The sequence below is a fragment of the Rhizobacter koreensis genome (assembly GCF_013366375.1).
GTDB classification, from domain to species: domain Bacteria; phylum Pseudomonadota; class Gammaproteobacteria; order Burkholderiales; family Burkholderiaceae_C; genus Schlegelella_A; species Schlegelella_A koreensis.
On the sequence record NZ_JABWMJ010000005.1, the window covers coordinates 222,186 to 277,885 of the forward strand.

A 55,700-nucleotide genomic window follows, 5' to 3' on the forward strand; every position below is an offset into this window, starting at 1 on the left:
CACGACCGCGCCGACCGCGAAGCGGGCCGGTCGCTCGAGCTGCCGCTGCGCGTGCTGTGGGGCGCCGACGGCGTGATCGAGCGCTGCTTCGACCCGCTCGCGCTGTGGCGTCGCGTCGCGACCGATGTCGCCGGCGAGGCGCTGCCGTGCGGCCACTACATCGCCGAGGAGGCGCCCGACGCGCTGCTCGCGAAGGCGCTGCCGTTCCTGCTGCCCGACTGAGGCCACGTTCGACCCTACGGCCCTCGCTTGCGCGCCCACGCGACCTGCGGCAACGCGGCTCGGCCGACGAACCGACCCGCCTAGCGCGGGCGACCCGTGCCGACGCGGCGCCGCGGGGCGCGATGATTCGCGCCATCGCCGCAAGGAGTCACCCATGCAACCCCCCACGCTGTCCGCCGGCGCGCTCGCCGGCCTCAAGGTCGTCGAGATGGGCCAGCTGATCGCCGGCCCGTTCGCCGGCAAGACGCTCGGCGACTTCGGTGCCGACGTCGTCAAGATCGAGGCGCCCGGCTCGGGCGACCCGCTCCGCAACTGGCGCCTGGTCAAGGACGGCACCTCCGTCTGGTGGCAGGTGCAGAGCCGCAACAAGCGCTCGATCGCGCTCGACCTGCGCAGCGCCGAAGGCCAGGCCATCGCGAAGAAGCTGATCGCCGAAGCCGACGTGCTGGTCGAGAACTTCCGCCCCGGGACGCTCGAGGGCTGGGGCATGTCGTACGAGGAGCTCTCGAAGGACAATCCCGGCCTCGTCATGCTGCGCATCAGCGGCTACGGCCAGACCGGCCCGTACCGCGACCTGCCGGGCTTCGGCGCGATCGGCGAGGCGATGGGCGGCCTGCGCCACCTCACCGGCGAGCCCGGCCGCGTGCCGGTGCGCTGCGGCGTCTCGATCGGCGACACCCTGGCGGCGCTGCACGGGACGATCGGCGTGCTGACCGCGCTCTACCACCGGCACGTGAACGGCGGCAGGGGCCAGGTGATCGATGTCGCCCTGCACGAGGCGGTGTTCAACGTGATGGAAAGCCTGATCCCCGAGTACAGCGCATTCGGCGTGGTGCGCGAACCGGCCGGCTCGGCGCTGCCGGGCATCGCGCCGAGCAACGCCTACCGCTGCGGCGACGGCGCGGTGGTACTGATCGCCGGCAACGGCGACAGCATCTTCAAGCGTCTGATGACCGCGATCGGCCGCGACGATCTCGGCAGCGATCCCGCGCTCGCCGACAACGCCGGCCGCGTGAGGCGCGTCGCCGAGATCGACGGCGCGATCGAGGCTTGGACGCTGCAGCGCGCATCGCCCGACGTGCTCGCGGTGCTCGCCGACGCCAAGGTGCCGGCCGGGCGCGTCTACACCGCCAGGGACATCGTCGAGGACCCGCACTACCGCGCGCGCGACATGGTGCTGACGCAGCGCACGCGCGACGGCTACGACGTCGAGGTGCCGGGGATCGTTCCGAAGCTGCTCGGCACGCCGGGCAGCGTGCGCACGTCGGCGCCCGGCCTCGGCGACGACACCGATGCGGTGCTCGGCGAGATCGGCTTCTCGGCGGACGCGATCGCAGGGCTGCGCGCGCGCAAGGTGGTGGCGTAACGCACCAGCGTCGCACGGCGGCGCCGACGCGCTGCGCCCGGCGGGATCCGTCCGAACCCGCTGCCTGCCGCGCGTCTCAGCCGCGCAGCAGGCGCAGCACGTCGCTCGCGTGCGCGTTCGCCTGCGCGACCATCGCGAGCGCGGCCTGCTGCACGATGCCGGCGCGCGTGCGCTCGCAGGTCGCGGCGCCGACGTCGGCGTCGACGATGCGGCCGAGCGCGGCCTGCGCGTCGAGCATGGCGCCTTGCGTTGCCGACACCGCGGCGTGCAGGCGGTTCTGCGTCGCGCCGAGGCTCGCGCGCTCGGCGGCGATCGTCGCGAGCGCACCGTCGAGCGTGTCGATCGCGCGGGTCGCGCCGGCGGCGCTGGTGAGGTCGATGCCGGCGACCACGTCGTTGCGCCGAACCACCACCGGCGTTGCGCCGAGGCCGAGCGCGGCCGCCTTGCTGCCGGTGATCGTGAGCGGCCGGTTGCCCTCGTAGGCAAGGTCGACGTGGCTGTAGGTGATGCCGTCGCTGCCGACGCCGTGCGCGACGCCGCCGAGGCCGGCCATGCCGGCCGACCCGCTGGCCATGTTGAGCCGGATGTTGCTGCCGTCGGCCGCGGTGAGCGTGACGTCGCTGCCGTTGTCGCTCGCGACCACCGAACGCGGCGGCTGCACGCCCGATGCCGCGAGGCGGATGTCGTCGAGGAACGCCGTGCCGTCGCTCACGATGTTGCCGCCGACGAAGGCGATCGTGTGCGTGCCGGCGCCGAGCTGGATGCCCGCGAGGCTGATCGCGGTCCAGGTCGGCTGCGCGGTGACCTGCAGGCGCGGCTGGCCGTCGATCACGACGTCGACGGTCTGCGCAAAGCCGTGGTTGAGCCGCTGCACCATCTGGAAGGCGAGGTCGTAGCTGCCGGCATGCGTCACGCTGAAGGTCTGGCTCAGCACGCCTCCCATCTGCACGAAGGCCGCCATCGCGCCTTGCGGCACCGGCGCATTGCCGCTCGTGAAGGCGCTGTGGTTGCCGGTGACGCCGGTGTCCGAGAACGACCACGGGCGCTGGTCGGTCGGCTCGTAGAGGTAGTTCATCGGTGCCGCCGGCAAGGTCCCGTCCTCGAAGCCACCGTCGGTCAGCAGGTTGATGGGTCCGTTGTTGACGAGGTTCACGGTGTCGGCGATCGCTGCCGCGGCCGCGAGGCCGCCATGCTCGAAGCGCTGCGCGCCCTGGCCGTTCAGGTTGAACTCGCCGCTCGCGCCGGCGCTGTAGGTGCCGACCGCGACCGTCGCCGCCGCCGTCGCCCTGAGCCCGCCGATGCCGGCCGCGTTGATCGCATCGGCGAGCAGCCTCGCGTCGGCGGCGACCGGCACGCCGCGCCAGACGTCGACGCCGTTGACGACGAGCTGCCCCGGCCCGGTGATCGTGCTCGCTGCGGTGAGGGTGCTGCCGGCGAGCGTCGAGCTCAGCGCGAGCGGGTTGCCGAGCGCCGCCGCACGCACGTTGGCGAGCGCGCCCACCTGCAGCGTCTGCCCGGCGTCGGCGCCGACCTGGAAATCGGCCGCGGCGAAGCTGCCGTCGAGCAGCGCGAGGCCGTTGAAGCGGGTCGCCGAGCCTATGCGGTCGATTTCGTCGATCAGCTGGGCGGCCTCGGCATGCAGCGCGGCGCGGTCGGCGCGGCTGTTGGTCGCGTTCGCCGCCTGCACGGCGAGCTCGCGCAGCCGCTGCAGGTTGCCGGCGACCGAGCCGAGCGCGCCCTCGGCGGTCTGCGTCAGCGAGATCGCGTCGAGCGTGTTGCGCGAGCCGACTGCGAGGCCGCGTACGCGCGCGGTGATGCTGCTGGCCACGGCGAGCCCGGCCGCGTCGTCGGCAGCGCGGTTGATGCGGCGGCCGCTCGCCAGCTGCTCGGTCGCGCGCGCACCGGCGGCCTGCGCGCGCCCGAGGGCGAGCGCCGGCGCGGCGGCAGGGTGGCGGTTGATCGAGATCGGCATGGCGGTCGGGCACGCTCCCGCCACAGGCGGGTTTCGGGCCATGCGGCGTTATCGGTGGCCAACCGAAGGGCTTGAGATGCCCGGCCGGGCCACCGACGGCGCTTGGCCGCGGGCGGCGCTCGGCCCGCGCGGCGTCTGCCTGCCGCAGGGCCGGCGACGCTCAGCCGCGTGCCCGAGCGCGCGCCGCCTGCCGCTGCGCGATCGCGAAGCTCGCGATCGCGAGGCTGGTGATGCCGATCTGGGTAACCGCGCAGGCGAGCACCGGGTGCTCGCCGAAGCCGACGAGAAGGGTGCCGAGCGCCCCCATCGCCATCTGGCCGAAGCCGTAGAAGCCGGCGGCGGCGCCGGCGAGCGACGGCCGGACCGAAAGCGCGCTCGCCAGCGCGGCCGGGCTGGCGATGCCGGCGCCGAACGTCATCGTGACGGTGATCGCGATCAGCAGCACCGGCGTCAGTGCGCCGAGGTCGTGCACCAGCAGCAGCGTCCACGCCATCGCCGACGCGAGGCCGGCGCCGACGAAAAGCAGGCGGCCGGCCGGCCAGCGCCCGGCGATCTGCCGGGTGAGATACGTGCCGAGGCTGGCGCCGACGATGGTGCTCGCCGCGAACCAGCCGATCACGCCGATCGGCAGCGCGAGCTGCTCGTGGACGATGTACGAGACCGTCGCCAGGTACGGGTAGAGCGCCGACGAGACGCAGGCACCGCCGATCATGTAGCCGGCGAAGCGCGCGTCCGACGCGAGCCGGACGTAGTCGCGTGCCACCGCACGTGCGGCGAGCGGGCGGCGCTGCCGGTTGGTCTCGGGCAGCACGCGCCAGGTCGAAACCAGCATTGCCGAGCCGATCGCGACCAGGAACACGTACACCGCGCGCCAGCCGAAATGGTCCGACAGGTAGCCGCCGACGATGGGGGCGAGGCCGGGGCCCACCAGCGTCAGCAGGTTGAGCAGCGCGACGTCCTTCGTGACGCGCGCCGGGTCGGCGACGTCGCGCAGGATGGCGCGGCCGAGGCTGATGCCGGCGGCGCCGCCGAGCGCCTGCAGCAGGCGCGCCCCGATCAGCCATTCGACGGTCGGCGCGAGGAGCGCCAGCACGCTGGCCGTGAAATACACCGTCAGGCCGATCAGCAGCGTCGGGCGGCGCCCGATCGCGTCGGAGATCGGGCCGTAGATCAGCTGCCCGCAGGCGAGGCCGAGCACGTAGAGCGTGATCGTCTGCTGCATGCTGGCGGCCGAGGCGCCGAGCGCGCGGCCGGCGACCGGCAGCGCCGGCACGAAGATGTGCATCGCCATCGTGCCGCTGAGCGTGACCAGCACCAGCAGCCAGAGCGGTACGCGGGTCGGCCCCAGCGGTTCGGGCGAGGACCCGCTGCGCGTCACCGCCGGCGCGCCGTCCGCGGCCGGTGGCGCGCGGCGCGCCGCCGCGACGCGGTCGCGCGACACGGCGACGCCGGGCGGCGCCGCTGCGCTCGACCCCGGCGCGCTCACCCCGGCTCCCGCGCCTGCGCCGCGAGGGCATCGAAGCGCTGCGCGATCTTCTGCAGGGTGCGCCGGGTGACCTCGACCTCGTCGGGCGCGAGGTCCGCGAGGATCACGTTCTCGATCTCGATGCTCTTGGCGACGATGCGCGCGGCGGTCGCGCGGCCGGCGTCGGTGAGCGCGATCGACTTGCTGCGGCGGTCCGCCGGGTCGCTGCCGCAGTCGATGAGACCGGCTTCCTGCAGCTGCGCGAGCACGCGCACCAGCGACGAGGTGTCGAGCGACAGGTTGCTCGCGAGGTCCTTCTGGCGCAGCGGCTGCTCGTGCACGTAGAGCTGCAGCAGCGGCGCTCGCGTCGCGTCGGTGAGGCCCATCTCGCGAAAGCCGAGGTCGACCTGGCGCCGCCATTGACGGTAGACGCTGCCGAGCAGCAGCCCGAAGCGCGAGCGCGCCTGGGCGAGATCCGGCCGCTCGACGGCCGACGATTTAGTTGGCATGCCAAGCATTATCCCTGGGGTTTACCCGGAGCGCTGGCGTACCAAGAAGCCGGAGTCAAAAGGCGGGCCGGTCCGAGAGGCGTCGTTGGCATGGTTCGGGCCGCAGCCTGCGCCATCACCGCGGAGGCGGAGGGGCACGGTCCGGCACGGTTCGCGACCCTCGCCGCTGGCGGCGAGGACGAACGCCGCGCTTCAGGCCGCGGCGGTGGCGCCCTCCTCGGCCGCGCCGGCTCAGAAGCAGTTCCACACCTGCGTCGCCAGCTCCACCACCAACTCCGGCTGCAGGTAGCTCGCGAACACCGCGGCGAGCACAGCCACCGCGGCGACGCCGCCGAGCCAGCGCCGGGTGGCGGTCTTCATGCGGCCGCCGGTGCCGGTCGCACGATCGCCGTTTCGCGCACCGGCAGGTTGACGAGCGCGGCGAACACGCCGAGCGCGACGGCGATCCACCAGACGATGTCGTAGCTGCCGGTCATGTCGTAGAGGCGCCCGCCGAGCCAGACGCCGAGAAACGAGCCGATCTGGTGCGACAGGAACACGAAGCCGCTCAGCATCGACATGTACTTGACGCCGAAGATCTGCGCGACGAGCGCGTTGGTCGGCGGCACCGTCGAGAGCCACAGCACGCCCATCACCGATGCGAACACGTAGACGCTCATCGGCGTGAGCGGCAGGCTGATGAAAGCGACGATCGCGACCGACCGCAGCAGGTAGATCGCGGCCAGGATGTGCCGCTTGGCGAGGCGCTGGCCGAGCGAGCCGGCGGCGTAGGTGCCGAACACGTTGAAGAGCCCGATCAGCGCGAGCGCGGTGGTGGCCACGCCCGGCGTGAGGCCGTGGTCCTTCAGGTAGCTCGGCAGGTGCACGCCGATGAAGACGACCTGGAAGCCGCACACGAAGTAGCCCGCCATCAGCAGGCGAAAGCTCGGATACGCGAACGCTTCGCGCAGCGCGGCGCCGATGCTCTGCTGCGAGCCGCCGGCGGCCGCCAGCCCCTTCGGCTCGCGCAGGCCCGCCGCGAGCGGCACGATCGCGAGCGCGCAGCAGCCGAGCAGGAAGAGGGCGTTCTGCCAGCCGAAGCCGCCGATCAGCCAGCTCTCGACCGGCACCATCAGGAACTGGCCGAACGAGCCCGCGGCCGCCGCGACGCCCATCGCCCACGACCGCTTCTCGGCCGCGACGTTGCGCGCGATCACGCCGTAAACGACCGCGTAGGTGGTGCCCGCCTGCGCCATGCCGAGCAGCAGCCCGGCGCTGCCGGTGAAGCCGAGCCCCGAGGTGGCGAGCGCCATCAGCACCAGGCCGCCGGCGTAGAGCACGCTGCCGACGATCAGCACCCGGAACGCGCCGAAGCGATCGGCCAGCATGCCGGCGAACGGCCCGGCGACGCCCCAGGCGAGGTTCTGCACCGCGAGCGCGAGCGCGAAGGTCTCGCGGGTCCAGCCGCGGTCGAGCGTGATCGGCTGCAGCCAGAGGCCGAAGCCGTGGCGGATGCCCATCGACAGCGTCACGATCGCGGCGCCGCACAGCAGCACGCGCGACATCGAAAGCGGGGCGGCGGGAGCCGCGGCGGTGGGCTTGTTCATCCGGGAACTGTAGCGAGGCCGCGTGCCGGCCGCACGTCGGGTGGGCCCGGCAGGCATGCGATTGGCTACGATGGGACGCCCGCCGGTCGACTCGGCACGGCCCGCGTCGGTCGCGGCGCCGCGCCACGGCTCGTGGCGAGTGCCGTCAGGAGCGCCGGCGTCGATGAACTACCTCTGGCCGTCTTACCTGTGGCTGCTGCTGGCGCTGCCGCTGCTGCCGGTGCTTTACGTCTGGCTCCTGCGCCGGCGCCGCACCGTGCTGCGCTACAGCAGCCTCGCGGTGGTGCGCCAGGCGGCCGGGTCGTCGTGGCGGCGCCACGTGGCGCCGTTCCTCTTGTGGGTCGCCTGCGGGCTGCTGCTGCTCGCGGTGGCGCGCCCGGTCGCGCTGGTCACGCTGCCGTGGACGCGAACGTCGATCCTGCTGGCGATGGACGTGTCGCTCAGCATGCGGGTGAGCGACGTCAAGCCGACTCGCATGGTGGCCGCGCAGGAGGCGGCCAAGACCTTCCTGCGCGACCTCCCGAAAGGCATCGAGGTCGGGCTCGTCACGTTCGCCGGCAGCGCCCAGGTCGCGCAGCACGCGACGCTCGATCGCGGCGCGCTCGTGAGCGCGATCGACTCGATCCAGATGCAGGTCGGCACCGCGGTCGGCAACGCGATCGTGCTGTGCCTGGCGGAGCTGTTCCCCGACCACGGCATCGACCTTGCCGACATGACGTTCGGCGCGCGCCCGAAGCCGCGCGGCCGTGCCGACAAGGACAAGCCGGCGGCCAAGCCGTTCACGCCGGTGCCCCCCGGCTCGTACGACGCTGCGGCGATCATCCTGCTCAGCGACGGCCGCCGCACGACCGGTGTCGACACGCTCGAGGCCGCCAAGATGGCCGCCGAGCGCGGCGTGCGCATCTACGTGGTCGGCCTCGGCACGGTCGCGGGCTCGGTTCCGGCCGGCGAGGGCCTGGCGATCTACATGCAGCTCGACGAGCCGACGCTGCGCGAGGTGGCTCGCATGACCGGCGGCGAGTACCACCACGCCGGCACCGCCGAGGCGCTGAGCGGCGTCTACCGCCAGCTCGGCTCGCGGGTGCAGATCGAGAAGCGCGAGACCGAGCTCGCGCCACTGCTGGCCCTGGCTGCGGCGGTGCTGGTGATCGCGGCGGCGCTGCTGTCGATGCGCTGGGCCGGGCGCCTGGGCTGAGCGGCCGGCGGTGCCCGCGCGAGGCGATCAGCGCTTCAGCTTCGGCGTCGCGCCGCCCGTGCGCGGCGCGGCGACGTCGTGCACGATCTGCCCGGCGCTCATGGTGTCGATCGCGTCGGCGGGAATCTCCATCACGATGCGGCTGTGCTGCGGCGTCATGTGCGCGGCCAGGTGCTGGATCGGCCGCCCGCTGCGGTCGTGCAGCAGGCGCGTCAGGCGGATCAGCGCGGTGCCGACCTCGCACGCCAGCAGCTGCGCCTTGCGCGGGTCCGCCGCCTCGGCGCTGATCTGCTGGACGACGCGGCCGAACTCGACGCCCTGATCCATCAGCACCTCGTACATCGCACGTTTGCGGAGCGCGCTGGCCGTGATGCGGCTGCCGATGTCGAGCGGCACCCACGCCTCGGTCACCATCAGCGGGGTCTCGCCGGCCAGGCGCATGCGGTTCGCGCGCACCGCCCGCGCATCGGGGGCGAGTCCGAGCGCCGAGCGCACCCAGCCGGGCGGCTCGACGGTCTCGACCGCCAGCACGCGCACGCTGCTCGTCTGCGCGGTCTGGCGCAGCAGGTCCAGGTAGCTCGGCGTGTTCATGCCGTGCACCGGCGGGTCGCCCCGCACGAAGGTGCCGCGGCCGTGGCGGCGTTGCACGAGGCCTTCGTTCTCGAGGTCGGCCAGCGCGCGCCGCACCGTCGCACGCGCCACGCCGAACAGCGCGACCAGCGATTCCTCGGTGGGCAGCGCGCTTCCCGCGGGGTAGGTGCCCTGCACGATGCCGTCGCGCAGGACCAGGAAGATCTGCCGGTGCAACGCGGTGCCGGGTTCGCGGACCAGGGGCGGGGCTGAATTCATCCCCACAGCGTACAACAGGTCGTTGACGACTCGTCTAGTTGTCTATTATAGTAGACAACACATCACGAGGAGCCGACGCCATGAACCAAGCCCGCCGACTGAGAACGCTGCTGCAGGCACCCGAGACGGTCGTCGCTCCCGGGGTCTACGACGCGATCACCGCGCGCCTCGTCGAGCAGGCGGGCTTTCCCGCCGCCTACATGACCGGTGCCGGCGCCTCGGCCGCGCGCGGCTACCCCGACTACGGGCTGCTGACGATGTCGGAGATGGTCGGCAACGCCGCGACCATCGCCGCCGCGATCCGCATTCCGCTGATCGCCGACGCCGACACCGGCTACGGCAACGAGCTCAACGTCACGCGCACCGTGCGCGAGTACGAGGCGCGCGGCGTCGCCGCGATCCATGTCGAGGACCAGGTCGCGCCCAAGCGCTGCGGCCACCTCGCCGGCAAGGAGCTCGTCTCGCGCGACGAGTTCGTCTCCAAGATCCGCGCGGCCGTGGCGGCGCGGCGCGACCCCGACTTCCTCGTCATCGCGCGCACCGACGCGCGCGCCGTCAGCGGGCTCGACGAGGCGATCGCGCGCGCCAACGCCGCGCTCGCCGCCGGGGCCGACATGGCGTTCGTCGAGGCGCCGCAGACGCTCGACGAGGTCGCGGCGATTCCGCGCCGGGTGAACGGCCCGTGCCTGTTCAACATCGTGCCGGGCGGCAAGACCCCGTCGCTCAAGACCGGCGACGCCGAGGCGCTGGGCTATCGGCTCGTGATCGTGCCGGGCATCCTGCTCAAGACCATCGTCGAGGCCTGCGACGATGCGCTCGCCGCGCTGCGGTCGACGCAGCTCGCGCCCCCCGGCCGCCCGATCGGCGTGCACGCCCTGTTCCGCCGCTTCGGCGCCGACGAATGGGATGCCCTGCGGGCCCGCGTGCAGGCGCAGAACGCCGCGGCGGAGGCGACCTGACCATGGGCCGCACCCTGTTCGACAAGCTCTGGGACAGCCACGTGGTGCGCGACCTCGGCGACGGGTGGGCGCTGCTCCACGTCGACCGCATCCTGCTGCACGATCTCTCCGGGCCCCCGGCGCTCGCCGAGGTCGCGCGGCGCGGCGGTGCGCCGAGCCGCCCCGAGCTCGCGTTCGCGACGCCCGACCACGCGGTGTCGAGCGCGCCGGCGCGCAGCGGCTACACCTCGCCGACGGGTGCGCGGCTCTATGCCGAGCTGCGCGACCACGCGCGCGCTGCCGGCGTGCGCTTCTTCGACGTCGGCGAGCCGGGGCAGGGCATCGTCCACGTGATGGGCCCCGAGCTCGGCATCGTGCTGCCGGGGCTCACGGTGGTCTGCGGCGACAGCCATACCTGCACCAACGGCGGCCTCGGCGCGCTCGCGTTCGGCATCGGCTCGTCGGAGAGCACGCACGCCCTCGCGACGCAGACGCTGCGCCAGCAGAAGCTGCGCCGCATGCGGGTGCGCTTCGAAGGCACGCCGGCCCGGGGCGTGAGTGCCAAGGACATGGCGCTGCACCTGATCGGCCGGCTCGGCACCGCCGCCGGCGTGGGCTACGCGATCGAGTACGCCGGCTCGGCGGTGCGCGCGATGGGCGTCGAGGCGCGCCTGACACTGTGCAACCTCACGGTCGAGCTCGGTGCGAAATGCGGCATCGTCGCGCCCGACGACACCACGTTCGAATACCTGCGCGGGCGGCCCTATGCACCGCAGGGCGCCGACTTCGACGCGGCGGTCGCCGACTGGCGCGCGCTCGTCGGCGACGCCGACGCGGTGTTCGATCGCGAGGTGCTGGTCGACGTCGCCGACGTCGCGCCGACCATCACCTGGGGCACCAGCCCCGAGCAGGCGATCGCGATCGACGGCGTGGTGCCCGACCCCGCGGGCGCCGCCGACGCCGCCACGCGCGCCGAGCTGCAGGCCGCGCTCGACTACATGGGCCTGGTGCCGGGTCGCCGCATCGTCGGTACGCCGGTCGACTGGGTCTTCATCGGCAGCTGCGCCAACTCGCGCCTCGCCGACCTGCGCGACGCCGCCGAGGTGGTGCGCGGGCACCGGGTCGCTGCCGGCGTGACGGCGTGGGTGGTGCCGGGCTCGGAAGCGGTCAAGCGCGCCGCCGAGGCCGAAGGCCTCGACCGCGTGTTCGAGGCGAGCGGCTTTCACTGGCGCGAGCCCGGCTGCAGCCTCTGCGTCGCCGCCAACGGCGAGCGCGTGCCGGCTGGCGCGCGCGCGGTGTCGACATCGAACCGCAACTTCGTCGGCCGCCAGGGGCCAGGCGCGCGCACCCACCTGGCGAGCCCCGTCGTGGCCGCGGCGGCCGCGCTGCGCGGTGCGATCGCCGACCCGCGGGAGTTCTGAGATGCGGCCGTTCACCACCGTCTCGGGCCCGGCGGCGCCGCTGCTGCTCGCCAACGTCGACACCGACGTGATCATCCGCATCGAGCCGCTGACGCAGCACCCGCCGCATGCGCTCGGGCCGTTCGCGTTCGCGCCGCTGCGCTACCGCGCCGACAGCAGCGAAGAGCCAGGGTTCGTGCTGAACCAGGCGCGCTTTCGCGGCGCGCCGATCCTGCTGGCGGGCGCCAACTTCGGCTGCGGCTCGTCGCGCGAGGCCGCGGTGTGGGCGCTGATGGGAATGGGCCTGCGCTGCGTGATCGCGCCGAGCTTCGGCGACATCTTCTTCGCCAACTGCTTCCAGAACGGCATGCTGCCGGTCGTCCTTGCCGAGGCCGCGATCGCCGACCTCGCCGAGGTGGCGCGCACCGGCTTGCCGATGACGGTCGACCTCGTCGAGCGCCGGGTCTCGATCGGCGACCTCGCGCCGGTGTCGTTCGCGATCGACGAGTCGCGCCGCCTCTCGCTGCTCGAAGGACTCGACGCGATCGGCCTGACCCAGAAGGACGCGCCGGCGATCGCCGCCTGGCAGGCCGCGGACCGGCTGCGCCGGCCCTGGGCGTGGCAGCCGGTGCGGCGCGCCGTGCCCGACCCGCGGGAGCCCTGAGTCTGACGCCGACTCCGCGCGGGCGGACCGCCCGCGACCCGATCCCGACACCCCTCGAACCGAAGGAGACGCCCATGTCCACGTTCCTCTTGCGCCGCGCGTTCGCGGCCGCTGCCCTCGTCACCCTGGCTGCCGCGCCCCTGGCCGCGGCACACGCCGCGCCGGCGTGGAAGCCCGAGCGCACCGTCACGCTGGTGGTGCCCTATGCACCAGGCGGCGGCACCGACGCGCAGGCGCGTGCGCTCGCCGTCGAGCTGCAGCGCATCTGGGGCCAGACCGTGATCGTCGACAACACCGCCGGCGCCGACGGCCTGATCGGCACCCACAAGGTGATCGACGCGAAGCCGGACGGTCTGACGCTGCTGGTGCAGCTCCCGTCGATGACGCTGATCAAGCACACGCCGACGTTCCGCGGCGTCGACCCGCTGGCGCGCCTGGTGCCGATCTCGGCGTTCTCGACGCTGCCCGGCGTCGTGGTCGCCAACGCCGCGCTGCCGGTGCGCTCGATGGCCGACGTGATGCGCTACTGCAAGACCGCGGCGCCGCCGTGCTCGCTGGGAACGACGGAAAACACCGCGCGCATGCAGGCGCGCACGCTCGCCACCGAGGGCGGGCTGCCGAACCTCATCGTCGCCAACTACAAGGGCGGCGGGCAGCTCATCACCGATCTCGTCGGCAACAACGTCAAGCTCGGGATCATGGGCGTGACGGCGGTGCTGCCGCACCACAAAGCGGGCACCCTGCGCGTGGTGCTGACGCAGGGCCCAAGGCGCTCGAGCGTGCTGCCCGAGGTGCCTTCGGCCGTCGAGGCGGGCCTGCCCGCGTTCGATTCGCTCACCTGGTATGGCCTGTTCGCGCCCAAGGACACCCCGCCGGGGGTGGTGCAGGCGGTCGCCGACGCGGTGCGGGAGGCGGTCAAGGCCGACGCCTTGCGCAAGTCGTTCGCGACGATCGGTGCCGAGCCGCTCGGCAACACGCCGGCCGAGTTCGCGGCGATGGTGCATGCCGACGAGGCGCGCTTCGGCGCGCTGGCCAAGAAGTTCCCGCTCGAGTGAGCGGCGTCGCGGCTGCCACTCCTGATCACCACCGGAAGCCCGACATGAGCATCCTCGACATTCCCGGCGACGCCCGCCGCATCTTCGACGTCCTGGCCGCGGGCGGCGTCGCGATCATTCCGAACGACGCCGGCTATGCGCTGATGGGCGGCTCGGCCGACGCCGTGCGGCGCATCTTCGTGGCCAAGCGGCGCGGCAGCCACAAGCGCAATGCCATGCTGTGCGCGATCGAGACGCAGCGCGAGCTGCACGTCCTCGACCGCCGCTCGCAATCGATGATCGAGGCGATCACGCAGGACTACGACCTCACGCTCGGCGCCGTCGCGCCGTACCGCGCCGAGCACCCGCTGATGACCCGCCTCGACGGCGACCTGCTCGAGGGCAGCACCGCCAACGGCACCGTCGCGATGCTGCTGAACGCCGGCACGCTGTTCGACGAGGTGTGCCGGCTCTGCCGCGAGGCGGTGCTGCCGGTGTTCGGGTCGTCGGCGAACCTGAGCGGCACCGGCCCGCGCTTTCGCGTCGAGGACATACAGCCCGAGATCCGGGCCGTCGCCGACGTGATCGTCGACTACGGCCTCCGCAAGCATCACGTCTACCGTCGCTCGGCGACCATCCTGCGCTTCGGCAACGGCGAGGTCGACTGCGTGCGCATCGGCTCGTGCTACGAGCTGATCGCCGACGTGCTGAGGCGCCACTTCGACGTGGAGTTGCCGCGCGATCCCGGGCTCGACGTGAACCCGTCGGGGCATCTGCAGGAGTTCGCGTTTCGCAAGGGGACTGACGCCGCGTCCTAACATCGGCGCGCCGTCGCAACGCCGGGCTGCCCTGCCGGCGTGCCGTCACGGCCGACGAGCAAGGAGGACGCATGGTCAGCAAGAACACGATCTGTCTCTGGTACGACGGCGGGGCGCTCGACGCGGCGCGCTTCTATGCCGCGACCTTTCCCGACAGCGCGGTGGGGCGCGTCTTCCACGCGCCGGCCGACTTCCCGTCGGGCAAGGCGGGCGACGTGCTCACCGTCGAGTTCACGGTGCTCGGCATCCCGTGCCTCGGCCTCAACGGCGGGCCGGCGTTCAGGCAAAGCGAGGCGTTCTCGTTCCAGGTGGCGACCGACGACCAGGCCGAGACCGATCGCTACTGGAACGCGATCGTCGGCAACGGCGGGCAGGAGAGCGCGTGCGGCTGGTGCAAGGACCGCTGGGGCGTCTCGTGGCAGATCACGCCGCGCGTGCTGACCGAGGCGATCATGGACCCCGACCGCGCGGTCGCCCGGCGCGCGTTCGAAGCGATGATGCAGATGACGAAGATCGACGTCGCGGCGATCGAGGCGGCGCGGCGCGGCTGAACCGGCCGCTCGTCGCCGCCCGGCAGGCTGTTCAGACGCCGCCGCGGCGCGTCGATCGCGCGGTCGACGCGGTCCTCGGCGGCGCGCGAGGCGGTCGCGCGGGAGCCCGTCGCCGGTTTCGTGGCGGCGCGCGCGTGCCGGATACAGCGGTCCGACCGGCATCGCGGCGTCACCGAGCGCGCGGGCTCCTCGGCCGCGAAGCCGCTCGCCGGGGTACGCCGGGGCGGTCGGGCGCAATGGGTCAAAATCGCGGGTCGCCGGCTGCCCGGCGTGCCACTGGAGACCAGTCCCGGATGTCCGAAGCCGCAAGGGTCAGTCTGCCGTTGATCGTCCTCGCGTGGACGGTGATCTTCGCTGCGGTGCTGTTCGCCATCGCGCACCAGAACCTGCGCCTGCGGCGCGAGCTCGTCGGCAAGGCCCGCGAGCCACGCGAGGCGCTGTTCGAGCTCGCGTGGGCGACGATCACCGCCGCGCTTGTCGTGCTCGTCGTGCTGCTCGGCGATCGTGCCGCGGGCGGCGGCGTCGAAGCCGAGAGCGATGCGGCCGCCCCCGCGTACGACGCCGCCATGGCGGCGACGGCCACGCTGGCCACCGACACGGAGCCGGCCCCGGGCGCGGCCGAGCCCGCCGCGCTGTCACGCTGACGCCGCGTCGATCAGGCCGACCCGGCCGGCAGCCGCGCGGGGCGGCGCCTTCGCGCGACGTGGCCGAGCGCGTCGGCTCCCAGGCAGATCGCCCAGCACAGCCACGCCGACCACATCGTGTGGCTCGGGTAGTGCGCCCCGCGTGCGAGCTGCCCGATCCCGAACAGCACCCCGACGCCGAGCACCGCCGCCAGCCACCCGCGGGCGCGCGCCGGGTCGTGACGCCGCCACTGGAAGTGCATGCCGAGGAACGCGAACGCGGCCACCGCGTGCCCTGACGGGAAGCAGTGCCCGCCGCCGCCGTCCGGCTGGCCGAGGTGCCAGTGCGAGACGTAGCGCGCGACGCCGCCGAACTCGGCGAGGTCCCACGGGCAGCTCGTCGCGCTGTAGCGCTTGAGCCAGGGCACGGCGACGCCGCAGAGCAGGATCACCGCGAGCCAGGCCACGCGTTCGGCGCGACCCGGACCGCGCGCCGGGCGACGCGGCGTGACGAGGGCGGTCGCGATCAGCACCAGCGCGAGCAGCCAGGCGAGCACGCGACCACCGCTGTGCAGCAGGGTGCCGGCCCAGAAGCTGTCGCGCGCGGCAAAGCCGTGAGCGTCGCCGAACCCACGCGCGAGCGCGAGGTCGGCAGCGCTCGCATCCCACGCGAGCAGCAGGGCGAGCAGGGCGCCGGCGACGACGGCGTCGCGCGCCGGCGACGGCGCCCGCGTCAAGGCGTCCTTCGGCAGGGCGCCGCGAGATCCCACGCCGGCTCGTACAGCCCGGTCTGCACGTCGACGAGCCCGAGCAGCGTGTGGAACAGGTGGTCGTGCGACGCCGGCTCGGCGGCGCGCCGACGCAGACAGGCGAGGTCCAGCGCGTCGTCGTGCACGAGTCCTGCCGACAGCCACATCAGCATCGGCACGTGGGTCTGCTCGCGCGGCGCGATGAAGCGCGGCAGCCCGTGCAGGTAGAGGTTGTTCTCGCCGAGCGACTCGCCGTGGTCCGACACGTAGACCAGTGCCGAGTCGACGTCGCGCGCGTGGGCCTGCAGCGTCGCGACGATGCTCGCGAGCACGTGGTCGGTGTAGCGCAGCGAGTTGTCGTAGGCGTTGACGATCTGCTCGCGCGTGCATTTCTGCAGGTCGTCCTCGATGCACGCCGGCTCTAAGTGCGCGAAGGCGGGCGGGTAGCGCCGGAAGTACGACGGGCCGTGGCTGCCGAGCTGGTGGAGCACGAGCAGGGTCGTCGGAGCCGGCTGGCCGCGAGCGGCCCGCGCCGCCTCGATGCGCTGGTCGAGGCCGGCGAGCAGGCCCTCGTCGAGGCAGCGGCCCTCGCTGCACAGGCCCGGCAGGTTGAGCGACGCGACCTCGTCCTGCGGCAAGCCGTCGCAGACGCCCTTGCAGCCCGACTGGTTGTCGCGCCAGTGCACCCGCACGCCGGCCCGCGCCAGCACGTGCAGCAGCGACTCGCTGTGGCGGATGCGCTTCTCGTCGTAGTTCCGGCGGCCGCCGGGCGCGAACATGCAGGGCAGCGAGGTCTCGGTGTCGGTGCCGCAGCTGGTGACGTCGCCGAACGTGATCACCGGCAGCGCCGCCAGCTCGGGCGTGGTCGGTCGCTCGTAGCCGTCGAGCTGCCAGTTGGCGGCGCGCGCGGTCTCGCCGACCACCAGCACGACGAAGCGCGGCCGCGTGCGCGCCGCCCAGCGCGGGCCGGGCGCCGCGTCGGAGCCGAGCGGGCGCCGTGCCGCGCTGGCGCCGCGCGCCTGCTTCAGCACGGCCGAGCCGCCGGCCCACAGGAAGTTGACCGGCGCCGCGAGGTAACGGACCTCGCGATGGCTGCGCATCATCGACGCGAACGGCTTGAAGACCGGCAGGAGCGCGACCACGAACGCGACCACTGCGATCAGCAGACCGGCGAGCTTGAACATCGCGCTGGTGAGCCACGGCCGCCGCACGACGCGCACGCGCCACAGCAACACGGCCGGCAGCGCGGCGTAGACCAGCAGGTGCAGCGCGAGCGCCCACGACCACAGCTCGCGCGCCTCGGCGACGTCGGTATGCCAGACGTTGCCCATCATCGACGTGTCGAGCACGACGCCGAAGTTGCGCATGTAGTACGTGGCCAGTGCGGTGCCGAACAGCAGCAGCGTGAGCAGCGGCTTCACGGTCACGCGATACGCGAACGGTGCGACCAGCAGGTAGTTCAGGGCCACCAGCATCACCACCAGCGCGAGGGCGAACGCGGCGGTCGGCACGTCGCCGTGATGCGGCAATGCCGCGCTCAAGAACAGCCGGTTCGCGCTGAACGCCCAGAACACGCAGGCGGCGAGCACCACCGTCTCGACGCCGGCGCTGAACGTGAGCCGACGGGAAGGGGCAGGGGTCGGCATGCCGGCATTGCAGACGCCGCAACTGAAGCCGGCCTGAAGCTTCGCGCGCCGCCGCGGTGGTACGGTGACGCGACTGCCTCGTCCCGCCCATGCGCCTCCTCCTGATCGAAGACGACGAGCTGCTCGGCAGCGGCCTCGGCGACTTCCTGCGCCTCGAAGGGCACGGCGTGGACTGGGCGCGCCGCCTCGGCGAGGTCGAGCGTTACCGCAACGAGCCGTTCGACGCCTGGCTGATCGACTGGCAACTGCCCGACGGCTCCGGGCTCGACTGGCTGCGTGCGCGGCGTGCGCGCGGCGACCTCACGCCCGCGCTGATGCTGACCGCGCGCGACCTGCTCGACGACCGGCTGCGTGGCCTCGACGGCGGTGCCGACGACTACCTCGTCAAGCCGTTCGCTCCCGAGGAGATGGTGGCCCGGCTGCGCGCGATCTGCCGGCGCAGCGCCGGCAGCGCCGGCGCGCGGGTGCGGCTCGGCGACGTCGGGGTCGACCTCGCCGCGCGTTGCGCCTGGCTCGGCAGCGAACGCGTCGATCTCACGTCGCGCGAGTGGGCGGTGCTCGAGGCGTTGCTGCTGCGCCCAGGGCGCATCGTCTCCAAGCCCGAGCTCGAGCGCCTCATCCTCGGCTTCGCGAGCGAGCTCGCGAGCAACGCGCTCGAGGTGTACGTGTCGAGCCTGCGTCGCAAGCTCGGCCGCGACGTCGTCGAGACGGTGCGCGGCATGGGCTACCGAGTCGGCGGCGCAGCACGATGAGGGGTTGGCACGCGACCTCGATCGGCGGGCGCCTCGTGCGCTCGCTGGTGCTGTGGTCGGTGCTGTGGTGCGTCGGGCTCGGCGGCGCGGTCTGGGTGATCGTGCAGGAGGAGGTCGGCGAGCTGCTCGACGACACGCTGCAGAGCGCCGCCGAAGGCCTGATCGGTCCGCTCGCGCAGGGCCGCATCGAGCCCGCGCCGCCGCCTGCGTCGAGCGCCGCCAGCACTCGCTTCACGTGGCAGCTGGTCGGCTACGCCGGCGGCCGGGCCCAGGTCGTGTCGGCCGCGCACGGCGCTCCGGCCGTGCCGCTGCACGCCAGCCCGCGGCCGGGCCTCTCCGAGGTCGCCGGCTGGCGCGTGTTCGGCCTCGCCACCGCGCGCGACGGGCAGATGGTCTACGTGGCGCAGACGAGCGCCGAGCGCGCCGAGGCAGGCGCCGAGGTCGCGCTCGCGGTCCTGCTGGCCGGGGCGCCGCTCACGCTGCTCGCGGTGCTCGGGCTGCGCTGGCGCGTCGCGCGCGAGCTGCAGCCGCTGCGCGAGCTGTCGCGCCGGCTCGCTCGCTACGACCCGCTGCAGCCGGGTGCGCGACTCGGCGCTGCCAGCCGCGACGAGCTGCAGCCGGTGCACGCCGCGATCGACGCGCTCGCCGCCCGGCTGGCGCGCCGGGTCGCCGACGAGCGCGCGTTCACGGCGCACGCCGCGCACGCGCTGCGCACGCCGCTCGCCGGCATCGACGCCCAGCTCGCGGTCGCGCTGCGCGAGGCCGATGCGGCCGGCCGGCCGCGTCTGCAACGCGTGCGTGCCGCCGCCGATCGCCTGCAGCGCGTCGTCGTCGCCCTGCTCGCGCTGTTCCGCAGCGGCGCGGAGGTGCAGCGCGGCCCCCTCGACGTCGCCGTGCTCGCCGCGCGCCTGTCGGTCGAGGGCCTGGCGATCGACGCGCGCGGGGCCGCGCCGCTGCACGCCGACGCCGACCTCGTCACCGCGGCGCTGCTCAACCTGCTCGAGAACGCGCAGCGCCACGGCGCGCGCTCGGTCAGCCTGTCGACGCCCGCGGCGAACGTGCTGCGGCTGCACGACGACGGCAGCGGCGTCGACGCCGAGCGCCGCCAGGCACTGCAGGCCGCCATCGACGTGCAGGACTACGCCGGCCGCACCGGTCTCGGCCTGATGCTTGCCGACCTGGTGGCGCGCGCACACGGCGGCGGGCTGCGGTTGCCGGAGGTGCCGCAAGGGTTCGCGGTCGAGCTGCGGCTCTGACGTCCCGGCTTCTGCACCCGCGTCGGCGGGCTTGCCGGGGGGCTCGGCGGTGTTCGATCCCGAGCAGCGACGCAGGCGCCCCGCCTTCGACGCTCGCGCCCTCAGAGCACGACGAGCCGCGGGTCCGGCGTTGCCGCCAGCACGATCGACACCTCGGCGCTGCGCCGCGCGAGCACCGCGCGCTGGTTCACGTAGCCCTTGTCGGTGATCTCGCCGGCGTCGATCGATGGCGCATCGTCGAGCAGCAGCGCGCGCGTCGGCGCCTGCGACGAGCCGCCCGTAGCGGTCATTTCGGCAAGGCCCTGGCGCACCTTCGCGACCACCGCGTCACGACCGGCTTCCCGAGCCTGCGGCGAGAGGAAGAGCAGCAGGCCGACGTGGTCGCTGTCGTGCCCGGTGACCACCGCATCGGCGACGTACGGCGACATCGCCGCCACCGCGCGCAGGCGTACCGCGCCGACGGAAACCCACGTGCCGGTGGTCAGCTTGAAGTCCTCGGCGACGCGGCCGTCGAACGCGATGCCCTTGGCCGCATCGTCGGGGTCGACCAGCCGCCCCGCATCGCCGATGCAGTAGAAGCCCTCGTCGTCGAACGCCGCCGCGGTGAGCTCGGGCGCGTCGCGGTAGCCGGCGAACACCTGCGGGCCGCGCACGCGCAGCTCGAGCTTCTCGCCGCTCGGCACCAGCTTGACCTCGCTGCCCGGCAGCGGCAGCCCGATGCAGCCGGCGCGGTCGATCGGCCAGTGCACCGTGGTGACCGCGGGTGCGGTTTCGGTCGAGCCCCACGCCGACGTGAACCAGAGCGGCCGCCCGCGCACCCTCTGCGCGATGCGCTCGAGTCGCTCCCAGGTGCTCTGCGGCAGCGCGGCGCCCGCGTAGAAGATGCCCTCGAGGTTGGCGAAGACGTCGCGCGCGGCCTCATCGTCGCGCTCCAGGAATGGCAGCAGCATGTCGAAGCCGCGCGGCACGTTGAAGTGGAAGTTCGGCCGCACCTCGCGCAGGTTGGCGAGCGTCTTCTCCACGAGGCCGGGCGCCGGGCGACCCTCGTCGATGTGGAGGCTGCCGCCATGCGCGAGCACCATGTTGAAGTTGTGGTTGGCGCCGAAGGTGTGGCTCCACGGCAGCCAGTCGAGCAGCACCAGCGGCCGCCGGCGCAGGAACGGCCACACCTGCGCGATCTGCTGCTGGTTCGCGCACAGCATGCGGTGCGTGTTGACGACCACCTTCGGCAGCCCGGTCGATCCGCTGGTGAGCAGCAGCTTGGCGGTGTGCTCGGGGCGGATCGCGGCGAAGCGGTTCGCCACCGCGGCGGTCTCTGCCGAAGCGAGCAGCGCGTCGAACGGCAGGGCGCCGGCGATGCTTTCGGCGCCGCGCCCGAAGACGCGCGGTGCACGCCCCGACCACGACGCGAGCGCGGCACCGTAGGTAGCGGCGTCGGAGGCATAGACGAGCGCGGGGTCGAGCAGGTCGAGCACTCCGTGGATGCGCGTCGCGTCCTTCGAGAGGCGCGTGTACGCGCTCGAGGCCGTGCACGACGGCCGGCCGACGTGCATGGCGGCGAGGGCGAGGAGGGCATGCTCCACGGCGTTGTCGGAGACGATCACGACCGGCTTGCCGGCGGGCAGGTCGAGGTCGATCAGGCCTTGCGCAATCCGCCCGACGCGCGCGCGCGCCTCGGCGTAGGTGAGGCGAACCCAGTCGCCGCCCGGCCCGCGTTCGGCCAGGAACAAGCCACTCGGCGTGGTCGCCGCCCAATGGTCGAGCCAATCGCCGATGCAGCGCGAGTACGGCTCGAGACGCTCGGCGCTGCGCAGGACCACCGTTCCGTCGGCGCGGTCTTCGCGGACGACGCTGGGCGACAGCAATGCGTCCCGTATTCCGAACAGATCCACCCGGCGCCTCCCGTGCGATGTCGATGCGGAATCGTAGGCGGGCCCTCGTGCCGCGCCGTCGCGGGTTTGCCCCGGCGCGCGGCAGTCGGGCCGACCCGCCTCAGCCCGCCGCCAGCGCGCGCGCGATCCGATGGCGGCCGACGGTCGGCTTGGGCATCCGCACGTCGAACCAGCTGCGCACGTCGGCGTCGAGGCCGAGGCCGTGCATGTAGTTGTAGATCGCCTTCCTGAGTGCGCGGCCCATCGCATCGTGGTCGGCGCCGGTCGGGTCGACGAAGGCCACGTCGTTCTTCGCGAACCCGCCCGCGGGCAGCGGCAGCAGTTCGATGCCGTACTCCTCGGGATGCCTGCCGACCGGCGAGTGCACGGTGCACGCGAAGCGGTGGAAGAACCCGCTCTGGATGCAGCCGTTGTCGAACAGCTGGCGCACGTACTCGAGCGCGTCGACGGTGTCCTGCTCGTCCTGGGTGGGAAAGCCGTACATCAGGTACGCGTGGACCAGGATGCCGGCATCCGAGAACGCCTGCGTCACGCGGGCGACCTGCTCGACCGAGACGCCCTTCTTCATCAGCTTGAGCAGGCGATCGGACGCGACCTCGAGCCCGCCCGAGATCGCGATGCAGCCGCTTTCGGCGAGTTCGTCGCAGAGCTCGCGGGTGAAGGTCTTCTCGAAGCGCACGTTGCCCCACCACGAGATGTCGACCTTGCGCCGGCGCAGCTCGGCGGCGAGCGCGCGCAGGGCGCTCGGCGGCGCCGCTTCGTCGACGAAGTGGAAACCGGTCTCGCCGGTCTCCTGCACGATGGCCTCGATGCGGTCGACCAGCGTCTCGGCGCTCGCCTGCTCGAAGCGCGCGATGTAGTCGAGGCTCACGTCGCAGAAGCTGCACTTCTTCCAGTAGCAGCCGTGGGCCACGGTCAGCTTGTTCCAGCGCCCGTCGCTCCAGAGCCGGTTCATCGGGTTGAGCATGTCGAGCAGCGACAGGTAGCGGCCGAGCGGCAGCCCGTCCCAGGTCGGCGTGCCGACCTCCTCGAACGGCACGTCCGGCTCGGGGAAGTTGACGTAGCGCACGGCGCCCGCGTCGGCGTCTCGCACGAAGCTGCGCACCAGCCTTTGGCGCGAGCGCCGGCCCTGCAGATGCTCGATCAATGCAAGCAGCGGGCGCTCGCCCGCGTCGAGCGTCACCACGTCGACGAAGTCGAAGAGGCGCGGCTCGGCGAGTTCGCGCAGCTCGGTGTTGACGAAGCCGCCGCCGAGCGCGACCGCGATCCCGGGGTGGCGCGCCTTCACCGCCTGCGCGATGCGCAGCGCCGCGTAGACCGAGCCCGGAAACGGCACCGAGAGCAGCAGCAGGTCGGGGCGCTGCAAGTCGACGACCGCCAGCGCGAGTGCCGCAAGGCGCTCGTCGACGAGGTTGGGCGGCGCCGCGAGCGCCTCGGCCAGTGCGTCGAAGCTCGCCTGGCTCGCCGCGAGCTTCTCGGCGTAGCGCACGAACTCGAAGCGGCTGTCGACGGCGTCGCGCAGCACGTCGGCGAGGTCGTCGAGGTAGAGCGTCGCAAGGTGGCGCGCGCGGTCCTGCAGGCCGAGCGCGCCGAACGCCCACGCGAGCGGGTCGCCGCCCTCGGCGTCGACGTAGACGTCGAGCGAGCGGAAGCGCGCGCCCTCGGGCAGCCAGCGCCGCGTCGCGATCCGGTGCGCGAGCGTCGCGTCGGCGCCCTGCAGAAAGCGGAGGGTCGGCGCGATGCTCGCGCGGTAGCGCTCGAACGCGGCGAGGAAATGCGTCACGACCGCGCTGCGGGCCGACGCCGGCAACGCCTCGCAGCATGTGCGGATGCGGTCCAGCCCTTCGGGCGAGAGCAGATCCAGCACCAGCTCGAGCGCGAGGTCGACCTGGCTCGCCGCGATGCCGCGCGAGCGCAGGAAGCCGGTGAGGTACGCGGTGGACGGGTAGGGCGTGTTGAGCTGGGTCATCGGCGGAATGACCGACAGCACGCGGAAGGATTCGATCGACATGGCGGCTCGGAGGCCCAAGCGCAGGGCGCGCCGAGAAGGCGCCGATTGTCGCGGGCGGCGACGCCGCGCGCCGCGCCGGCACCGGAAGGGCCCACGCCGCCGTGCGCGATCACGGCGCGCCGTGCGCGTGACGGCTCGGAACGTGCGCGGGCGCGGCGCCTCAGCGCGCAGTCGTGATCACGACCTCGAGATATTCGCCGGGCACCACCAGCGACTCGCTCCCGGCGACGTTGAACTCGTCGAGCAGCGCGACGATGTCGGCCTCCATGCGCTGCCGACCCGCCGCATCGAGCGCCGCGAACGCCTTGTGGGTCGGGCCGTACCAGTCGCGGAACACCTGCACCCAGTGCGCGGCGTCGCGGTAGCGGAAGTTGAACACCCGGCGCTCGACCTGCATGCCGGCAGCGCGCGGCCCGAACAGCTCCACCAGGTGCGGCTCGCTGCCCCAGAGCGCCGGCGACGCCACGCCCGCCGGCGGCGGCACGTGCGCGCCGATCACCTTGAAGAGGCGCCCGATGAAGCCGGCCGGCGTCCAGTTCGCCATGCCGATGCGCCCGCCGGGGCGCACCACGCGCAGCATCTCGCGCGCGACCTGCGGGTGATCGGGCGCGAACATGCAGCCGAAGGTCGAGAGCACGACGTCGAAGCGACCGTCCGCGAACGGAAGCTGCTCGACGTCGGCAACCTCGAACTGCACGGCGAGGCCTTCGGCGGCGGCGCGCGCGCGGCCTTTCTCGAGCAGCGCCGGCACGTAGTCGCTCGACGTGACGTCGGCGAAGCGCCGCGCCGCCGCCAGCGTGGCGTTGCCGTTGCCGGCGGCGACGTCGAGCACGCGCTCGCCGGCGCGCACGTCGACGGCCTCGGCGAGCAGCTCGCCGACGATCTGCAGGGTGGTGCCGATCACCGCGAAGTCGCCGCTCGCCCAGGTGGCTTGCTGGCGCGCCTTGATCGCGGCGAGGTCGGGGCGGGTGACGGGTTCGAGAACGCTTTCCATCGCAGGGCTCCTTGGGGTGGGGGGTGCGACGCATTCTTTCGAGCGCCCTGCGTTGACGCTTGCCCGCGAGTCGTGCAGATTTGATCGGGCGTCCGCGTCTCGGGCGCGCCTCCCCCGAATGAGCGCCTCCGATCCGCTCTCCGACGTGCTGCGCAGCGTGCGGCTGCGCGGCGCGGTCTTCTTCTACGTGAGCTGCGGCGACGAGTGGGCGTCGGTCGCGCCGCCGGCGAGCATGCTCGGGCCGGTGGTGATGCCGGGTGCCGAACACGTGATCGCCTACCACCTCATGGCGCGTGGCGACGGCTGGGCCGCCATCGACGGCGCGCCGCCGGTGCGCTTCGGCGCCGGCGACGTGGTTCTCGTGCCCCACGGCGACGGCCACTCGATCTCGAGCGCGCCGGGTCTCGTGCCGGCGTGCGACGACGGTGCCTGGGTCCACCGCATGCGCAACGATCCGAAACCGATCCCGGTGACCTATCACCACGGCGTGGTGCACCCTGGCGCCGAGCTGCCGGCCGACGAGGCGGCGGCGGTCCTGGTCTGCGGCTTCATCGGTTGCGACGTCAAGCCGTTCAACCCGCTGCTCGGCGCGCTGCCGCGCCTGCTGCACCTGCGAGCCGATGGCGTCGGCGCATGGGTCGCGCCGGCGCTGCAGCAGGCGGTCGCCGAGTGTCGCCAGCAGCGCTCCGGCGGCAGCGCGGTGCTCGAGCGGCTCAGCGAGATGATGTTCGTCGACGCCGCACGGCGCTATCTCGCCTCGCTCGACGAGGGCGCCTCGGGCTGGCTCGCGGCGCTGCGCGACCGCCACGTCGGGCGCGCGCTCGCGCTGCTGCACGAGCGCCCGGCGCACGCCTGGAGCGTCGACGCGCTCGGCCGCGAGGTCGGTCTCTCGCGCTCGGCGCTGCACGAGCGCTTCCTCGCGCTGCTCGGCCAGGCGCCGATGCACTACCTCGCCAACTGGCGCATCCAGTGCGCCGCCGCGCTGCTGCGCCAGAGCGATGCTTCCGTGCTCGCGGTCGCGCAGGAGGTCGGCTACGACTCCGAGGCGGCGTTCTCGCGCGCCTTCAAGCGCATGGTCGGCGAGCCGCCGGCGACGTGGCGGCGCCGGCAGCGGCGTGCGACCGCGGCGGCGCTGGGTGCCGCGAGCTTGGCCGACGCAAGCGCCACACGAGCGGATCCGAACCCGGGCACTGCGACGGACGCTGATTGAACGCGTGCGCTGCAGCGGCTGGAGCGGGATGCACGCGGCGGCGGAGCCGATGCGACGGCAAACGGGTGCTGCCGGGCGCGGCGCGCGATCAGCGGCGATGGCCCGCCGCCCGCGCGGCCGAATGCCTGCGTCGCCAGTGCGGCTTGCCTGTCACCCGATGGTCGCCGTCACCCACCTGTGGTACTGTATAAACGTACAGCCAAGCTCCACGGGTGACACCATGCCATCGCACTACCGCCAGCTCTACCGTCCGAAAGCCGACAATCTGCCGCCATGGGTTCGCCGCATCGTCCTCTGGTTCTGACCGCTTCCGGGCCGGCTTGCAGGCACGGGCGAAGCGGCGAGTCGCGGCCATGAACGCGCCGCTGCTGCCCGAGATCTTCGCGCGCGCCGAAGACGAGCCCCAGGCCGACCTGCCGCTCGCCGCCGAGGGCGTGCTGCGCTACGTGTGGGAGGGCCGCTTCGGCCCCATGCTGATCGAGGTGCGCGATGGCCGCGCCTACGTCAACGGCCAGGCGGTCGAGCCGGCGGTAGGCGAGACCGGGCCTTCGATCGACGAGGACCGCGCGCCCCGGCCCTAGCGGCCAGCGCGCTGCCGGGGCGACCGAACCCGCCGCGATTCGCTTCGAGCACACGCCTGCCGCTCGTGCAGGGCGGCCTCACCCGCCTGCCGCGACGCTGTCGCTGGCAGACTTCGTGGATGCGGATCCTCATCAAGACCCTGCTCGGCACACTGCTCGCGCTGCTGCTTGCCGCCGGGATCGCGCTTGCGCTCGCGGTCGACAGCGCGCCACGTGTCCTGCCGCGCACCGACGTATCGCCCGCCGATGTCGATCGCGCGGTGACGCTCGCGCGTGAGCACGGGGCCAGGCTGACCGCGATCGGAGTCTCGCGCGCGCTCCGTCTCGACGCACGCGACGTCGACCTGCTGGTCCGCCACGCCGTTCAGCGGGTCCTGCGCGCCGACGCCCGGGCACGTCTCGAGAGCGGCCGCATGGTCGTCGACGCCAGTGTTCCGGCGCCTCTGGGGCGCTGGCTCAACGTGGAGCTGGGACTGCGCCAGAGCGGCGCGGCACTGCCCCAGATCGAGCGCGTGCGGGTCGGCTCGCTGCCGCTGCCTCCCACGCTCGTGACGGCGGCGGCGCAGCGGTACGCCGCCCGCCGCGGCGTGAACCTGGACCAGTTGCTCGGCGTCGAGTGGATCGAGCACGTCACGTTCAGCCCGCAGGCGCTCGCGGTCACCTACCACGTCGAGCCGGACACCCTGAAACGCCTGCGCGCGGCGATGGCGCCTTCGACGCTGAAGGAGGCCCGGCTGCGCGCGTACCACGACCGCTTCGTCGAGGTGAGCCGACGCGCGACCGGCGGGCACCTCGATCTCGCGCCGATGCTGCGGGCGCTGTTCGAACTGGCTGCCGCACGCAGCGCCGATGGGCACGATGTCGTCGAGGAGAACCGCGCGGCGTTGCTGACGCTGACGCTCCATGCGAACCAGCGCCCCCTCGGCCTGCTCGTGCCTGCCGCATCGAGCTGGCCGGTCGCGCCTCTGGTGGTCGTGACGCTGCGCGGCCGCCCCGACTCGGCGCTGCACTTCCTGGTGTCGGCGGTGCTCGCCGCCGAGGCCGACACGCCGCTCTCGAAGGCGGTGGGCGTGTGGAAGGAGCTCGAAGACGCCAAGCGCGGCGGCAGCGGGTTCAGCTTCAACGACCTCGCGGCCGATCGCGCCGGCACCCGCTTCGGCCATCTCGCAGTGCGTGAGGCCGCCGAGTTGCAGTCGCGCATCGCGGCGACCACGCGCGACGCCGACCTGATGCCGGGCGCCGCCGACCTGCCCGAAGGCATGTCGGAAGCGGATTTCCAGGCACGCTTCGGCGGCATCGAGGGCGAGGCCTACCAGCGCCTCGTCGCCGACATCGACCGCCGCATCGAGGCGATGCCGATGTTTCGCTGACGAGCGGGGCACCGCCGTTCCTGGACCTCCGATGCACCTCGTCCAGTTGCTGCTTCCCGTCTACGACAACGCCGGCGCCGCGTTTCCGAAGGCGCTCTACGAGGACGTGCGGCGCGAGCTCGTCGACCGCTTCGGCGGCATCACCACCTACAGCCGCGCGCCGGCCAAGGGGCTCTGGCGCGACGGGGGCGGTGTCGATCGCGACGACATCGTCGTCTACGAGGTGATGGCCGACGCGCTCGACCGCGCATGGTGGGCGGGCTACCGGGCGAGCCTCGAGCAGCGCTTCGCGCAGGACGAGGTGGTGGTGCGCGCGCTGGCCGCCGAGCGGCTGTAGCGCGGGCCGGCTCGCACGCGGACCTCGATCGCGCGCCTCGCCGGGTGACACCCGGCGCGGTCGGGCCGACGCGAGCGGCCGGGTGCGACGGTTCGCTTCCCGTGCAGGGCGCAGACACGCGCCATCGCGATGCCGCCGCTGCCTTGGCCGACCGCCACGACGCAGGGCAACGAACCGTCGCCGCGCGGCCGAGCAGGCCCGGCCATGCGACGCCGCCGCGCGAGTGGCGTCGCCGTTCGACCGTCTGCGCCGCCCGCGTCGGGTTTGTTCCTACTCACAAGGAAGGGGTCAACGCTTTCAATCGCACCAACTCCCTTCGGAACGGCGTTCCGTACAACGAAACGCACGTGACGCTCCCCACTCGGGACGGGCCGAGCGCCGGCGGGAGCGACGTCCCGACCTGCGCCAACGATCAGGCCGCCGCGGCGCCCTGACATGAAGAGGAGACCCCATGAAGCTCAGTGCCACCGCCACGACGCTCGTCGCGCTCGCGGCTCTCTCGACTCCGACCGTCATGTTCGGCGCGGCGGCCGATCTCAATGCCTGCTGCACGCCAGGTGATCAGGACATGCCCAAGAGCGGCGGCAACCTGGGCAACCAGAGCTACTCGTCGCTGAGCCAGGTCAACCGCTCGAACATCAGCCAGCTCGGCCCGGTTTGGAAGACCAGCACGTCGGCGGCGGCGGTGACCCAGCCGACCCCGCGAGCGGGCGCGGCCGACACCGGGCAGCAGACCACGCCGGTCGTGGTCGATGGCGTGATCTACGCCGACACGCCGGCGGGTGGCGTGATCGCGGTCAACGGCGCCAATGGCGCGGTGAAGTGGAAGTGGGAGCCGACGACCGCGAGCGGCGCGCCGTTCGGGACCACCGGAACCCGGCGCGGCGTGTCGGTCGGCGCCGGCAAGGTCTACACGCTCGCGGCCGGCAACCGCGTCGTGGCCCTCGACAAGGACACCGGTGCGCTGGTCTGGGCGGTGCAGCCGACCGGCCCCAACGGCGCGTCGCTCGGCAACATCGCCAAGGTCGGCACGATCTATCACGACGGCATGGTGTTCGTCGGCACCAACGACGGCAGCCGCAACGCCGCGTTCGCGGTGCGCGCCAGCGACGGCGGCATGTTGTGGTCGTTCTACGGCGGCGCCGAGCCGGGCCGCATCGTCACCGACGTCAACGGCGTCAGGGTCGACGCCGGCGCGACCTGGGGCCCGCTGCAGCCCAACGGCCAGAGCTGCGCGCTCACCTCGGGCACCTCGCCGTGGCTGCATGGCGCGGTCGATCCCGAGCTCGGCATCTTCTACGTGACCTTCGGCAACGTGCGCAGCTGCCAGTCGTCGCAGGACGGGCAGCAGCGGCCGGGCGACAACCTGTTCGGCAACTCGCTGGTCGCGCTCGACATGCGCACCGGTGCCTACAAGTGGCACCACCAGTCGGTGCGGCACGACATCTTCGACATGGACAACGTGCACTCGCCGGTGCTTGCCGACGTGAGCGTCGGCGGGCAGACGCGCAAGGCCATCTACTACGGCAGCAAGGCGCACATGACGTTCATCCTAGATCGCACCAACGGCAAGCCGCTGACGGGCGCGATCGTCATGAAGCCGATGGTGGTCGACACGCGCCAGAACAACGCGCCGACGCAGCCGTTCCCGGCGCACGGCACCTGGGTCGACACGCTCGGGCCGGGGCCCGACGAATGCATCGTCTGGGAGAAGCTCGGCACCGACAACATCCCGGGCAACCCCTGGCGCGGCGTTCCCAACTACAACGGCTACCAGCCTGACGCGCAGGGCAATCTGGTCTACACCGAGCCGAACTACCTCGACGTCGACAAGCCGTTCGTGCAGTACCCGGGCGGCTACAACCCCCGTGGCGAGGCGCAGTCGCAGCCGCACCGCCAAGGCTGCCTGTGGGAGCCGCACTTCGACTTCCCGGTGCTGACGATGTCGAGCCAGAACGGCGGCGCCGACCTGTCGAACCACGGCTACAGCCCGCGCACCAACCTGTATTACGTGCCGTACGGCGTCGCGCCGGTCGCGCACTACCGCTCGGCCGGCAGCAACGGCCTGCGCGCGCTCGGCGAGTACCAGACCGGCGGCGTGTTCGCGATCAACGCGTCGACCGGCAAGCTGGTGTGGCAGAACCACCTCGGCCTCGACGCGGCGCACGGCCAAGGCGTGCTCGCGACGGCCGGCGACCTGCTGTTCGCGAGCCAGCCGGACGGCATGCTCTACGCGCTCGACGCCACCAACGGCAAGACGCTGTGGAAGTTCCAGACCGACGGCGAGATCGAAGGTGCGGTGACGACCTACTCGATCAACGGCGAGCAGTACGTGCTCGCGATCGCCGAGGGCGACAAGCTGTGGGCGTTCAAGCTCGGCGGCAGCTACAAGTCGGCCTCGGGCAGCAGCGAGATGCCGACACCCGCGCCGTTCGTCGTTCGGCGCGCGGTCGGCGGCAGCGCGGTCGAGGGCAGCACGCTGAACAACACCGTCTACCTGGCGCGGCCGAACCGCACCGACGTCGCCGCCTCGGTCGACAGCATCGCGACCAACGGCATGAGCCCGACGTTCATGCGGGTTCCGGTTGGCACGACGGTGACGTTCACCAACCCCGGGCCGGCGCAGATGCCGAACTTCCCGAACCAGAAGATGCACTGCGCGACGCAGTTCTTCGAGGGCCTGTTCAACCCGAAGCTCGCTCCGGGAGAGTCGTTCCAGTACACCTTCACCAAGGAAGGCGAGTACTTCTTCAACGACTGCACGGACCCGCGTCCGACCGGCAAGGTGGTCGCGTACCACGTGCCGCAAGACGTGCCCGGTGCGCTGCAGCTGGTTCCGTCGACGCTCAACATGCGTGCCGCCAACGGCGTCTTCACCAGCGTGCAGGGCCTCGTCACGACGTCGTTCAAGGTGCCTGCCGGCTACACGCGGCCGACCGAGGTGCGTCTGAAGACGCCGCTCTCGACGATGCTGTTCCCGGCCGTCACCGCCACGCTGAGCGGCGACGGACGCACCCTCGTCGCGACCTTCGACAAGGCGCTGATCGACAACAACATGCCGGCCGGCGACGCGGTGCCGCTGACGCTGATGGCCAACTTCATGAATGCCGGCGCCGAGAAGCAGCTGACGTCGACCGCGACGGTCCGCGTGATCAAGTAGTCTCCCGACGAGGAGCCGGGTGCCGCGAGCGGTACCCGGTGATTCGGTCGACTTCAGGGCCGCGCGATGCGCGGCCCTTTTTTGCGTGGAGCGATTCGCCGAGCGCCCGTCCGGCCGATCGATGCCACGGGCGGTCAACCGAAGCGCGGCGTGCCGCGTCTTAGACCGCGAGGGCCGACGCGAGCGGCGTCGACGCCGCTCGCGGGCGAGGCGGTCGGGGCAGCACCGGGCGAGCGTCCGACGACCCGTCGCCACACGGCCCTCGCCGATCATTTCTTTCAGCGGCCGCGCCATGCTCAGCACCGACACCTCGAACGCGGCGCTCGTCGGCCGCTACGACGAGATTCCCTACGACGCCAAGCCGCACGAGGCGACGCACCCCGCGCGCCTGGCGGCGATCGCCACGCTGGCCGGCCACGCCGGCCCGGCGCAGCACGCCGCACGCGTGCTCGAGGTCGGCTGCAGCGAGGGCGTCAACCTGATCGCGATGGCGGTCTCGATGCCCGCTGCGCAGTTCGTCGGCTGCGACCTCTCGCCGCGGGCGATCGCCGCCGGCCGGGCGATGGTCGACACGCTCGGCCTTGGCAACGTCACGCTCGTCGAGGGCGATCTCGCGGAGCTTCCCGCCGAACTCGGTGCGTTCGACTTCGTGATCGCGCACGGCGTCTACTCGTGGGTGCCGGCGCCGGTGCGCGACGCGCTGTTCGCGCTTGCGCAGCAGCGGCTGACGCCGGCCGGCATCGCCTACGTGAGCTTTAACGTGCTGCCCGGCTGCCGCGTGCGTCAGGCCGCGTGGGACGTGCTGCACCGGCACGTCGACCTTCTCGATAGCGCACGGGCGCGCGTCGACGCCGCGCGCGCGCTGGCTCAGCAGCTCGCGACGGTCCTCGCGCCGAGCGTCGAGGCCGACCAGGCGCTGCGTGCCGAGTTCCGGGCGCTGGCCGAACGCAGCGACAGCGAGCTCTTCCACGACGACCTCGCGGTGCCGAACGAACCGGTGCTGTTCGACACCTTCGCGCGCCATGCGGCCGAGCACGGCCTGCGCTGGCTCGGCGAGGCGCAGCTGCAGAGCACGAGCGTCGGCGATCTGCCGGCCGAGACGCAGGACGCGCTGGCGCGACTCGAGCCGTTGGCGCGCGAGCAGTACCTCGACTTCGTGCGGCTGCGACGCTTTCGCCAATCGCTGCTGGTGCGCGTCGACGCGCCCACGGACGCTCGTCCGCCCGTCGAGCGCGTCGCCGCGCTGCACGTGTCGGCGAGCTGGGAACTCGCGCGGCTCGCCGGCGCCGGCGGCATCCACAAGCTCGCCAAGAGGCTCGACCCCGCGAGCGGCGGCGGCGGTGCGATCCGCAAGCTGCTCGAGACGCTGGTCGCGAACCAGCCGGCGGCGCTGCCGGTGGCCGCGCTGCCCGATCTCATCGGCGGCGCGCTCGCGCGCCCGCTCGACACGGTGCTGGTCGACGCCGCCGCGGCCGGGCTCGTCACCCTGCACGCCGAGCCGCCGCCGCTCACCGTGCAGCCGGGCGAGCGGCCGCTCGCAAGCCCGCTGGCGCGCCTGCAGGCGCGCACGGCGAGCAGCGTGACGACGCTCGCCCACACCCACGTCAGCATCGCCGACGCGCAAGCGATGAAACTGCTGCCGCTGGTCGACGGCAGCCGCGACCGCGCGGCGCTCGGCGTCGCCGCCGGGCACATCGCGCCAGCGCTCGGCGCGCGCAGCGCCGACTTCGTGAACTTCGCGCTCGACAAGTTCGCCCGGCTCGGCCTGCTGGCGGTCGAGACGCCGGCGAACGGATCGGTTCGCTGACCGGCGCCCGGCGCACGTGCCGGCGTGGAGCGTTGAAGGTGGCGGTCCGACAATCGCGCCTGGAGCGGACGACGGAGCGCGTGTGAAGACCTACGACATCGAAGTGCAGCGCCTGAAGTCGGCGCGCCATGACCACGGAATGATCGAGCTCGGCGCCGACGCGCTGGTGCAGACACGCCAGCTGCGCGACGGCCAGCCGGACGCGAGCGCGTTGCGCCTCACGGTCGACAACGCGCGCGCGCTGGTGCTGCTGCTCAAGCAGCAGCTCGCCGAGCTCGACAAGCTGCAGCCGCGCAGCCGCCGCTCGGGTCGCGCCTGAGGCGAGCTGCCGCGCGGCGCCTTACTCCTCGAGCATCGACCGCAGCGGCTCCTCGGCGAGTGCTTTCGCGATCGCCTCGTGGTTCGGGGTGCCGGCGGCGAGCGCCTTCTGCAGGTTCCTGGCGTACTTCTCCATGCGCTTGGGCGGCAGCAGCGGCTCGTCGGGGTCGATCACGGCTTCGATCAGCGCCGGCCCGTCGTGGGCGAGTGCGGCATCGAGTACCGGGCCGCAATCCTCGGGGCGCTCGACGCGCCAGGCCCGGATGCCGAAGCCTTCGGCAACCTTGACGAAGTCGATCGGCTGCAGCGCGCACTCGGTTTCGACGTTGCCGAGGAACATCATCTGCTCCCACTTGATCTGGCCGAGCGAGTCGTTGCGGACGACCACGATCTTGATCGGCAGGCGGTAGCGCACGACCGTCGCGAGCTCGGCGATCAGCATCGCGATGCCGCCGTCGCCGCCCCAGGCGACGACCTGCCGACTCGGGAACGCGAGCTGCGCAGCGATCGCGTACGGCAGCGCGCACGCCATCGAGGCGAGCAGGCCCGATCCGGCGAACTGCTGGTCGGCCCTGGCGTCGCAGTAGCGCGCCAGGATGCCGGTGTTGTGGCCGGAGTCCCACGCCACCATCGCGTCGGCCGCGAGCCGATCGCCGAGGTCGCGCGCGATGCGGCCGGGCTTCATCGGCGCGCCGGGGCGTTCGACGGCGTCGCGCAGGAGCTGGCGCCAGGCCTGGGTGGCGCGCTGCGCTTCCTCGAGGAACGAGCGGTCGTTTTTGCGGGCCAGCCGCGGCAGCAGCGCCGCCAGCGTGCCGCGCGCGTCGCCGACCAGGCCCACCTCGACCGGAAAGCGCAGGCCGATGCGCGTCGGGTCGCGGTCGATCTGCACGCCGGTCGCCTGCTCGGGCTTGGGGTAGTACTCGATGTAGGGAAAGGTCGAGCCGACGATCAGCAGCGCGTCGCAGCGCTCGAACGCCTCCTGCGACGGTCGCGTGCCCAGGAGGCCGATGCCGCCGGTGGTGAGCGGGTGGTCGTCAGGGAGGAGAGCCTTGCCGAGCAGCGCCTTGACGACCGGCGCGCCCAACGCCTCGGCGACCGCGACCAGCTCGTCGCGCGCGCCGAGCGCTCCCTGGCCGGCGAGGATCGCGACCCGGCTGGCGCGGTTCAGGCGTTCGGCGGCCGCGTCGAGGTCCGCCTCGGTCGGCAGCCGGCGCTCGTCGGTCGGCGTGAACGAGGCGTGGTGCGCGACGTTGCGCGACGACGGCTCGGCGTCCTCGACCGGCTCCTCCTGCACGTCGACCGGGATCGACAGGTGCGCGACGCCGCGCCGCGCGAGCGCCGTGCGGCAGGCCAGCGCGACGACGTTCTCGACGTGCGCCGGACTCATGATGCGGGCGCTGTATTCGGCGACGTCGGCGAACAGGCGCGGCAGGTCGACGTCCTGCTGCGTGAAGGTGCCCACCAGGTCGTGATACGGCAGGCCGGTGATCGCGAGCACCGGCGCGTGGTCGAACTTGGCGTCGTAGAGCCCGTTCAGCAGGTGCACGCCGCCGGGCCCGGTGGTCGCGAGGCAGCAGCCCAGCCGTCCGGTCCACTTGGCATGCGCGCAGGCCATGAACGCCGCCGCTTCCTCGTGGCGCACCTGCACGAAGCGGATGCGATCGGAACGCGTGCGGATCGCCTCCATCACGCCGTTGATGCCGTCACCCGGCATCCCGAACACGCGATCGATGCCCCAGGCGATCAGGGCGTCGACGAGGACGTCGGCGCCGTTGCGGGATTCGGGGGTGTCGCTCATGGGGGCTCCGGTGGACGGCGGCTCGGCCGGCCGAGAGATGACCCCGGGCAAGTGGCGTGCGCGCGGCGCCGCCGCAAGGCCGGCGATCAGCCGCCCGAGGCTGCCCCCGGCGGCACCAGCACCGGCACGCCGCCCCGGAACAGCGCCGTGATGCGGTGCAGCCGCATGCGCCATGCGCCGTCGTCACCGCGCACGAAGTCGGCCGTGTTGTCGGCCACCAGGATCGGCGGGTTCGACGGCAGCACCGGCACGCCGTCGGCGGCGTAGACGGTCAGGATCCCGGCGACGGATGCGGTGTCGGCACCGGTGACGCGCGTGCGCAGGTTGGTCAGCACGTGGCGCACCAGGCGCGCGCCGCGCGATGCGCGATAGGCGTAGTAGTCGGCGACCGCAGCCGGTCCGTCCATGCGGTGCTCGAGCATCGAGTAGACGCAGTCCGCGGTGTAGAAGTCGAGCGCGCCCTTCGCGTCGTTGGCATCGACGTCCCACCAGTAGTCGACGAGGCGCTCCTGCACCGCGAGGCGGGTCCGGAAGTCGTCGTCCGACGCGCTCATCGGATCATCGTGCGCCAGCGCGCCGCTTCGTTCTGCACGAACTGCAGCATCTCCTCGGGCGATCCGGTCACCGGCTCGGCCGCCGCCGAGCGCAGCGCCTGCTGCACGTCGGGCGCGGCGAGCGCGCTGCGCAGCAGCTGGTTGAGCTTGCGGACGATCGGCTCCGGCATTCCTTTCGGTCCGACCATTCCGTACCAGAGCGTGAGATCGAAGCCGGGGTAGCCCGATTCGGCGAAGGTCGGGATGTTCGGCGCCGCGGCGACGCGCTGCGGCGCGGTGATCGCGAGCGCCCGGGCGCGGCCGCCCTGGAGCATCGCGCCGACGCCCTGCAGGCTGACCAGCGTCGCCTCGACCTGGCCGCCGACCAGGTCCTGCAGGGCCGGCGCGGTGCCCTTGTACGGGATGTGACTGAGCTGGATGCCGGCCTGCCTGGCGAAGATCTCCATGCCGTAGTGGGTGGCGCCGCCTTCGCCGTTGGACGCATAGGCGATGCTGCCCGGCGCGCGTTTGGCCTCATCGACGAACTGGGCGAGCGTGCTGCCCTTGAACTTCGGTCCGACCGACAGCGTGACCGGCTGCGCCGCGAGCATCGCGATCTGCGTGAATTGCGTGACCGGGTCGGTGCCCTTGCCCTGCAGCAGCTTGACGGTGCCGTCGGTCGACGTCACGAGCAGCGTGTAGCCGTCGGGCGCGGCGCGCATGACCTGCTCGGAGCCGATGCCGGCGCTCGCACCGGGCCGGTTCTCGACCAGCACGGGCTTGCCCAGGATCGCCTGCATCTTCTCGGCCATCAGCCGGCCGAGCCGGTCGGTGAAGCCGCCCGCCGGCCACGGAACCACCACCGTGATCGCGCGCTCGGGGTAGCTGTCGGCCTGCGGCTGCGCGTGGGCCGACGCTGCGAGCAGCACGCCCGCGCCGAACGCCATCGCTGCGATCCGTCGTGTGAACCTCATGTCGATCTCCAGTCGGTCAGTGGGTTAGAGGTACTTCACCTCGCGGGTGATCGCCGCGGCGGTCTTCAGGAGCGGCGGCACCAGGCGCGCCAGCACGTCGGCGAGTTGCCAGCGCGGCGTCGGCACGGCGATGTTGACGGCGCCGAGCGGGTGCCCGTGCGGGTCGACCAGCGCCGCGGCGATCGAGACGTCGCCGATGAATGCCTCCTGGTCGTTGAGCGCGTAGCCCTGCTCGCGGGCCCGTTCGAGGGCGTGCCTGAGGCCGGCGAGGTCGGTGACGGTGCGCGGCGTCATCGCGGTGCGGCGCGCGGCCTTGAGCCGGGCCAGCGCGTCGGCGGGCTCCATGCGCGAGAGGATCGCGCGACCCGCCGCGGTGCAGAACGCCGGCAGGCGCGAGCCGACGTGCAGGTCGACGCTCACCGCGTGCACGCTCGGGTAGCGCGCGACGTAGACGATCTCGTCGCCTTCGAGCTCCATCAGGTTGACCGTTTCCGAGGTGCGCCGGTTCAGCGCCTCGAGATGCGGCTGCGCGCGCTCGCGCAACTGGTCGGTCGCGAGAACGGTATGACCGAACTCGAGCATGCGTCCGGACAACCGGAACGCCTTGCTCGCGGCGTCCTGCCGAAGATAGCCGAGCACGCGCAGCGTGTGGGTGATGCGCTGCACCGCGCTGCGATCGAGGCGCGCCATCTGCGCAAGCTCGGTCAGGCCGACCGCGCGCCCGGCGGTGTTGAGCGCCTCCAGCACCCGGAAGCACTTGGCGACCGAGCCGACGAACAGCGGGCTCGCGCCCTCGGCCGGCGCGAGCGCCGGGCGAGGGCGCGCGGGAGCCGGCGGCAGCGTCATCGTGCAGCGTGGGCCGCCGCGACGAGGCTGCCGTAGAGGTCGGGCCGCCGATCGCGCCACCATGGAAAGTGCTTGCGCGCCGCGCTGACCGCGTCGAGATCGACCTCGGCCGTGAGCAACTCGGGCTCCTGCGTGCCCGCTTCGGCGACGATCATGCCGCGCGGGTCGACGATCATGCTGCGCCCCAGGTGGTGGCGCGGGCCCTCGGTGCCCACGCGGTTGCAGGCGAGCACGAAGACGCCGTTCTCGTAGGCGCGCGCCCGCAGCGGCACCTCCCAGATCGAGCTGCGCTGGGCCGGGTCGGCGTAGGTGGAGAACGCGATCGGCATCGCGATCAGCTCGGCGCCGGCGAGCGCGAGCGCGCGCGAGGCTTCCGGATAGAGCCGGTCGTTGCAGATCTGCACGCCGATGCGGGTGCCGGCGACCGCATACGTCGCGAGCGAGCCGCCGGGCGCGAAGTAGAACTTCTCGAAGCTGCCGGTGCCGCCCGGGCCGTCGCTCGGGAAATAGGCGGGGATGTGCGTCTTGCGGTAGCGCCCGGCCTCGCGGCCGTCCTCGTCGTAGACGAACGCGCTGTTGAACCAGCCGTCGTTCGCGCGCTCGGCGAACGGCAGCACCAGCGCGATGCGGTGCCGGCGTGCCTTCTCGCGCAGGCCGAGCAGCACCTCGTGGGTGTCGTGCATGAACCAGCGGTCGAAGTTCTCCTCGAGCCGGTTGGCGAAAAAAGGCGTGAGGAACAGCTCGGCGAAGCTCAGCAGCCGCACGTCGCGGCGCGCGGCTTCGTCGAGCAGCGCATGCGCGGCCTCGGTGATCGCGCCGAGGTCGCCGTCGACGACGCTGCCGGTCTGCGCCGCCGCCAGCGTGAGGGTTCTCGCCATGTGGGCCGCTCCTTATCGATACGCGATATTGACACATTGCAGAGCGATAACAGGGTCGCCTACAGTGCGGCAGCCCCGCGGCCACTGCCGCGTCCCGATGGAGCATTTCGCATGGAGCGTCGCCATTTCCTGCTCGCGTCCGCGGCCACCCTGGCGAGTCGCGGCGTCCTCGCGCAGCCGGCGCCCGCTGCTGCGTGGCCGGCGCGCCCGGTTCGCCTGGTGATCGGCTACCCGCCCGGCGGCAGCACCGACGTCGCCGGCCGCCTGCTCGCCGATGCGCTGTCGCGCAAGCTCGGCCAGCAGGTCGTCGTCGACAACCGCGCCGGCGCCGGCGGCACGGTCGGCGCGGCGTCGGTGGCGCGCGCCGAGGCCGACGGCTACACGCTCCTGCTCGCGGCGTCGCCCGAGGTCTCGATCGCCCCGATCACGATGAAGGCGATGCCGTACGACCCGCTGCGCGACCTGCAGCCGATCACACGCGTCGGCCAGGTGCCGTTCTTCCTGGTGGTCAACCCGTCGGTGCCTGCGAATACGCTGGCCGAGTTCATTGCCTACGCGAAGGGCAACCCGGGCAAGCTCAACTACTCCTCGTTCGGCAACAACACGTCGAACCACCTGGCGGGCGAGCTGTTCAAGTCGCTCACCGGCGTCAGCAGTGTCCACGTCCCTTACAAGGGCAGCGGTCCGTCGATCACCGACCTGATCGGCGGGCAGGTGCAGTACACGTTCGACACGCCGCCGGCGGTGCTCGAGCACGTGCGCGCCGGCAAGCTGCGGGCACTCGCCGTGGCGACGAGCCAGCGCCTGCCGGGTGCGCCGCAGGTGCCGACGTTCGCCGAGGCAGGCCTTCCCGAGTTCTCGGGCGGCACCTGGTTCGGCCTGTTCGCGCCGGCGCGCACGCCGCGAGCGATCCTCGAGCGCGTCAACGGCGAGACGGTCGCGCTGCTCAACGCTCCCGAGCTCTCGAAGGCGTTCAGCGACCGCGGCATCGTCGCGTCGCCGCAGTCGGCCGACGAGTTCGCCCGGTTCGTTCAAGCCGAAGTCAACAAGTGGAAGACGCTCGCCGCGCGCATCGGCATCGTCGCCGAATGACCCTCCGAAGCCGATCCCGATGAGAACCCTGCTGACCCATGCGACGCTGATCGACTGCGTCGAACCGCGCGCCCAACCCGACTGCTCGGTCCTTCTCGAGGACGGCCGCATCAAGGAGATCTTCCCGGGCGGCGCGGTGCCCGCGATCGGCGACGCCGAGACGATCGACCTGGAGGGCAACTACCTGATGCCGGGCCTCTGGGACGTGCACATCCACCCCGACTACCTGTCGCTCGCGGAGATGCCGCTCGCCGACCAGGTGACGCTGTTCGGGCACCGGCTGCAGGCGGGGCTGCTCGAGTCGGGCATCGTCGGCTTCCGCTGCGCCGGCGCGCACCACTTCATGGACGTGGCGTGGAAGCGTGCGTTCGAGTCGGGCCAGCACCTCGGCCCGCGCCTGTTCGCGTCGGGCCATTTCCTCACCACCACCGGCGGCCACTTCCTCACCTCGGGGCACGCGCTCGAGGTCGACGGGCCGTACGGCTGGGTCAAGGCGATCCGCGAGCAGATCAAGAACGGCGTCGACCACATCAAGCTCAACCTCTCGGGCGGCATCATGGGGCCGGCCTGGGACCTGCACCGCCACTCGTTCCTGCTCGACGACGAGCTGAAGGCGGCGTTCGACATCTGCAAGCTGCGCGAGTTCAAGGTGATGGCGCACGCCACCAACCCGACGGCGGTCAAGGCCGCCATCCAGCTCGGCGCGCACAGCATCGAGCACGGCTACATCCTCGACGACGAGTGCATCGAGCTGTTCCTCGAGCACGACGTCTGGTACGTGCCGACCCTGTCGATCAGCCACCTCACGCCGGGGCAGGCGACCAACGACTGGGAGCACCGCTGGGTCAAGAACCGCAACCTCTCGCACAGCCTGTGCTGCCGGGCCGACGCCGCCTCCGACGTGCACCAGGCCGGCTTCATCAAGGCGCTGAACGCGGGCGTGAAGATGGCGCTCGGCTCCGACATCCGGCCGCTCAAGGACGCCGCGCTGCTCGAGCTCGGCCTCTGGGTGCGCGACGGCGCGACGCCGTGGCAGGCGCTGGTCGCCGCGACGCGCAACGGCGCCGCGATCTGCGGCGTCGGCGACCAGCTCGGCACCATCGAGGTCGGCAAGATCGCCGACCTCATCGTCGTCGCGGGCAACCCGCTCGACGACATCAACCAGGTCCGGCGCCTGCGCCTCGTGCTCAAGGACGGCCGCGTCGTCGCCGACAAGCGCGCCGAGGCGCGCTGAGATGCCGGCCAACGCAACGCCGCGCGTCGCGGTGGTCGGCGCCGGCATCGTCGGCACCAGCATCGCGTACGCGCTCGGAAAGCGGGGTGCCGACGTCACGCTCGTCGATCGCGACGAACCGGGCCGCGGCTGCAGCTTCGGCAACTCGGGCGCGGTGAGCCCCGGCTCGGTCGCACCGCTCGCGCTGCCCGGCGTGCTGGCGTCCGTGCCGACGATGCTGTTCGACGACGAGAGCCCGCTCTATCTGCGCATGAGCTACCTGCCGCGCGCGCTGCCGTGGCTGCTGCGCTTCGTCGCGTCGGCGCGTCCGGCGACGGTCGAGCGCTCGGCCGCCAGGCTCGCGGCGCTGCACGCGGGTGCGCTCGACGCGCACGAGGCGATGGCACGCGAGCTCGGCGTGCCGGAGCTGTTTTTGCGGCGCGGCCACCTGCACCTCTACCCCGACGCACAGGCGCTCGCGAAGGACGCGACCGGCTGGCGCCTGCGCGAGACCTACGGCTACCGGGTCGAGCGGCTCGACCGCGCCGGCATCGAGGCGCTCGAGCCGAACGTCGCGGCACGCTACCGAGTCGGCGTGTACCTCGCCGATCACGCGACCATCCTCAACCCGTTCCGCTACGTGCAGGCGATGGCGCGCGCGTTCACCGGCACCGGGGGACGGCTGCTGCGCGCGTCGGTGCACGCGGTGGTGCCCGAAGGCAGCGGCTGGCGCCTGCGCACCGGCGGCGACGCGGAGCAGGAAAGGTTCGACCATGTCGTCGTGGCGGCCGGCGCCTGGTCACGCACGCTGCTGGCCCCGCTCGGCGTCGACCTCGCGCTCGAGAGCCAGCGCGGCTATCACGTGCAGTTCGAGGGCGGGCGCGACATCGTCTCGCGCACCGTCGTCCTCGCCGACCGCAAGATCTTCGTGGCGCCGATGGAGGACGGGCTGCGCGTCGGCGGCACGGTCGAGATCGCCGGGCTCGACGCGCCACCCGACGAGCGTCGCGCTGCGGTGCTCGGCCGCATCGCGCGCGAGACCTTCCCCGGCCTCGAGCCTCTGCCGAGCCGCGTCTGGATGGGCCATCGCCCGTGCATGCCCGATTCGGTGCCGGTGATCGGACCCGCGCCACGCCATCGGGGCCTCTGGCTCGCCGTCGGCCACGGCCATTTGGGTCTGACCGATTCGCTCAACACCGCCGCCCGCATCGCCGACGCCCTGCTGGACGCGCGCACCGCCGCCACGGCCGGCGCGGAACTTGCGCTCGGCTGATCGTTTCATCTCCAGGAGTCGCCATGTCCCGCCTCAGCCGTCGTTCCGTCGTCGCCGGTTTCGCCGTCGCTCTTTGCATCGCGGCGACGCCCGGACACGCGCAGTCATGGCCGTCGCGCCCGATCCGGCTCGTGATTCCGTTTCCCGCCGGCGGATCGACCGACGTCGTCGGCCGGCTGATCGGCGAGAAAGTCTCGCGCGCGCTCGGCCAGCCGGTGGTGGTCGAGAACCGCGCCGGCGCCGGGGGCACCCTCGGCTCGGATGCCGCGGCCAAGGCACCGCCCGACGGCTACACCTTCCTGCTGGGCACCAGCAGTACCCAGGCGATCGCGCCCGCGCTCTACACCAAGCTGCCGTACGACCCGGTGCGCGACTTCACGCCCGTGACGCTGCTCGGCACGGCGACCATCCTGATGGTGGTGCATCCGTCGGTGCCGGCGCGCAGCGTCGGCGAGTTCATCGCCTGGGCGAAGTCGAAGCCGGGTCAGGTGATGTACGGCTCGACCGGGAACGGAAGCGTTTCGCAGCTCACTGCCGAGTACTTCAAGTCGCTCGCCGGCATCGAGATGCAGCACGTGCCGTACAAGGGCGATACGCCGATGACGCTCGACCTGGTCGCCGGGCGCGTCCAGGTCGCGTTCGGCACCGCGGTCGCGTTCCTGCCGCACGTGCAGGCGGGCAAGCTCAACATGCTGGCCGTCACCGACGCCAGGCCGTCTCCGGTCGCGCCGAACGTGCCGACCGTCGGCGCGTCGGGCCTTCCCGGCTTCGAGGCGTTGCAGTGGTTCGGCCTGCTCGCGCCCGCGGGAACACCGGGCGACGTGGTGGCGCGGATGCACGGCGAGGTGGTCAAGGCACTGCAGGCGCCCGACGTGCACGACAAGCTGCAGGGCCTGGGCATGCAGATCGCCGCGAGCGGCCCCGACGCGTTCGGCAGCTTCATGCGCGCCGAGTCGGCCAAGTGGGGCAAGATCGTGCGCGACGCCGGGGTCAAGCCCGACTGATCACCTCGAGGCGGGTGGGTCGCCGGTGCCGGGTGCGCGCTGTCCGCGGCGACGGTCGCGCAGCATGAAGAGGTAGAGCCCCTCGACCTTCTCGCGCGCCCACGGCGTCTTGCGCAGGAATCTCAGGCTCGACGCGAGGCTCGGCTCGACGCTGAAGCAGCGCACCGGCACCCGCTCCGCGAGGCCCTCCCAGCCGTACTGCTCGACGAGCGCGGTCACGATCGCCTCGAGCGTGAGGCCGTGCAGCGGGTTGCGCGGTTGCGCAGGCGGGGAGGCGGGATCGTCCATGCAGGGCAGGGTCAAAGCGGCGAAGGAACGAGAGCCGCGCGGCCGAGGAAGGCCGAAGGCGCGAGCGTAGCCGCTCGCCGGGCTCGATGGCGACGCGAGACCCTGGCCCGCGGGACGCAGCCGACCAGCGGTTGGCGTCGCGAGCGCGCGCGACGCCGTGGTCGCGGTCGGATCGCGCCCGTGCTTCACCGATGGAGCCGTTGCGCGCCGTCGCGCCGCGACCGCCGGTGCTACGACGCCATCGGCGGCGCCTCCGGCTCGTGCACCGCTTCCCCGGCGCCGGTGGCGGCTTCGGCGGCCGCGATCGCGGGTTCCGGTCCCGTGTCGGGATCGCGCCGCGCGCTCGCGAACATCTCGGCAAGCCACTGCAGCAGCAGGGCGCTGTACGCGCGCTGATGGACCTCCTGCGTGAGGCCGTGGTCGGCGCCCGTCATGTTGCGGTAGGTCAGCGACTTCGCCTGCACGCAGGCCTCGCGATAGCTCTCGATCACCGCCGGCGGAATGATGTCGTCGTGCTCGGACGCGACCAGCAGCACGTCGCCCTTGAACTCGGCGCAGGCACGCAGCGCGCCGTTGCGCCCCGCGGCGACGAAGTTGCGACGGTAGGCACGCAGGTCCTGGTCCTTGTGGAGCTGGAGCTTGGGCACCTCCCAGCCGTCGTCGATGTAGAGCGCCGGCACGCGCAGCGCGAGCCAGCGCACCGGGCGGATGGTCGTGAGAAAGGCCGCCAGGTAGCCGCCGTAGCTGCTGCCGACCACCGCGATCGCCGACGGGTCGACCGACGGGTGCTCGACGAGGCGGTCGTACGCTGCGGTGAGGTCGCGCAGGTTGGTCTCGCGCGAAACCTGCTCGCGCTGCTCCTTGGTCGCGGCATGGCCGCCGAGATCGAACGTGAGGCACACGCAGCCCAGCCCGGCCACCTTGCGCGCGCGCACCAGGTACTGCTGCTGGCTGCCGCCCCAGCCGTGCACGAAGAGCACGCCGGGCACCAGCATGCCGGGGGTGATGAGCGTGCCGGCGAGCTTGTCGCAGGCGCCCTGGATCTCGATCTTCTCGTCGCGGGTGGTCATCGGCGTTGCAGGACGGCGTACTTGGTGATCGGTCCGAGGTGGTCGTCGACCCCGGCGAAGTAGACGACGGCGCCGTCGGGCGGGGTCTGGTCGGGGCCGTGCATCTCGACCGTCGACGCCTGCACGGTATCGAGGCCGGGGTCGGCGGCGATCGCCTCGAGCGCCGCGATCTCGGCGCCGCTCGCGCCGCCGATCCGCCACGACTGTTCGAGCACGCCGGCGTGCGGCCGCCCGTCGGCGTCGTGCCCCGCGGCAACGTCGTAGTTGGCGCGCGACGCGAACATGCCGTCGAAGCAGGCGAGCGCCGCAGCGTGGTACGTGCGCGCCTGCGCGACCGCGCGGCGCACACCCTCGTCCGGCGCGATCCGGCCGAGCGTCTCGAGGCCGCCCGGCGCGACGGTGAGCGTCGAGCCGCCGTAGACCTCGTGGCCGTGCCGGTTGCGCGTCGCGCATTGCGTGCCGTAGTAGCTCGCGAGCATCGAGCCGACGCGCACCTGGCCGACGCTGTAGGTGCGGATCTCGTCGAGGTTGCGCTCGACCACGAGGCCGTGGCGCGCGATCTCGGCAGCCTCGAGCGCGCCGAGCTGCGCGTCGAGCTCGGCGGTGTCGCGGGCGACGCTCTGGCCCGAGCCGCCGATGCCGCACGCGAGCTTGATGCGGACCGCGCCGCCCGCGAGCAGGCGGCGCCCGGCGGTGGCGGCGTCGTGCAGCGAGAACGCCGCGAAGCCCGGCAGCACGACGTCGCGCACCCGGTCCGCGAAGGCGTGGCTCCAGCCCGGCGGCGCTGCTGCGTCGGCCTCGACCAGCGGATGGGTGATCGTCTTGGTGGCGACGAACGGGTGCGGGACGACGCCGCCGAAGAGGTCGTCCTCGCCGGCGATGCCGAACGCACGCGCCCTGTCGAGCGAGGTCAGCGTCTCGTTCGGCACCACGTAGCCGAAGCCGCCGTCGGGCGCTGCGCCGTTGCCGTCGGTCTCGCCGAACGCACAGCCGATCAGCGTCGCCAGGCGCCTGGCGAGGCAGCGCTGGGTGACGATCTCGTGCTCGCGCGCGTCGGGGCGGCACGCGAGGAAGGTCACGCGTCGGTGGGCGCTCAGCATGGAAGCGGCGCCGTCGTTGTAGCCTTGGCCCGCCGGTGCACGCCGGCCGCGCGCGTGGCGAGGGCAGCCCGCCGCCCGCGACCTCCTGCCGACCCGACGACGATTCGCCCGTGGCCAACCGCAGCTATCTGTACGCGACCGACTCGAACCCCGGCGACGGCCCGGATTTCGGGCGCCTGCCGGTCGGCCTGGCCGAATGGGCCTACGACTTCCCGCTCGCCTTCAAGATCCTGGTGTCGGAGCAGGCCAGGCCCTGCAAGTCGATCATCTGGAAGGTGCCGGGCGACGACATCGCGATCATCGGCAACTACCGGCTCGGCTTCGAGCGGCTGAAGAAGTTCCTGCACCAGATCGACCTCCCGGCGGCCCAGCCGCTGATCGACGACACGCTGCGTTTCCTCACCCGGCCCGAGAACCGGCGCGAGTTCATCGTGCTCGAAGGCGGCGAGCTGTTCGACATGGGCGAGGAGCCGATGGCCGAACTCAACGCGCGGCTGTTCATCGAGGTGAGCCATCTCGAGCCCGAGATCGACTCGGTGCTCGAGCGCCTGCGCTGGCGCCCGCCGGCGCCGCGGCGCGAAGGCCTGCTCGGGCGCCTGTTCGCGCCGAAGCCGGCTCCGCTGCATCACGACGACCAGCTCAAGCTGCTGCGCCAGCTCGGGCTCGGCGCCTGGTCGAACGCGCTGCACGTGGATTTCAGCCAGGGCTGAGCGGGTCGGCCAGGCGCCTGGCGGGCTCAGTGCTTGGCGTTGCCCTTGGCGCCGCCGCGCACCGCCGCGTGCGTCGTCTGCGCGAGCTTCAGGTGGTCCTGCAGCGTCGGCAGCGTCTTCGCGGCGAACGCCTTGATGTCGGCGTCGCGGCCCGACTTGGCCTCCTTCTGGAACTCGGCGATGTCCTTCTTGTGGTCGGCGAGCATGTGCGCCATGTACTGGCGGTCGAAGTCGGCGCCCGAGAGCTTCTCGAGCTTGGCACGATCGCTCTGCGCCTTCTTGTCGAGGGTGGTCGGCGGCTGCATGCCCTTGCCGGTGGCAATCTGCATCAGCTCGCTGTTGGCGCGTGAATGGTCGTCGACCATGCGCTGGCCGAACTGCTTGACCTGATCGTTCTGCGCCTTCTGCTGGGCGAGACGGCCGAGCTCGACCTCGGCCATGCCGCCCATCGCCGCCTTCTCGACGAAGCGGCGGTCGGCGGCCGGAACCGCGGCGCCGCGCGCGGCCCCGCTCGTCGCGTTGCTGCCCGAGGCGGTGCCGCTGCTGCCGCTGTTGGCCGCGGTCGTCGGGGTCGTCGCGCTCGGCGTGGTGGTGGTGGGGGCGGGCTGGGCCTGCGCCGTCACGAGGCCAGCGGCCAGGAGCGCGGCAGCGAGCGACGCGCGGGTGGGAAAGGAACGGGACATGGCTGGAACTCCTGTGGTTGAACCCGGGAGTTCGGCAATCCGCGTGCCGTTCGCGGCGCAATCGCCGCCGCTCGCGAACCCTGCGAATCGGAGCCCTACGCCGTCGGCGTGGTCCGCAGCAGGTCGTTGTTTTCCTCGGCGACCAGGCGCTCGATGATGCGGCGCGACTCGAAGCCGCCCATGTCGATGTTCAGGCGCATCAGGTGGCGGCGCGGCTGCTCCGAGAGGTTGCGCTGCTGCGACTCGAGCATCGCCAGGTCCTCGCCGAAGATCTTCGCCTGCCCGGTGCGGATCGTCTCGGTGAGCGCCGCATCGCCGATGTTGAAGTTGCGCGCCATGCCCCAGAAGTACCAGATCGACGTGTCGGTCTCGGGCGTGATGAAGTCGACCACGATGCTCGACGCCTTCTTTTCCGGCGGCGCGGCGTAGCCGCCTTCGCCGGCGTGCGCGACGCCGACCTCGATCATCACGTGGCTCGGCGGCGTGAAGCGGCAGATCTGCCAGCGGTCGCACGGCACGTCGTCGGCCAGGCCATTGCCGCGCAGCGCCGCCTGCCAGAACGGCGGCGGCATGATGTTGCTCATGAAGCGGCTGGTGATCGCCGAGTCGCCCTCGACGCGGGTCTCGGGCGCCGCCTCCTCGATCTCGCGCTGCCCGATGCTCGACGCATGCACGTAGGTCTCGTGCGTCAGGTCCATCAGGTTGTCGATCATCAGCCGGTAGTCGCAGCCGATGTGAAACAGCCCACCGGCATACACCCACTCGGGGCTCTCCGCCCACGGCAGGTGGTGCAGCTTGGCCGGATCGGCGAGCGCCTTCTCGCCCGGCCAGACCCACACGAAGCCGTAGCGCTCGATCGTCGGATAGCTCCGGATGCGCGGCCGCACGCGCTGCCCGGGCATGCCGACGCAGTGGCCGTCGCCTCCCATCACGAGGCCGTGATAGCCGCAGACGATCCGGCCGTCGTCGCGCACGCTGCCGAGCGAGAGCGGCGCCCCGCGGTGCGGGCAGAAGTCCTCGAGTGCGGTGGCGACGCCTTGCTCGGCCCGGAAGATCACCACCCGCTCGCCGCACACCGTGCGGCCGAGCGGCCGCCCGTCGGCGATCTCGTCGGGCGTGCACGCGACATACCAGGCATTTCGGATGTACATGGAGCCTCCTGCGGTGCGCCAGCCGCGTCGAATCCGTCGCGGCTGCGCCGGGCCATGCTAGCGCGCCGCCCTGCGGGCCGGCGCGTGGGCGGCGCGCGGCGGCGCGCGTCCGATCCGGCCGCGTCCCGGGAGCCGGACGAGGAAAGGGCGCCTCGCGGGCGCCCTGGCTCGGGAGCAGGCCCCGGCTGCGCGAGGCGCCCGCCGGCGTCAGCTCTGGCCGCCGCGGCCGCCGCCCCGATTGTCGGAGTCGGTGTTGCTGTGCGCGTTGCGATCGGCGTGGCGCGCGTTCTCGATCGCGTCGCCCTGGCTGTCGGCGGACTCGTCCTGCTGCATCTCGTCGAGCTCTTCCTGCTCGGCGACGGCGTCGCGGCGTTCGGCCAGGGGCTTGCCCGGACCGGAAGGGGTGTCTGCGTGTCGGCTCATCGGTGGTCTCCTGGGGTGCGCGCGGTGCGGGCGCGCACCGGGCGGTCCAAGCCGCTGCGGCAAGCCGCATGCCGCGCGTGCTCGGCACCGTTGCGCCCCGCCCCGAACGGGCCGGCCGCCCCTGTCGTTCGTAGCGGCCACGCACGCCAACTCCGTCACGCCGGGCCGGGTGCGGCCATGGGAACCCACCGATTCGCCGGGATTTCCGTTCTGCCTATGATCGGCGCCGACCCTTCCGGCCGCGACCGTCCGCCGACGCGGATGCGAGCGCGCGCCGCCCCGCTGCGCACCCGCGCGCGCGGTGCCTGACCGAGCCCCCTGCCCATGTCGATGGTTCAGCTCGCCCTGCGGCGCCCGTACACGTTCATCGTGATGGCGATGCTGATCGTGCTCGCGACGCCGTTCGCGCTGCGCAACATGGCCACCGACATCTTTCCCGAGATCGACATTCCCGTCATCTCGATCATCTGGAACTACGGCGGGCTGCCGGCGCAGGAGATGGGCCAGCGCATCGCGGGTCAGACCGAACGCAGCCTCACCACCACGGTGAGCGACATCGAGCACATCGAGTCGACGTCGCTCGCCGGCATCACGGTGGTGAAGGTGTTCTTCCAGCCGCACGCCAACATCCAGACCGCGCTGGCCCAGGTGGTGGCGATCGGCCAGTCGCAGGTGCGCCAGCTGCCGCCGGGGATCACGCCGCCGCTGATCATCAAGTACTCGGCATCGAGCATCCCGGTGGTGCAGCTGGGCCTGTCGAGCCCCACGCTGCCCGAGCAGACCCTGTTCGACACCGCGATCAACGGCCTGCGCCCGCAGCTGATCACCATTCCCGGCGTCGCCATCCCGGCGCCGTACGGCGGCAAGAGCCGGCTCATCTCGGTCGATCTCGACACCCAGGCGTTGCAGGCACGCGGCATGGCGCCGGCCGACGTGGTCGCCGCGATCAACGTGCAGAACCTGATCCTGCCGTCGGGCACCGCCAAGCTCGGCGAGACCGAGTACACGGTGCGGATGAACGGGTCGCCCGACGCGATCGCGGGCCTCAACGAGCTGCCGATCCGCACCGCGAATGGTGCGACCACGCTGCTGCGCGACGTCGCCTACGTGCGCGACGGCTTCCAGCCGCAGACCAACATCGTGCGCCAGGACGGCGTGCGCGGCGTCCTGCTCTCGGTGCTGAAGAACGGTGGCGCCTCGACCCTCGACATCGTCGACAACCTGAAGGCGCTGCTGCCGCGCGCGCAGGCGACGCTGCCGCCGGACGTGAAGGTGACGCCGCTGTTCGACCAGTCGGTGTTCGTGAAGGCAGCGGTGAAGGGCGTGGTCGCCGAGGCGCTGATCGCGGCGCTGCTCACCGCGGCGATGGTGCTGCTCTTCCTCGGCAACTGGAAGAGCACGCTGATCATCGCGGTGACGATCCCGCTCTCGATCCTGGCATCGATCCTGGCGCTCTACGCGCTCGGCGAGACGCTCAACCTGATGACGCTCGGCGGCCTCGCGCTCGCGGTCGGCATCCTGGTCGACCAGGCGATCGTGACGATCGAGAACATCGAGCGACACCTGCACATGGGCACCGAGCTCAAGGAGGCGATCCGCACCGGCGCCGACGAGATCGGCGTCGCCGCGTTCGTCTCGACGCTCTGCATCTGCATCGTGTTCGTGCCGATGTTCTTCCTGTCGGGGGTCGCGCGGTTCCTGTTCGTGCCGCTGGCCGAAGCGGTGGTGTTCGCCATGCTGGCGTCGTACATCCTCTCGCGGACACTGGTGCCGACGCTCGTGATGCTGCTGATGCGGCGCCATGGCAAAAGCGAAGCGGACGCCAAGCCGAGCCTGCTGCAGCGTGTCTACCGCGGCTTCGACCGCCAGTTCGAGCGCGTGCGGCGCGCCTACACGCTGTCGCTGTCGGCGCTGCTCGCGCGGCGGCGCCCCTTCGCGATCGGCTTCACCGCGTTCTGCCTGCTCTCGTGCGGGCTCTACCCGGTGCTCGGGCGCGACTTCTTCCCCGACGTCGACGCCGGCCAGATCCGCCTGCACATGCGCGCGCCGACCGGCACGCGCATCGAGGAGACCGCGCGCCTGGCCGACGCGGTCCAGGCCGAGATCCGCAAGATCGTGCCGCCCGAGGAGCTCGAGACCATCCTCGACAACCTGGGCGTTCCGAACAGCGGCATCAACCTCTCGTATTCCAACGCCGGGACCATCGGCACGCTCGACGGCGAGATCCTCCTGTCGCTCAAGGAAGGGCACCGGCCGACCGCGGAGTTCGTGCGCGAGCTGCGGCGGGAGCTTCCCCAGCGCTTCCCGGGCGTCGAGTTCTTCTTCCAGCCGGCCGACATCGTCACGCAGATCCTCAACTTCGGCCTGCCGGCAGCGATCGACGTCCAGTTCAGCGGCAACAACCAGACCGCCAACATCGAGCTCGCCGGCGAGCTGGTCAAGCAGATCCGCACCATTCCGGGCGCGGTCGATGCCCACGTGCACCAGCGCCTCGACGCGCCGTCGCTCAACCTGCAGATGGACCGCACCCGGCTGCAGCAGATGGGCCTGTCGGCTTTCAACGTCGGCCAGAACGTGCTGCTGTCGCTGTCGGGCAGCTCGCAGACCGCGCCCGCGTTCTGGCTCAACCCGCAGAACGGCGTCGTCTACAACATCCAGGTCCAGACGCCGCAATACAACGTCGGCTCGCTCGACGCGCTGCTCAACATGCCGGTCGGCGCGCCGGCGACGGCGGCCAACCCCGGGACGCAGCCGCAGCTGCTCGGCAACCTCGTCGAGGCGCAGCCGGGCCGCCAGCTCGCGGTGGTCTCGCGCTACAACATCACGCCGATCGTCGATGTCTACGTCAGCGTGCAGGGCACCGACCTCGCGAGCGTCGCCGCCAAGGTGCAGGAGAAGGTCGACGCGCTCAAGCCGCGGCTGCCGCGCGGCAGCCAGGTCGCGATCCGCGGTCAGGTCGAGACGATGCAGTCGTCGTTCGTCGGCCTCGGGGTCGGCCTCGCGATCGCGATCGTGCTGGTCTACCTGCTGGTGGTCGTGAACTTCCAGTCGTGGATCGACGCCGCGATCATCATCGCGGCGCTGCCGGCCGCGCTCGCCGGCATCGCCTGGATGCTGTTCATCACCGGCACCACGCTCTCGGTGCCGGCGCTCACCGGCGCGATCATGACGATGGGCGTCGCCACCGCGAACAGCATCCTGCTCATCTCGTTCGCACGCCAGCGCAAGGACGCCGGCGTGCCGGCGCTGTCGGCGGCGCTCGAGGCGGGCGCGACCCGCATCCGCCCGGTGCTGATGACGGCGCTCGCGATGATCATCGGCATGATCCCGATGGCGCTCGGCATCGGCGAGGGCGCCGAGCAGAACGCGCCGCTCGGCCGTGCGGTGATCGGCGGCCTGCTGTTCGCGACCGTCTCGACGCTCTTCTTCGTGCCGGTGGTGTTCGCCGGCGTGCACCGCTGGCTCGCCGACCGTGCGGAGGCGCGCGCGACGCGCCCGCACGCGCTCGCGAGCCCGCAGGAGACCTGATTCCATGACCCAGGAACGCCACGCGGCGATCGGCATCCACGCGATCGAGCCGGGCGCCGACGACCACGGCGAGATGCTCCGGCGGCGCCAGATCGCGCGCCGCACGCGCTGGATCGCCGTCATCGTGCTCGCCCTGCTCGCGCTCGGCGCCGCCCGCACCATCGTCTCGCGCATGGCCAACGCCAAGGTGCTCGAGTCGACCGCCGGCGAGCTCGCCAAGCCGTACGTCAAGACCGCGTTTCCCAAGCAGAGCGACGCCGCCCAGAAGGTGGTGCTGCCCGGCACGCTGCAGGGCGCGATGCAGTCGCCGATCGCGGCGCGATCGACCGGGTACCTCAAGCGCTGGACCAAGGACATCGGCAGCCGCGTCGAGAAGGGCGAGCTGCTCGCCGAGATCGAGTCACCCGAGGTCGACCAGCAGCTGCTGCAGGCGGCCGCGGCGCGCCAGCAGGCCGCCGCCGCGCTCGAGTTCGCCAAGAGCACGGTCGCGCGCTGGGAGGCACTGCGCCAGAAGGACGTCGTCTCGCAGCAGGAGCTCGACGAGAAGCGCGGCGCCGCCGCGCAGGCGAGCGCCAACCTCGCCGCGGCCGACGCCAACGTGCAGCGCCTGCGCCAGCTGCAGGGCTTCAAGCGCGTCGTTGCGCCGTTCTCCGGCGTCATCACGAAGCGCAACGTCGACGTCGGCGACCTGATCGACGTGGGCGGCCAGCGCGTCCTGTTCGTGCTGACGCAGGCCGACGCGCTGCGCGTCTACGTCAACGTACCGCAGAGCTACGCCCAGCTGGTCAAGGCCGGCCAGCCGGTGGTCGTCACCCAGGCCGAGCTGCGCGGCCAGCGCTTCGAGGGCAAGGTCGCGCGCACCGCCGCGGCGATCGACGCCGCCACGCGGACCATGCAGGTCGAGGTCGCGCTGCCGAACCGCGAAGGCCTGCTGCTGCCGGGTGCCTACGTGCAGGTCGAGCTGCCGCTGGAGGCGAGCCGCTCGATCGTGGTGCCGAACAACGCGCTGCTGTTTCGCGCGGAGGGCGCGCGCATCGCGGTCGTCGACGGCGCCGGCAAGGTGCGCCTGCAGCCGGTCACGCTCGGCCGCAACCTCGGCGAGACCGTCGAGGTGCTGAGCGGCGTCGGCCCCAAGGACCGCATGGTGCTGAATCCGACCGATTCGCTCGCCGACGGCGACGAGGTGGCGTTCGACGCCAACCCGGCGGCAGGACGCGCCGGCCCTGCGGCGAGTGCCGGTGCGCGCGGCGACGCCGGGGCGCGCGGCGAGGGCGCAACCGGCGCGGCCGCACGCGCCGAGGCTGCCGCGCCGGCGCGCGCCCCGTGAAGGCGGTGCGCGAAGCGGCGCGCCGCGCGCGCGCGGTCGGCGCTGGGCGCGTCGGCGACGACCTCTCGAAGCGAGGGTCGGCCGAGCCGGCTCGTACAGCGCCGCGCACGGCTGTGTGGCGGCTTTGGGCTGGAGCCGCCGCCGCCGTGCTCGGCGCGTGCAGCAGCCTGCCTCCGCCCGGCGAGGCGCCGCGCCTCGACCTGCCGCCGACCTGGCGCGTCGAGCCGGGCTGGCGCGAGGCCGCCCCGGCCGACGCCGCCGACAAGGGTCGCTGGTGGCAGCGCTTCAACGACCCGACGCTCGACGCGCTCATCGAGCGCGCGCTCGCCAACAGCCAGAGCATCGCCGCGGCCAACGCGCGCCTGGCACAGGCGCGCGCCCTCGTCGACGTCAACGCCGCCGCGCTCTGGCCGCAGCTCAGCCTCAGCACCCGCGTCGCGCGCCAGCGCACGTCGGCGAACCGGCCGCTCTCGAACTACGCGTCGCCCAACTTCTCGACCGTGCAGAACGACTATCTGGCGTCGCTCGGCGTCAGCTACGAGGTCGACTTGGGCGGACGCGTCGCCAGCAACCTCGAAGGCGCGCGCGCGTCGGCCGAGCAGAGCGCGGCCGACCTCGCCAACGTGCGCCTGCTGGTGACGACCGACCTCGCGTCGGCCTATGTCAACCTGCGCGCGCTCGACATCGAGCAGGCGGCGCTGCAACGCTCGATCGCGCTGCAGCGGCGCGCGCTCGACTTCATCTCGACGCGTCACGAGCTCGGCGCGGTGAGCGGACTCGAGGTCGCGCAGCAGCAGGCGCTGCTCGACAGCACGCTGACCCAGGTCGACGTGCTGTACCGGCAGCGCACGCTGTTCAAGCACGTGATCGCGACCTTGACCGGCAGCGCCGCGCCGGCCTTCGAGATCGCGCCCGAGGTGCGCGAGATCGAGCCGCCGGCGATCCCGCTCGGGGTGCCTTCGGACGTGCTCGAGCGCCGCCCCGACGTCGCCGCCGCGGAGCGGGCGATGGCGGTCGCCAACGCGCAGATCGGGGTCGCGCGTGCGGCGTTCTTCCCGACCGTCACGCTCGGGCCGAGCATCGGCGTCGACAGCCGCACGCTCGGCAGCCTGCTCGACGCGCCGAGCCTGCTCTGGTCGCTCGGCGTCGGTCTGACCCAGCCGCTGTTCGACGCCGGCCGGCTGCGCGCCAACGCCGACGCGACGCGCGCGGCCTACGAGGCGAGCGTCGCCAACTACCGCCGCATCGTGCTGGTCGCGATGCAGGAGGTCGAGGACGGCATCGTCGGCGTCGCCGCGCTCGGCCGCGCCCAGGCGCAGGCGCGCACCGCCCGCGCCTCGGCCGCGCGCGTGCTCGACATGGCCACCGCGCGCTACGAGGGCGGCGCCTCGACCTACCTCGACGTGATCACCGCCCAGCAGTCGCTGCTCGCCGCCGACCGCCAGGCGGCGCAGCTGCGCGGCCAGCAGCTGCTCGCCTCGGTGTTCCTCGTCAAGGCGCTCGGCGGCGACTGGCAGCAGCCGGTCGCGACGGCGTCGCGCTGAGGCGTCGGACCGGCGCCCGGCTTCGACGCTGGTGCTGCCCGGCGCCGCGCCCGGCAGGTCTTGAAAGCTCGGCACGCCGCCCAACCTGTGCGTCATCGCGGCTGCGGTTCGGCCGCAGCCACACACGGACGATCACGCCATGCCAGCCCACAACGTCGAGTCTCTCCGCACCCGCATCGAGACGGTGGTCGCGCTGTCGCGCCTGCTCGATCGCGTCGAACGCAACGCCGCGCCGATCGGCGCCGACCAGTACCGCTCGCTGGTGCGCCAGCTCCAGCAGGTGCTCTCGACCGAGCTGCCGCCCGAGGCGCTGAAGGCGGTGTTCAACGCGTATCCGGCCGCCGCCGAGCTGTACGAGAACATGCACTACGCGACCGCCGGTCTCGCGCTGTCGTCGCTCGACGTGTCGGTGAAGACCGAGATGGCGGCGAGCGAGCTGCTGCAGCGCCTGCGGCGCAGCCCGCCGGCCAACCAGCCCGGCGCCGAAGCCGCCTGAGCAGCGCGGCGCCGTCGGCCGGCCGTCGCGCGTGCCGCCGGCTAGAACTTGGGGATGCGCAGCGTCTTGCTGATCATCAGCGTCCCGGAAAGCGCGAACAGCAGCGTGAGCGGATGCAGCTGCCAGGGGCCGAGCGCCCAGCTGCCGCCGAGCATCTGCTCGCCGATGCGGCCTTGCCAGGTTGCCGCCGCGAGCACGGCGGTGAGCAGCACGCTGGTCGGGATCGGCGTCCCCTCGAAGTAGGCGACCTTGTCGCTGCCCTCCGAGAGCGTCTCGGCAGTGACGTTGTAGCGCGCAAGGCGCGAGACGCCGCAGCAGACGAAATAGACGAGGATCACGGCGTCCCAGCCGCCGCGGAGGCCGCACGCGAAGCCGAGCGCCGCCGGCGCGACGCCGAACGAGATCACGTCGGCCAGCGAGTCGAGCTCGCGACCGAGCGCCGACGAGGTCTGGCGCCAGCGCGCGACGCGACCGTCGAGCACGTCGAAGACGAG

The 55,700-nt window shown here is 72.5% G+C and carries 51 protein-coding genes (2 of these 51 cut by a window edge); 28 read left to right on the top strand and 23 right to left on the bottom strand.

Annotation, left to right across the window (positions count from 1 at the left end; all coding sequences use genetic code 11):
- Together HQN59_RS12535 and HQN59_RS12540 are read left to right on the top strand one after the other, a co-directional pair.
- A protein-coding gene (locus HQN59_RS12535; protein WP_176069438.1) for an alpha/beta fold hydrolase crosses the window boundary here: on the top strand, positions 1-222 show its end. 699 nt of this gene lie to the left of the window's left edge; only the last 222 of its 921 coding nucleotides appear in the window; its start codon lies beyond the left edge, outside the window; the stop codon is at positions 220-222.
- A 154-nt stretch (positions 223-376) separates the two neighbouring features.
- Positions 377-1,588 (top strand): CaiB/BaiF CoA transferase family protein, encoded by a 1,212-nt coding sequence (locus tag HQN59_RS12540; RefSeq protein WP_176069439.1) that lies wholly within the window; start codon positions 377-379, stop codon positions 1,586-1,588.
- Positions 1,589-1,664: 76 nt separating this feature from the next.
- On the opposite strand, the gene HQN59_RS12545 is transcribed toward HQN59_RS12540, so the two are convergent.
- The 5 genes from HQN59_RS12545 to HQN59_RS12560 form a co-directional block, all read right to left on the bottom strand.
- Positions 1,665-3,560: a flagellin N-terminal helical domain-containing protein gene (locus tag HQN59_RS12545; RefSeq protein WP_176069440.1), complete on the bottom strand. Its 1,896-nt coding sequence runs from the start codon at positions 3,558-3,560 to the stop codon at positions 1,665-1,667.
- A gap of 160 nt (positions 3,561-3,720) precedes the next feature.
- Complete coding sequence (locus HQN59_RS12550) at positions 3,721-5,046, bottom strand: multidrug effflux MFS transporter (protein ID WP_342451191.1); 1,326 nt, start codon at positions 5,044-5,046, stop codon at positions 3,721-3,723.
- Complete coding sequence (locus tag HQN59_RS12555) at positions 5,043-5,534, bottom strand: MarR family winged helix-turn-helix transcriptional regulator (protein WP_176069441.1); 492 nt, start codon at positions 5,532-5,534, stop codon at positions 5,043-5,045. Before HQN59_RS12555 ends, HQN59_RS12550 begins: the two co-directional genes overlap by 4 nt.
- Positions 5,535-5,765: 231 nt before the next feature.
- Entirely contained in the window at positions 5,766-5,894 is a 129-nt protein-coding gene (locus HQN59_RS26525) for a hypothetical protein (RefSeq protein WP_259372725.1), read from the bottom strand.
- Positions 5,891-7,120, bottom strand: coding sequence for an MFS transporter (locus HQN59_RS12560; protein WP_246294880.1), 1,230 nt, complete (start codon positions 7,118-7,120; stop codon positions 5,891-5,893). Before HQN59_RS12560 ends, HQN59_RS26525 begins: the two co-directional genes overlap by 4 nt.
- 163 nt (positions 7,121-7,283) lie before the next feature.
- Here HQN59_RS12560 and HQN59_RS12565 point away from each other — a divergent pair, with 163 nt between their 5' ends.
- Positions 7,284-8,315, top strand: coding sequence for a VWA domain-containing protein (locus tag HQN59_RS12565; protein WP_176069442.1), 1,032 nt, complete (start codon positions 7,284-7,286; stop codon positions 8,313-8,315).
- Positions 8,316-8,342: 27 nt separating this feature from the next.
- Here HQN59_RS12565 and HQN59_RS12570 read toward each other — a convergent pair whose 3' ends face one another.
- Positions 8,343-9,164, bottom strand: a complete 822-nt coding sequence (locus HQN59_RS12570) for a GntR family transcriptional regulator (protein WP_176069443.1) — start codon at positions 9,162-9,164, stop codon at positions 8,343-8,345.
- Between the two features lie 80 nt (positions 9,165-9,244).
- On the opposite strand from HQN59_RS12570, the gene HQN59_RS12575 reads away from it, so the two are divergent.
- The 7 genes from HQN59_RS12575 (at position 9,245) to HQN59_RS12605 (ending at position 15,213) form a co-directional block, all read left to right on the top strand.
- Positions 9,245-10,123 carry an isocitrate lyase/PEP mutase family protein gene (locus HQN59_RS12575; protein WP_176069444.1) on the top strand — a complete coding sequence of 293 codons (879 nt, stop codon included), beginning with the start codon at positions 9,245-9,247 and terminating at the stop codon, positions 10,121-10,123.
- Positions 10,124-10,125: 2 nt separating this feature from the next.
- Complete coding sequence (gene leuC, locus HQN59_RS12580) at positions 10,126-11,523, top strand: 3-isopropylmalate dehydratase large subunit (RefSeq protein WP_176069445.1); 1,398 nt, start codon at positions 10,126-10,128, stop codon at positions 11,521-11,523.
- A gap of 1 nt (position 11,524) precedes the next feature.
- Positions 11,525-12,166, top strand: coding sequence for a 3-isopropylmalate dehydratase small subunit (gene leuD, locus HQN59_RS12585; protein ID WP_176069446.1), 642 nt, complete (start codon positions 11,525-11,527; stop codon positions 12,164-12,166).
- 74 nt (positions 12,167-12,240) lie between these two features.
- Positions 12,241-13,221 (top strand): tripartite tricarboxylate transporter substrate binding protein, encoded by a 981-nt coding sequence (locus tag HQN59_RS12590; protein ID WP_176069447.1) that lies wholly within the window; start codon positions 12,241-12,243, stop codon positions 13,219-13,221.
- A gap of 44 nt (positions 13,222-13,265) precedes the next feature.
- Positions 13,266-14,018 (top strand): Sua5/YciO/YrdC/YwlC family protein, encoded by a 753-nt coding sequence (locus HQN59_RS12595; protein ID WP_176069448.1) that lies wholly within the window; start codon positions 13,266-13,268, stop codon positions 14,016-14,018.
- A gap of 71 nt (positions 14,019-14,089) precedes the next feature.
- Complete coding sequence (locus HQN59_RS12600; protein ID WP_176069449.1) at positions 14,090-14,569, top strand: VOC family protein; 480 nt, start codon at positions 14,090-14,092, stop codon at positions 14,567-14,569.
- Between the two features lie 293 nt (positions 14,570-14,862).
- On the top strand, positions 14,863-15,213 hold the full coding sequence (locus tag HQN59_RS12605) for a hypothetical protein (protein ID WP_176069450.1): 351 nt from the start codon (positions 14,863-14,865) through the stop codon (positions 15,211-15,213).
- Between the two features lie 11 nt (positions 15,214-15,224).
- Here the strand turns inward: HQN59_RS12605 and HQN59_RS12610 are convergent, their stop codons facing one another.
- Entirely contained in the window at positions 15,225-15,962 is a 738-nt protein-coding gene (locus HQN59_RS12610; RefSeq protein WP_342451192.1) for a phosphatase PAP2 family protein, read from the bottom strand.
- Positions 15,926-17,587 (bottom strand): phosphoethanolamine transferase, encoded by a 1,662-nt coding sequence (locus HQN59_RS12615; protein ID WP_176069451.1) that lies wholly within the window; start codon positions 17,585-17,587, stop codon positions 15,926-15,928. The genes HQN59_RS12610 and HQN59_RS12615 overlap by 37 nt, the downstream gene beginning before the upstream one ends.
- Before the next feature lie 89 nt (positions 17,588-17,676).
- Here HQN59_RS12615 and HQN59_RS12620 point away from each other — a divergent pair, with 89 nt between their 5' ends.
- Positions 17,677-18,339 carry a response regulator transcription factor gene (locus HQN59_RS12620; RefSeq protein ID WP_176069452.1) on the top strand — a complete coding sequence of 221 codons (663 nt, stop codon included), beginning with the start codon at positions 17,677-17,679 and terminating at the stop codon, positions 18,337-18,339.
- Entirely contained in the window at positions 18,336-19,595 is a 1,260-nt protein-coding gene (locus HQN59_RS12625) for a sensor histidine kinase (protein WP_176069453.1), read from the top strand. The genes HQN59_RS12620 and HQN59_RS12625 overlap by 4 nt, the downstream gene beginning before the upstream one ends.
- A gap of 101 nt (positions 19,596-19,696) precedes the next feature.
- Here the strand turns inward: HQN59_RS12625 and HQN59_RS12630 are convergent, their stop codons facing one another.
- The 3 genes from HQN59_RS12630 to HQN59_RS12640 form a co-directional block, all read right to left on the bottom strand.
- Complete coding sequence (locus HQN59_RS12630) at positions 19,697-21,487, bottom strand: AMP-binding protein (RefSeq protein WP_176069454.1); 1,791 nt, start codon at positions 21,485-21,487, stop codon at positions 19,697-19,699.
- A 100-nt stretch (positions 21,488-21,587) separates the two neighbouring features.
- Positions 21,588-23,498 (bottom strand): B12-binding domain-containing radical SAM protein, encoded by a 1,911-nt coding sequence (locus HQN59_RS12635; RefSeq protein WP_176069455.1) that lies wholly within the window; start codon positions 23,496-23,498, stop codon positions 21,588-21,590.
- Positions 23,499-23,658: 160 nt separating this feature from the next.
- Positions 23,659-24,492 (bottom strand): class I SAM-dependent methyltransferase, encoded by an 834-nt coding sequence (locus tag HQN59_RS12640; RefSeq protein ID WP_176069456.1) that lies wholly within the window; start codon positions 24,490-24,492, stop codon positions 23,659-23,661.
- A 118-nt stretch (positions 24,493-24,610) separates the two neighbouring features.
- On the opposite strand from HQN59_RS12640, the gene HQN59_RS12645 reads away from it, so the two are divergent.
- The 7 genes from HQN59_RS12645 (at position 24,611) to HQN59_RS12675 (ending at position 33,276) form a co-directional block, all read left to right on the top strand.
- Positions 24,611-25,702, top strand: a complete 1,092-nt coding sequence (locus tag HQN59_RS12645; protein ID WP_176069457.1) for an AraC family transcriptional regulator — start codon at positions 24,611-24,613, stop codon at positions 25,700-25,702.
- Positions 25,703-26,055: 353 nt separating this feature from the next.
- Positions 26,056-26,283 carry a hypothetical protein gene (locus HQN59_RS12650; protein ID WP_176069458.1) on the top strand — a complete coding sequence of 76 codons (228 nt, stop codon included), beginning with the start codon at positions 26,056-26,058 and terminating at the stop codon, positions 26,281-26,283.
- Between the two features lie 119 nt (positions 26,284-26,402).
- On the top strand, positions 26,403-27,653 hold the full coding sequence (locus tag HQN59_RS12655) for a YfiM family lipoprotein (RefSeq protein WP_176069459.1): 1,251 nt from the start codon (positions 26,403-26,405) through the stop codon (positions 27,651-27,653).
- A 31-nt stretch (positions 27,654-27,684) separates the two neighbouring features.
- A complete protein-coding gene (locus HQN59_RS12660; protein ID WP_176069460.1) occupies positions 27,685-27,990 on the top strand; it encodes a hypothetical protein in 306 nt (101 codons plus the stop codon).
- A 451-nt stretch (positions 27,991-28,441) separates the two neighbouring features.
- Positions 28,442-31,150 (top strand): outer membrane protein assembly factor BamB family protein, encoded by a 2,709-nt coding sequence (locus tag HQN59_RS12665; RefSeq protein ID WP_176069461.1) that lies wholly within the window; start codon positions 28,442-28,444, stop codon positions 31,148-31,150.
- A gap of 292 nt (positions 31,151-31,442) precedes the next feature.
- Positions 31,443-32,957 (top strand): class I SAM-dependent methyltransferase, encoded by a 1,515-nt coding sequence (locus tag HQN59_RS12670; RefSeq protein WP_176069462.1) that lies wholly within the window; start codon positions 31,443-31,445, stop codon positions 32,955-32,957.
- Between the two features lie 82 nt (positions 32,958-33,039).
- Positions 33,040-33,276: a hypothetical protein gene (locus HQN59_RS12675; protein WP_176069463.1), complete on the top strand. Its 237-nt coding sequence runs from the start codon at positions 33,040-33,042 to the stop codon at positions 33,274-33,276.
- A gap of 21 nt (positions 33,277-33,297) precedes the next feature.
- Here the strand turns inward: HQN59_RS12675 and HQN59_RS12680 are convergent, their stop codons facing one another.
- The 5 genes from HQN59_RS12680 to HQN59_RS12700 form a co-directional block, all read right to left on the bottom strand.
- Positions 33,298-35,073 carry a thiamine pyrophosphate-dependent enzyme gene (locus tag HQN59_RS12680; RefSeq protein ID WP_176069464.1) on the bottom strand — a complete coding sequence of 592 codons (1,776 nt, stop codon included), beginning with the start codon at positions 35,071-35,073 and terminating at the stop codon, positions 33,298-33,300.
- 86 nt (positions 35,074-35,159) lie between these two features.
- The gene (locus tag HQN59_RS12685; RefSeq protein ID WP_176069465.1) at positions 35,160-35,627 is read right to left on the bottom strand and encodes a nuclear transport factor 2 family protein; all 468 of its coding nucleotides are present in this window, start codon (positions 35,625-35,627) and stop codon (positions 35,160-35,162) included.
- Positions 35,624-36,580, bottom strand: a complete 957-nt coding sequence (locus HQN59_RS12690) for a Bug family tripartite tricarboxylate transporter substrate binding protein (RefSeq protein WP_176069466.1) — start codon at positions 36,578-36,580, stop codon at positions 35,624-35,626. The genes HQN59_RS12685 and HQN59_RS12690 overlap by 4 nt, the downstream gene beginning before the upstream one ends.
- Positions 36,581-36,604: 24 nt before the next feature.
- Complete coding sequence (locus HQN59_RS12695; RefSeq protein ID WP_176069467.1) at positions 36,605-37,426, bottom strand: IclR family transcriptional regulator; 822 nt, start codon at positions 37,424-37,426, stop codon at positions 36,605-36,607.
- Positions 37,423-38,304, bottom strand: coding sequence for a carbon-nitrogen hydrolase family protein (locus tag HQN59_RS12700; RefSeq protein WP_176069468.1), 882 nt, complete (start codon positions 38,302-38,304; stop codon positions 37,423-37,425). Before HQN59_RS12700 ends, HQN59_RS12695 begins: the two co-directional genes overlap by 4 nt.
- 111 nt (positions 38,305-38,415) lie before the next feature.
- On the opposite strand from HQN59_RS12700, the gene HQN59_RS12705 reads away from it, so the two are divergent.
- The 4 genes from HQN59_RS12705 to HQN59_RS12720 are packed head-to-tail and all read left to right on the top strand — an operon-like array spanning position 38,416 to position 42,886.
- Positions 38,416-39,396, top strand: a complete 981-nt coding sequence (locus HQN59_RS12705) for a Bug family tripartite tricarboxylate transporter substrate binding protein (RefSeq protein WP_176069469.1) — start codon at positions 38,416-38,418, stop codon at positions 39,394-39,396.
- A 19-nt stretch (positions 39,397-39,415) separates the two neighbouring features.
- The gene (locus HQN59_RS12710) at positions 39,416-40,630 is read left to right on the top strand and encodes an amidohydrolase family protein (protein ID WP_176069470.1); all 1,215 of its coding nucleotides are present in this window, start codon (positions 39,416-39,418) and stop codon (positions 40,628-40,630) included.
- 1 nt (position 40,631) lies between these two features.
- The gene (locus tag HQN59_RS12715; RefSeq protein ID WP_176069471.1) at positions 40,632-41,882 is read left to right on the top strand and encodes an NAD(P)/FAD-dependent oxidoreductase; all 1,251 of its coding nucleotides are present in this window, start codon (positions 40,632-40,634) and stop codon (positions 41,880-41,882) included.
- Between the two features lie 23 nt (positions 41,883-41,905).
- On the top strand, positions 41,906-42,886 hold the full coding sequence (locus HQN59_RS12720; RefSeq protein WP_176069472.1) for a Bug family tripartite tricarboxylate transporter substrate binding protein: 981 nt from the start codon (positions 41,906-41,908) through the stop codon (positions 42,884-42,886).
- Here the strand turns inward: HQN59_RS12720 and HQN59_RS12725 are convergent, their stop codons facing one another.
- The 3 genes from HQN59_RS12725 to HQN59_RS12735 all read right to left on the bottom strand — a co-directional run bounded on the left by HQN59_RS12725 (position 42,887) and on the right by HQN59_RS12735 (position 45,344).
- Entirely contained in the window at positions 42,887-43,174 is a 288-nt protein-coding gene (locus HQN59_RS12725; RefSeq protein ID WP_176069473.1) for a VF530 family protein, read from the bottom strand.
- 230 nt (positions 43,175-43,404) lie between these two features.
- Positions 43,405-44,244, bottom strand: coding sequence for an alpha/beta hydrolase family protein (locus HQN59_RS12730; RefSeq protein ID WP_176069474.1), 840 nt, complete (start codon positions 44,242-44,244; stop codon positions 43,405-43,407).
- Entirely contained in the window at positions 44,241-45,344 is a 1,104-nt protein-coding gene (locus HQN59_RS12735) for a DUF3182 family protein (protein WP_176069475.1), read from the bottom strand. Before HQN59_RS12735 ends, HQN59_RS12730 begins: the two co-directional genes overlap by 4 nt.
- A gap of 110 nt (positions 45,345-45,454) precedes the next feature.
- Between HQN59_RS12735 and HQN59_RS12740 the strand changes: the two genes are divergently transcribed.
- A complete protein-coding gene (locus HQN59_RS12740; protein ID WP_176069476.1) occupies positions 45,455-46,054 on the top strand; it encodes a DUF7822 domain-containing protein in 600 nt (199 codons plus the stop codon).
- Positions 46,055-46,080: 26 nt separating this feature from the next.
- On the opposite strand, the gene HQN59_RS12745 is transcribed toward HQN59_RS12740, so the two are convergent.
- The 3 genes from HQN59_RS12745 to HQN59_RS12755 form a co-directional block, all read right to left on the bottom strand.
- Positions 46,081-46,737 (bottom strand): DUF4142 domain-containing protein, encoded by a 657-nt coding sequence (locus HQN59_RS12745; protein ID WP_176069477.1) that lies wholly within the window; start codon positions 46,735-46,737, stop codon positions 46,081-46,083.
- Positions 46,738-46,832: 95 nt separating this feature from the next.
- Positions 46,833-47,888: an aromatic ring-hydroxylating dioxygenase subunit alpha gene (locus HQN59_RS12750; RefSeq protein ID WP_176069478.1), complete on the bottom strand. Its 1,056-nt coding sequence runs from the start codon at positions 47,886-47,888 to the stop codon at positions 46,833-46,835.
- 207 nt (positions 47,889-48,095) lie between these two features.
- Entirely contained in the window at positions 48,096-48,311 is a 216-nt protein-coding gene (locus HQN59_RS12755; RefSeq protein ID WP_176069479.1) for a hypothetical protein, read from the bottom strand.
- Positions 48,312-48,635: 324 nt separating this feature from the next.
- Here HQN59_RS12755 and HQN59_RS12760 point away from each other — a divergent pair, with 324 nt between their 5' ends.
- The 4 genes from HQN59_RS12760 (at position 48,636) to HQN59_RS12775 (ending at position 55,206) form a co-directional block, all read left to right on the top strand.
- Positions 48,636-51,839: an efflux RND transporter permease subunit gene (locus tag HQN59_RS12760; RefSeq protein WP_176069480.1), complete on the top strand. Its 3,204-nt coding sequence runs from the start codon at positions 48,636-48,638 to the stop codon at positions 51,837-51,839.
- Between the two features lie 4 nt (positions 51,840-51,843).
- Entirely contained in the window at positions 51,844-53,166 is a 1,323-nt protein-coding gene (locus tag HQN59_RS12765; protein ID WP_176069481.1) for an efflux RND transporter periplasmic adaptor subunit, read from the top strand.
- Between the two features lie 113 nt (positions 53,167-53,279).
- Positions 53,280-54,710: an efflux transporter outer membrane subunit gene (locus HQN59_RS12770; RefSeq protein WP_176069582.1), complete on the top strand. Its 1,431-nt coding sequence runs from the start codon at positions 53,280-53,282 to the stop codon at positions 54,708-54,710.
- Positions 54,711-54,849: 139 nt separating this feature from the next.
- The gene (locus HQN59_RS12775) at positions 54,850-55,206 is read left to right on the top strand and encodes a hypothetical protein (protein WP_176069482.1); all 357 of its coding nucleotides are present in this window, start codon (positions 54,850-54,852) and stop codon (positions 55,204-55,206) included.
- Positions 55,207-55,247: 41 nt separating this feature from the next.
- On the opposite strand, the gene HQN59_RS12780 is transcribed toward HQN59_RS12775, so the two are convergent.
- Positions 55,248-55,700: the 3' portion of a CDP-alcohol phosphatidyltransferase family protein gene (locus HQN59_RS12780; protein WP_246294881.1), read on the bottom strand. 198 nt of this gene lie beyond the right edge of the window; only the last 453 of its 651 coding nucleotides appear in the window; the start codon falls outside the window, past its right edge; its stop codon occupies positions 55,248-55,250.

Excerpts from the sequence above, each read along its gene's own strand:
- HQN59_RS12600 (WP_176069449.1), top strand. The coding sequence starts at position 14,090 with ATGGTCAGCAAGAACACGATCTGTCTCTGGTACGACGGCGGGGCGCTC.
- HQN59_RS12660 (WP_176069460.1), top strand. The coding sequence starts at position 27,685 with ATGCACCTCGTCCAGTTGCTGCTTCCCGTCTACGACAACGCCGGCGCC.
- HQN59_RS12745 (WP_176069477.1), bottom strand. The coding sequence starts at position 46,737 with ATGTCCCGTTCCTTTCCCACCCGCGCGTCGCTCGCTGCCGCGCTCCTG.
- HQN59_RS12760 (WP_176069480.1), top strand. The coding sequence starts at position 48,636 with ATGTCGATGGTTCAGCTCGCCCTGCGGCGCCCGTACACGTTCATCGTG.
- HQN59_RS26525 (WP_259372725.1), bottom strand. The coding sequence starts at position 5,894 with ATGAAGACCGCCACCCGGCGCTGGCTCGGCGGCGTCGCCGCGGTGGCT.
- HQN59_RS12750 (WP_176069478.1), bottom strand. The coding sequence starts at position 47,888 with ATGTACATCCGAAATGCCTGGTATGTCGCGTGCACGCCCGACGAGATC.
- HQN59_RS12620 (WP_176069452.1), top strand. The coding sequence starts at position 17,677 with ATGCGCCTCCTCCTGATCGAAGACGACGAGCTGCTCGGCAGCGGCCTC.
- HQN59_RS12705 (WP_176069469.1), top strand. The coding sequence starts at position 38,416 with ATGGAGCGTCGCCATTTCCTGCTCGCGTCCGCGGCCACCCTGGCGAGT.
- HQN59_RS12725 (WP_176069473.1), bottom strand. The coding sequence starts at position 43,174 with ATGGACGATCCCGCCTCCCCGCCTGCGCAACCGCGCAACCCGCTGCAC.
- HQN59_RS12605 (WP_176069450.1), top strand. The coding sequence starts at position 14,863 with ATGTCCGAAGCCGCAAGGGTCAGTCTGCCGTTGATCGTCCTCGCGTGG.
- HQN59_RS12670 (WP_176069462.1), top strand. The coding sequence starts at position 31,443 with ATGCTCAGCACCGACACCTCGAACGCGGCGCTCGTCGGCCGCTACGAC.
- HQN59_RS12545 (WP_176069440.1), bottom strand. The coding sequence starts at position 3,560 with ATGCCGATCTCGATCAACCGCCACCCTGCCGCCGCGCCGGCGCTCGCC.
- leuC (WP_176069445.1), top strand. The coding sequence starts at position 10,126 with ATGGGCCGCACCCTGTTCGACAAGCTCTGGGACAGCCACGTGGTGCGC.
- HQN59_RS12695 (WP_176069467.1), bottom strand. The coding sequence starts at position 37,426 with ATGACGCTGCCGCCGGCTCCCGCGCGCCCTCGCCCGGCGCTCGCGCCG.
- HQN59_RS12595 (WP_176069448.1), top strand. The coding sequence starts at position 13,266 with ATGAGCATCCTCGACATTCCCGGCGACGCCCGCCGCATCTTCGACGTC.
- HQN59_RS12730 (WP_176069474.1), bottom strand. The coding sequence starts at position 44,244 with ATGACCACCCGCGACGAGAAGATCGAGATCCAGGGCGCCTGCGACAAG.
- HQN59_RS12540 (WP_176069439.1), top strand. The coding sequence starts at position 377 with ATGCAACCCCCCACGCTGTCCGCCGGCGCGCTCGCCGGCCTCAAGGTC.
- HQN59_RS12710 (WP_176069470.1), top strand. The coding sequence starts at position 39,416 with ATGAGAACCCTGCTGACCCATGCGACGCTGATCGACTGCGTCGAACCG.
- HQN59_RS12560 (WP_246294880.1), bottom strand. The coding sequence starts at position 7,120 with ATGAACAAGCCCACCGCCGCGGCTCCCGCCGCCCCGCTTTCGATGTCG.
- HQN59_RS12765 (WP_176069481.1), top strand. The coding sequence starts at position 51,844 with ATGACCCAGGAACGCCACGCGGCGATCGGCATCCACGCGATCGAGCCG.
- HQN59_RS12635 (WP_176069455.1), bottom strand. The coding sequence starts at position 23,498 with ATGTCGATCGAATCCTTCCGCGTGCTGTCGGTCATTCCGCCGATGACC.
- HQN59_RS12665 (WP_176069461.1), top strand. The coding sequence starts at position 28,442 with ATGAAGCTCAGTGCCACCGCCACGACGCTCGTCGCGCTCGCGGCTCTC.
- HQN59_RS12655 (WP_176069459.1), top strand. The coding sequence starts at position 26,403 with ATGCGGATCCTCATCAAGACCCTGCTCGGCACACTGCTCGCGCTGCTG.
- HQN59_RS12775 (WP_176069482.1), top strand. The coding sequence starts at position 54,850 with ATGCCAGCCCACAACGTCGAGTCTCTCCGCACCCGCATCGAGACGGTG.
- HQN59_RS12590 (WP_176069447.1), top strand. The coding sequence starts at position 12,241 with ATGTCCACGTTCCTCTTGCGCCGCGCGTTCGCGGCCGCTGCCCTCGTC.
- HQN59_RS12685 (WP_176069465.1), bottom strand. The coding sequence starts at position 35,627 with ATGAGCGCGTCGGACGACGACTTCCGGACCCGCCTCGCGGTGCAGGAG.
- HQN59_RS12755 (WP_176069479.1), bottom strand. The coding sequence starts at position 48,311 with ATGAGCCGACACGCAGACACCCCTTCCGGTCCGGGCAAGCCCCTGGCC.
- HQN59_RS12570 (WP_176069443.1), bottom strand. The coding sequence starts at position 9,164 with ATGAATTCAGCCCCGCCCCTGGTCCGCGAACCCGGCACCGCGTTGCAC.
- HQN59_RS12615 (WP_176069451.1), bottom strand. The coding sequence starts at position 17,587 with ATGCCGACCCCTGCCCCTTCCCGTCGGCTCACGTTCAGCGCCGGCGTC.
- HQN59_RS12690 (WP_176069466.1), bottom strand. The coding sequence starts at position 36,580 with ATGAGGTTCACACGACGGATCGCAGCGATGGCGTTCGGCGCGGGCGTG.
- HQN59_RS12555 (WP_176069441.1), bottom strand. The coding sequence starts at position 5,534 with ATGCCAACTAAATCGTCGGCCGTCGAGCGGCCGGATCTCGCCCAGGCG.
- HQN59_RS12720 (WP_176069472.1), top strand. The coding sequence starts at position 41,906 with ATGTCCCGCCTCAGCCGTCGTTCCGTCGTCGCCGGTTTCGCCGTCGCT.
- HQN59_RS12715 (WP_176069471.1), top strand. The coding sequence starts at position 40,632 with ATGCCGGCCAACGCAACGCCGCGCGTCGCGGTGGTCGGCGCCGGCATC.
- HQN59_RS12680 (WP_176069464.1), bottom strand. The coding sequence starts at position 35,073 with ATGAGCGACACCCCCGAATCCCGCAACGGCGCCGACGTCCTCGTCGAC.
- HQN59_RS12575 (WP_176069444.1), top strand. The coding sequence starts at position 9,245 with ATGAACCAAGCCCGCCGACTGAGAACGCTGCTGCAGGCACCCGAGACG.
- HQN59_RS12700 (WP_176069468.1), bottom strand. The coding sequence starts at position 38,304 with ATGGCGAGAACCCTCACGCTGGCGGCGGCGCAGACCGGCAGCGTCGTC.
- HQN59_RS12565 (WP_176069442.1), top strand. The coding sequence starts at position 7,284 with ATGAACTACCTCTGGCCGTCTTACCTGTGGCTGCTGCTGGCGCTGCCG.
- HQN59_RS12650 (WP_176069458.1), top strand. The coding sequence starts at position 26,056 with ATGAACGCGCCGCTGCTGCCCGAGATCTTCGCGCGCGCCGAAGACGAG.
- HQN59_RS12625 (WP_176069453.1), top strand. The coding sequence starts at position 18,336 with ATGAGGGGTTGGCACGCGACCTCGATCGGCGGGCGCCTCGTGCGCTCG.
- HQN59_RS12640 (WP_176069456.1), bottom strand. The coding sequence starts at position 24,492 with ATGGAAAGCGTTCTCGAACCCGTCACCCGCCCCGACCTCGCCGCGATC.
- HQN59_RS12735 (WP_176069475.1), bottom strand. The coding sequence starts at position 45,344 with ATGCTGAGCGCCCACCGACGCGTGACCTTCCTCGCGTGCCGCCCCGAC.
- leuD (WP_176069446.1), top strand. The coding sequence starts at position 11,525 with ATGCGGCCGTTCACCACCGTCTCGGGCCCGGCGGCGCCGCTGCTGCTC.
- HQN59_RS12645 (WP_176069457.1), top strand. The coding sequence starts at position 24,611 with ATGAGCGCCTCCGATCCGCTCTCCGACGTGCTGCGCAGCGTGCGGCTG.